Raw genomic sequence first — 56,132 nt, 5'->3', positions numbered from 1 at the left:
AGGAACTCGAGCGGGACGCGGGTGGCATGCAGTGCGAGCGGCGAGGTGCCGATCGCGACCCCGAGGACGACGCCGACGACGATCGCGAGAGCGAGACCGCCGATTGCCATCGTCAGCGTGTCACCCAGGGCCGTCCAGGTCTGCGCGGTCGTGAGCAGGTGGACGGCTTCGCTGATCGAGGTCGTCGCGGGCGGCAGCGGGGAGCCGGCCAGCGGCCCCCGCGCCGCCCACTCCCACACGCCCAGTGCGGCGAGCACACCGGCGGCGCCGACGAGAGGCGGGAGCAGAGTGGAGTTTCGCATGGTGGTCACTCCGCAGAGACGATGACGCCCTCGAGGTCGACCGGCTCGGGCAGGAAGCCCAGGGCGACGAGCTTCTCGTTCACGCGCTCGAGGTCGATCGGGGCGACCTCTGCCGGCCAGAACGGCAGCTTGATCTGGTCGACGGCCAGCGTCGAGGAGGTGTAGTCGATGCCGGCCTGGATGGCCTCGTCCGGGTTCTCATTGGCGTAGGCGTTGCTCTTGGCGACGGCCCGCTGGAAGGCGGCGATGGCGTCTGCCTTGCCCGAGACGGTGTTCTCGCCAGCGGTCCACAGACCCACGGCGCCCTCCTCGAAGAAGCCGACAGACGGCGCGTCGATGAAGGTCGAACCACCGGCCTCCGCCTCGGCGGTGAAGGGGCTCACCAGGCCGGCGGCATCCACGGTGCCGTTCGCGAGCGCCGCGACGGCCGAGGTGAAGTCGAGCACGACCCAGTTCACCGATTCGGTCGCGACCCCTGCCCGCTGCAGCGAGTCGGCGATGACCACCTCGAGCTGCGCCTTGCGGGCGGGGACGGCGATGGTGGCGCCTTCGAGTTCGGCGACCTCGGTGATCCCACTGTCGGCCGAGGCGTACAGCCCGGTGTCGTCGACGGATGCCGGGTCGTCGAGCTCGGAGGCACCCTCGACGTAGCCGTCGGCCGGTGCGACCACGGTCAGCGGAACCCCGCTGGCGAGGGCGTTGAGCAGCGGGATGCTGGGGGCGTAGGCGATGTCGACCTGACCGCTCTGGGCTGCGGCGAGGCCTGCGGGCGGGTTGGCGACGACGGAGGTCTCGATGCGCAGACCCTCCTCCTCGAAGAAGCCCTGCTCGTCGCCGAGGAGAAGCGCCCCATCGGAGACGAGGCCGATCGTGGCGACCTTGAGCGTGGTCAGCTCGCCATCGGCGGCCGGCGCATCCGTTCCGCTGGAGCAGGCGGTGAGGGCGAGTACCGCGGCAGCAGCGGCGGCGATGCCGGCGGCCAGGCGGGTGCGAGGTGTGGCAGTCATCAGGGACTCCTCCTTGAGTTAATCACCGCATGGTGATTTATAAGAGTGTACTTCGGGCTATTCGATTGTGCGTTTCACAGGTATTGCAACAGTCACCTACTGGAGACTGAAAACGGCAAAACTAGACTGAGTGCCGGAGGGGAGTTCCGCCATGCCGAAGATCGTGGATCACGACGAGCGCCGCGCTCACATCGCCGACGCGGCGACCAACGTCATCATCCGCGTCGGTTTCGAGCACCTCACCATGCGTGAGATCGCGACCGAGGCGGGTTACGCGCACGGCGCGATCGCCCGCTACTTCCCCGACAAACAGAGCGTGCTGACGGCATCCTTCCTGCGCCTGTACGACCGCGCGAACACCCGCATCCACACCCGCATCGACGGCGTGCGTGGTCTGGAAGCGCTCGAACGGGCCTGCCGCGAGATCCTCCCGTACAGTCCGAACGGCCCCCTCTACGCCCGCGTCGTCATCGCGTTCTGGGACCATGCCGCGCAGGATGCCGACGTGGCGCGCATCCACCGCGAGCACAACATGCACTGGCGCGATCTCTTCCGCCAGTGCCTCATCGAAGCGCGGCACGACGGCGAGCTCGCCGCACACATCGACATCGACACGGCCGTCGGTGAGATCGCCGCCCGCAACGCCGGCTGGCAGATGGTCGCGGCGCTGCTCCCCGACGTCGCGGGCGACGGACGCCTCGACGACGGCCTGGCGGCCCTGCTGTCGGAGCTGCGCCGGCCGGAGACGCCGACGCCGCGCTGACGGCGCTCGACTCCTCCCCGGCAGCATCCGTCAGCCCTTCCGCGGCGGGCCGGAGACGACCTGGGTGACGGCGACCGACTTCAGCCCCTCGACGCCGAACTCGAGACCGTATCCCGAGCTCTTCACGCCACCGAACGGCACCATCGGATGCAGTCCGCCGTGCGAGTTGATCCAGACCGTGCCCGACTGCATCCGCGCGGCGGCGTCACGGGCGGCCTCGGGATCGCTCGACCACACCGACGCGCCGAGGCCCACATCGACCGCGTTCGCGAGCTCGAACGCCTCATCGACGTCGGAGTAACGGATCACCGGCAGCGCGGGCCCGAACTGCTCCTCCTGCACGAGCGCGGCGTCGTTGTCGATGTCGGCGATGATCGTCGGTCGGTAGAACAGCTCCCCCAACTCGGGGGCCGCCTCACCACCGGTGACCACGCGCGCGCCGCCGCTTCTGGCGTCGTCGACGAGACGGCTGACGATGTCGAACTGCGCCTTGTTCTGCAGCGGGCCGAGCACATTGCCCTCGTCGAGGCCGTTGCCGATCGGCGTGGCGGCGGCGATCTCGGCCAGAGCCGACACCACGTCGTCGTAGACCGAATCGTGCACGTAGAGGCGCTTCATGGCCGCGCAGGTCTGCCCGGTGTTGATGAATGCCCCCCAGAAGAGGTCCTGGGCGATGGCCGCGGCGTCGGTGCCGGGCAGCACGATGCCGGCGTCGTTGCCGCCGAGCTCCAGAGTGAGCCGGGCGAGGTTGCCTGCCGAGCTCTCGATGATGCGCCGGCCGGTGGCCGTCGAACCGGTGAACATGATCTTGTCGACGTCGGGGTGCGACGCCAGTCGCGCGCCCACTTCGCGATCGCCGGAGACGCCGATGAGCACGTCCGCCGGGAGCACCTCGTTCATCACCGCGATCATCGCCAGCACGCTCAGGGGCGTGTACTCGCTGGGCTTGGCGACGACAGTGTTGCCCATCCGCAGCGACGGACCGATCTGCCAGATCGTGATCATCAACGGCCAGTTCCACGGGCCGATGGCGCCCACCACCCCTGCGGCCTTGTAGATGAGCTCGGCGTGCAGCGTGTCGTCGTCGACGAGCACCTGCGGCTCGAGCACGGTGGTGGCGTTGGTGCGCAGCCACGCCGAGCAGGCCCCCAGCTCGAAGCGGGCGTTCGGCCCGTTCAGCGGCTTGCCCTGCTCGCGGGAGAGCAGGTGGGCGAGCGCTTCGGCGTTCGCGTCGATCGCGTCGGCCGCGGCGAGCAGCAGCGCGCTGCGCTTCTCGTGTCCGAGTGCCTCCCACCCCGGCTGCGCGGCCTTCGCCCGTGCGATCGCGTCGTCGAGATCGGCGACGGAGGCCACGGGGGCGCGCCCGATGATCTCGCGGGTGGCGGCATCCGGAATCTCGCGCCCCTCCCCTGCCGGGGCCTGGATGCGGTCGAGAAGCGCGGCGGCGGATTCGGACATCGATGACTCTCCTTCGAGCGAGACGCGGGTCGGCAGCTGCGCCGATCCCTTCCCATTGTCTGCGGGTCCGTGACGCAGCACTTGTCGTGGAGCGCGCGTCAGATGTCCGAGCGCGAAGAGCTGCGCCGCGCACCCGTCGTGGGGCGCCGCCTGGCGCTCACGCCGCGTCAGTCGCGGGAGTAGTCCTCGAAGATGAGCGTCGTGCGGGTGGAGCGAATCGAGGGGATCGCCTGGATGTCCTCCAGCACGATGCGGCGCAGGTCGCGCGCGTCGTTGGCGCGCACGAGCAGGATGACATCGAAGTCGCCGCCGACCAGCGCCATGTGCTCGACTTCGGGGATCGCCCGCAGGCGTGCCTGCACGTCCTGCCAGGTGGCCTGCTCGATCGCGAGCATGACGTAGGCCGAGGCGTGGTGGCCGAGTTGCACGGGGTCGGTGCGCACCGAGTAGCCGGTGATCACACCGGCATCCGTGAGCCTCTTGATGCGGGCGTGCGCACCCGCGCGCGAGATGTGCACGGCCTCGGCGATCGCCGTCATCGAGGTGCGCGCGTCGCGGTGCAGCTCCGCCAGGATCGCGCGGTCGATCTCGTCGATCTCGGTCATGGCAGCCCTCACATATCGTCAGCCCGTGCTGACACTCTGCCACATTCACAGGCAGATACTGACCGATCGTCCAGTATTCCGCCCCGCGGATGGGACGACTGACAAATCCGATGGATGCTGGAACCCCAGGTTCGGCAAGGAGGGCGAACATGAAGCACGACGACCTGCTCCCCCGCGAGACGCCGGTGCGACTCATCGATGAGACCGGAACCACGGTCGCCGATGACGCCTACCCGATGCCGGATGCCGAGGTGCTGAAGCGCGCCTACCGCGGTCTGGTCGAGGGGCGACGCATCAACGATCAGGCAGGCGCCCTCGTGCGCCAGGGCCGTCTCGCCGTCTACCCGTCCTCGCACGGGCAGGAGGCCTGCCAGGTGGCGGCATCCCTCGTCCTCGGCGAGCACGACTGGCTCTTCCCCACGTACCGCGACTCGGTCGCGGTGATCGCCCGCGGCGTGCGCCCCGCCGACGCGATGGTGCTGCTGAAGGGCGACTGGCACTCGGGCTACGACCCCGCCGAGCACCGTGTGGCCCCGCAGGCGACGCCGCTGGCGACCCAGCTGCTGCATGCGGTCGGCTTCGCCTACGCCGCCAAGCGGCGCGGTGAGGACACCGTCGTACTGGCGCTGTGCGGCGACGGCGCGACCAGTGAGGGCGACTTCCACGAGGCGCTGAACTTCGCGGCCGTCTTCCACGTGCCCGTGGTCTTCTTCGTGCAGAACAACGAGTTCGCGATCTCGGTGCCGCTCTCGCGTCAGACCGCCGCGCCCTCGCTCGCCCACAAGGCGGTCGGCTACGGCATGCCGGGCGAGCGGGTCGACGGCAACGACGTGGCCGCGGTGCTCGCCGTGCTCGGGGGCGCCGTCGAACGCGCCCGCGCGGGCGGTGGCCCCTCCCTCATCGAGGCGCACACCTACCGGATGCAGGCGCACACGAACGCCGACGACGACACCCGCTACCGCGAGCGTGAAGAGGTGCAGGCGTGGATCGCCCGTGACCCGCTGACCCGCATGCGCGCGCACCTCTCGGCCCATGACCTGCTCGACGACGCGACCGAAGAGCAGATCGCCGCCGGCGCCGAGGAGATCGCCGCCGCCCTGCGGGCGGCACTGAACGCCGACTCCGACCTCGACCCCGAAGACCTCTTCCGCTTCGTGACCGCCGAGCGCACTCCGCAGCTCGAAGAGCAGTGGCAGCTGCTGCGCGGCGAGATCGAACGCGCCGCACTCACCGACGCCGGAGGCCACCGATGACCATCGCGCACGACGACGACATCCGCCTGGGCGAGACCGTCGCCCCCACCGTGACCACGATCACGATGGCTGCGGCGCTCAACCGCGCACTCGCCGACGCGCTCGCCGACGACCCGGAGGTGGTCGTCTTCGGTGAGGACGTCGGCGCCCTCGGCGGCGTGTTCCGCATCACCGACGGGCTCACCGAGCGGTTCGGCGAAGACCGCTGCTTCGACACCCCGCTCGCCGAGTCGGGCATCATCGGCACGGCGGTAGGCATGGCCATGAACGGGATGCGCCCCGTCGTCGAGATGCAGTTCGACGCGTTCGCACTGCCGGCGTTCGAACAGGTCGTCAGCCACGTCGCCAAGCTCGCCAACCGCACCCGCGGGTCAGTGCGGATGCCGATGGTCATCCGCATCCCGTTCGGCGGCGGCATCGGCGGCGTCGAGCATCACTGCGACTCGTCCGAGGCGTACTACGCGCACACCCCCGGACTCACGGTCGTCGCGCCGTCGACCCCGCAGGACGCGTACTCGCTGCTGCGCGCGGCGATCGCCTCGCCCGACCCCGTCGTCTTCCTCGAGCCGAAGAAGCTCTACTGGGCCAAGGGCGAAGTCGACACCTCGGTGACGGTCGACCTCGGCCGCGCGCGCATCGCCCGCAACGGCACCGACGTGACCGTGCTCGCCTATGCGGCGATGATGCCGGTGGCGCTCGAAGCGGCGGAGATCGCCGCGGCGGAAGGTCGCAGCGTGCAGGTGATCGACGTGCGCTCACTGTCGCCGTTCGATGACGAGACCGTCACGGCCGCCGTGCGCGGCACCGGTCGTGCCGTGGTCGTGGCCGAGGCGCCCGGATACGTCAGCGTCGCCGGTGAGATCCAGGCACGCATCTTCGAGCGCTGCTTCGAGTATCTCGAGGCGCCCGTGCGGCGCGTGACCGGGTTCGACACCCCGTTCGCCCCGCCGAAGCTCGAGCATTTCTACCTGCCCGACGCCGACCGCATCCTCGATGCGATCGACTCGCTGCACTGGGACGACGACCCCGAAGGAGCAGCGCGATGACCACGGCGACGGCACGCGTGTTCCGCCTGCCCGATCTCGGCGAAGGACTCACCGAGGCCGGGCTGGTGCAGTGGCTCGTGCAGGTGGGCGACACGATTCGCACCGACCAGGCGATCGCCGAGGTCGAGACGGCGAAGAGCGTGGTCGAGCTGCCCTCGCCCTTCGCGGGAGTGATCACCGCCCTGCACGGTGAACCCGGCGAGACGATCGCGGTCGGGGCCCCGGTGCTCGAGGTCGCCGACCCCGACGCCGCACCGGCTGCTCCGAAGATCGGAGGGACCGCAGATTCTCGGACGGATGCCGCCGAAGCATCCGATATTCGGCAGTCCGTCCGATCTGCGGGTACCCCGGCCGAGGCCGAGAAGGAGGCGTATCGGGCCGAAGAGCGCGCCGGCGGCTCGGGCAACGTGCTGATCGGATACGGCACGAGCGAGCGAGCAGGTTCGGGGCGGCGCCGTCCGCGCGCTGTGCGCCAGGCACCGGCCGCCGCACCTGCGCAGGTTTCGGATGCCGCAGCGCCGGCATCCGCTCCGACCACCCCGACGGCTGCCCCGCGCCGGGTGGCCGTGCGTTCGCCGCTCGTGCGGCGTCTCGCCCGCGACCTGGGTCTCGACGTGCACACGATCGAGGCCACGGGCGCCGACGGGGCGATCACCCGCGCCGACGTGCTGCGCGCGGCGGTCGATCACGCCGTCGACGGCGCGGCGGTGGCGGCCTCGGGCACGACAACCGGCACGACGTCGACGGCGGATGCCGCAGCGGCGATCGACGGACTCGCCGTGGTCGCCCGCGAGCGGATGAGCCCGCTGCGCAAGGCCGTGAGCGCGACGCTGTCGCGCAGTCGTTCCGAGATCCCCGAGGCGACCGTCTGGGTGGATGTCGACGCGACGCGGCTGTGGGAGGTGCGCGCCGAGATGGCCGGCCCCGACGGCAAAGCCCCGTCGCTGACCGCGCTCCTGGCGCGCTACACCCTCCTGGCGCTGGCCGAGTATCCGCTGCTCGCCGCGCGCCTGAGTGAGGATACGAGCGAGATCGTGACCTTCGATGGCGTCAACCTCGGCGTCGCCGCCGACACCGACCGGGGACTGATGGTGCCCGTGGTGCCGCGCGCGCACGAACTGAGCATCGCCGAGCTCGACGGGGCGCTGCGTGAGGTCGCCGCGACCGCCCGCACGGGTCGCATGGATCCCGCACGCCTGCGCGGCTCGACCTTCACACTGAACAACTACGGCAGCCTCGGCGTCGACGGCTCGGCGGCCATCATCAACCACCCCGAGGTCGCGATCCTCGGCGTGGGCCGGATGATCGAGCGCCCGTGGGTCGTGGATGGCACGATCGTCGCCCGCCGCATCGTGCAGCTCTCGCTCGTATTCGACCACCGTGTGTGCGACGGCGGCTACGCCGCGGGCTTCCTGCGCCGCGTGACCGAGCTCATCGAGCATCCGCTCCGCGCCTACCCGCGCGTCTAGCGCCGCCGCGCCCCGCCCGGGACCGCCGCGCAGAGCTCAGAAATGCCTCCGAATCGCCGATTCTGGAGGCATTTCTGATCTTCGCGCGCCGTGGAGGCGCGTGTGTGAACGGTACGCGGGCAAGCGGGGCGGGACGGGGCGGGGGATGCCGGAGGGCCGGGGCGATCTGGATCGTCCCGGCCCTGGCATCCGTCCGGTCAGCGCGTCTTCACGGCACCGGTGCGAGCGGCGACGACCTCCACACTCTGGGTGTCGAGCGCGACACCGCGCGTCTCCTTCACCAGCGAGACGGCCACGAGCGAGACGAGCGTGATCGCCAGCACGTACACCCCGATCGACCACGAGTTGCCGGTGCTGCTGAGCAGCAGTTCGGCGATCAGCGGAGCGAACGCACCACCGAGGATCGCACCGAGCGCGTAGCCGATCGAGACGCCCGAGTACCGCACGTCGGCCGGGAACATCTCGGCGTACAGCGCCGACTGCGGGCCGTACGACAGGCCCAGGCCGATGGTCAGCACGAACAGGGCGATGAAGAACAGCGCCACATTGCCCGAGTCGATGAGGAACCACATTGGGATCGACCACACCGCGATCAGCGCATAACCGATCTGGAATGTCCGCACCCGGCCGATGCGATCCGAGAGCCAGCCGCCGAACATCGTGAAGATGAGCCAGCCGAACGAGGCGAGCGTGGTCATCAGCAGCGCGGTGGGGCGGGGCATCCCGACCACGGTGGAGACATAGGTCGTGAAGAACGCGATCAGCAGGTAGCCGGCGGCATTGTTGGCGATGAAGATCAGCGCGGTCAGCACCACCTCACGGCTGTGGTGACGGAACAGGGTCTTCAGGGGCGCCGACGACTCGGTGCGACGCTGCTGCAGCTCGGTGAAGATCGGCGACTCCTCGACGGCGCGGCGGATGAGGTACCCGACGACGATCAGCACGATCGAGAAGAGGAACGGCACGCGCCAGCCCCACGCGAGGAAGTCGGCTTCGCTCAGGCTCGAGGTGAGCACCCACATCGTGAAGGTCGCGAGGATCATTCCGACCGGTACACCGATCTGCGGGTAGGCGCCGAACAGTCCGCGCTTGCCCGCGGGCGCGTGCTCGACCGACATCAGCGCCGCCCCGCCCCACTCGCCGCCGGCCGAGAAGCCCTGCAGCACACGCAGCAGCACCAGCAGCACGGTCGCCATGATGCCGATGTCGGCATACGTCGGCAGCACGCCGATGAGCGAGGTCGCCAGGCCCATCAGGATGAGGGTCAGCACGAGCATCTTCTTGCGCCCGATGCGGTCGCCCAGGTGCCCGGCGATCACGGCACCCAGCGGACGGAACAGGAACGAGATGCCCAGCGATGCCCACGCCGCGATCTGCGCCCCGGTCGGGCCGAGCGGCGCGAAGAAGAGCTGGCCGAATACGAGGCCGGCGGCCTGCGCGTAGATGAAGAAGTCGTACCACTCGATCGTGGTGCCGACGAGGGTTCCGGCGAGGACTCGGCGCTCTTCGCGCCGCCGGACAGCAGTGTCTGCCATGGGTGAACTCCATTGTTCGGGGGAATGTGACCGAACGATCGGTCAGTAAGTCAGGAGAGTACACGTCGGGCGCCTGTCACGCACCCCTCGATTCGGACGGATGCCGCCGCGCTTGCCACGCGATTACGGGTCTGTCATGATTTACTGACCGATTGGTAGGGAAAGGCGTATCGGCAGCGCCCGCCTCCTTGCCTGCCGTTCCACGCAATGGAGATGGAAGATGACGGACGCGTTTCTCGTCGGCGGAGTGCGCACGCCGGTCGGCCGCTACGGCGGAGCCCTCGGCGGTGTCCGCCCCGATGATCTCGCCGCGCTGGTCGTGCGCGCGGCCGTCGATCGCGCCGGGGTACCGGATGCCGCCGTCGAAGAGGTCATCCTCGGCGCCGCCAACCAGGCCGGCGAAGACAACCGCAACGTGGCACGCATGGCGGCGCTGCTCGCGGGCCTTCCCGACGACGTGCCCGGCATCACCGTGAACCGCCTGTGCGCCTCCGGCATGTCGGCGATCGGGATGGCCGCGCAGGCGATCCGCGCCGGTGACGCCGAGCTGATGGTCGCCGGCGGTGTGGAGTCGATGACCCGCGCGCCGTGGGTCCAGGCGAAGCCGGAGCGCGCCTGGGCGAAGCCGGGCGAGGCGTTCGACACGTCGATCGGCTGGCGTTTCGCCAACCCGCGCCTGGTCGCCAGAGACAAGGCCACCTACTCGATGCCCGAGACGGCCGAAGAGGTCGCGCGGCTCGACGGCATCACCCGCGAAGACGCCGATGCCTTCGCGCTGCGCAGCCAGCAGCGCGCGATCGACGCCATCGACGCCGGGCGCTTCGACGCCGAGATCGTCGGCGTGCCGACCCGCGCGGGCGAGGTGCTGGTCGACGAGGGGCCGCGCCGCGAGACCACGCTCGAGGCCCTGGCCGGGCTGCGGCCCGTCGTCCCCGGCGGCACGGTCGTCACCGCGGGCAACGCCAGTTCGCTCAACGACGGCGCCTCCGCCGTCATCGTCGCCAGCGCCGAGGCCGTGCGCCGCTACGGGCTCACTCCGCGCGCGCGGATCGTGACACACGCCTCGGCGGCCCTCGCCCCCGAGATCATGGGCCTCGGCCCCGTGCCCGCCACCGAGAAGGCCCTGCGTCGCAGCGGACTGTCGGTCGGTGACCTCGGCGCGGTGGAGCTGAACGAGGCCTTCGCGACGCAGTCGCTGGCCTCGATGCGCCGCTTGGGCCTCGCCCCCGAGATCGTCAACCGCGACGGTGGGGCGATCGCCCTCGGGCATCCGCTGGGATCGAGCGGATGCCGCATCGTCGTCACCCTGCTCGGACGCATGGAGCGCGAGCAGGCGGGCCTCGGGCTCGCCACGATGTGCGTGGGCGTGGGCCAGGGCAGCGCGATGATCCTGGAGCGCGTGGCGTGACGGCCCCGCTGCTCGTCGAACGCCACGCCGACCGGGTGGTCGCGACCCTGAACCGGCCCGAGAAGCGCAACGCGATCGATCAGGACACCATCGACGCACTCCATGCCCTGTGCGCGGAGCTCGAGGCGGAGCCGCGCACGCTCATCCTCACCGGTACAGGCGGGGTGTTCGCCGCCGGTGCCGACATCGCGCAGCTGCGCGACCGCCGCGCCGACGACGCGCGCGCCGCGATCAACGCGACGGCGTTCATCCGCATCCACGAGTTGCCGATGCCGGTGATCGCCGCAGTGCCCGGCTTCGCCCTCGGCGGCGGTGCCGAGCTCGCCTACGCCGCCGACATCCGCATCGCCTCCCCCAGCCTGAAGATCGGCAACCCCGAGACCGGGCTCGGCATCATCGCCGCAGCAGGCGCGACGTGGCGCCTGCCCGAGATCGTCGGCGGCGCGCGAGCGAGTGAGCTGCTGCTCACCGGCCGCGTGCTGGGCGCCGAGGAAGCCCTCGCCTGGGGGCTCGTCTCGGCGGTGCACCCCGAGGAAGAGCTGCTCGCCGCCGCGCACGCGATCGCCGACCGGATCGCGGCGAACGACCCGCTGGCCACCCAGCACACCAAGCGTGCGCTGCGCGCACCCCGGCACGAGCATCCCGACATCGAGCGCGAGCTGCAGGCCGAGCTTTTCGAGAGCGAGGAGAAGATGCGGCGGATGACCGCGTTCCTCGAGCGCCCTTCGTCTCGCTCCGCCCGCTCGGGGACCGAGGCCCCGGCACCTGAGCGAGAAGCGCAGCGACGAGACGAAGGACGAACCCCGTGAACCATATGCCCCCCACCCGCGTCGGCGTTCTCGGCGGAGGTCGCATGGGCGCCGGCATCGCCCATGCCTTCCTGCTCGCCGGTGCGCAGGTGACCGTGATCGAACGCGATGCGGCGAGCGCGGATGCCGCGGGCGCTCGCATCGCCGAGAGCATCCGCCGCTCGACGGAGCGCGACGCCACGCTCGACGGCGCCGAGATCGCCGCCCGGCTGCGCACCGGCACGGATGTCGCCCTCTTCGCCGACGCCGATCTCGTGATCGAGGCCGTGCCCGAGGATCGGGCGCTGAAGGATGAGGCACTGGCGCGGGTCGAGGCCGTGCTCTCCGATGTCGCCGTGCTGGCATCCAACACCTCGTCGATCTCGATCGACGACCTCGCCGCCACGCGCACCCGCCCCGCTCGCTTTCTGGGGCTGCACTTCTTCAACCCGGTGCCCGCCTCGGCGCTGGTCGAGATCGTGCACGGCAGCGCCACCGACCAGGGCGTCACCGACGCCGCACGCGGATGGGTCGAGTCTCTCGGAAAGACCCCGATCATCGTGCGCGACTCCCCCGGGTTCGCCTCGTCGCGGCTGGGTGTGATGCTCGGCCTCGAGGCGATCAGGATGCTGGAAGAGGGCGTCGCAAGCGCCGCCGACATCGACGCGGCGATGACGCTCGGCTACCGCCACCCTGTCGGCCCGCTGCGCACCACCGACATCGTCGGACTCGACGTACGGCTCGGCATCGCCGAGGAACTGTCCCGCGAGCTCGGCGACCGCTTCGCCCCGCCCGAGCTGCTGCGACGGATGGTCGCCGACGGACAGCTGGGTCGCAAGAGCGGCCGCGGCTTCTACGACTGGAATGAGGAGAACTGATGACCGCATACCTCCCGAGCTACGTGCAGGGCCAGTGGTGGACGCCGGCAGACGGCACCGCCGGCACCGAGGTGCGCGACGCCTCGACGGGTGAGGTGATCACCCGAGTCTCGACCGAGGGCCTCGATCTGGCGGGGGCGCTGGAGTACGCGCGCACCACGGGGCACGACAGCCTCGCCGCCCTCACCTTCCACCAGCGCGCGGTGCTGCTGAAGCAGTTCGCGCTGGCGCTGACCGAGCGCAAGGCCGAGCTGTACGCGCTCTCGGCGCGCACCGGTGCGACGAAGACCGACTCGTGGGTCGACATCGACGGCGGTATCGGCGTGCTGTTCTCCTACTCGGGCAAGGGCCGCCGCGAGCTGCCGAACAGCCGGGTCCACGTCGACGGGCCGGTCGAACCGCTCTCGAAGGACGGCTCGTTCCTCGGCCGCCACGTGTACACGACGCTCCCGGGCGTGGCCGTGCAGATCAACGCGTTCAACTTCCCGGTGTGGGGCTCGCTGGAGAAGTTCGCGCCCGCGTTCCTCGCCGGCATGCCCACGGTCGTGAAGCCGGCCACCCCGACCGGCTATCTGGCCGAGGCGATGGTGCGCATCCTCACCGAGTCGGGCCTGCTGCCCGAAGGGTCGCTGCAGTTGGTGAGTGGCAGCGTGCCCACCCTGTTCGACAACCTGCGCCTGGGCGACCTCGTCGGCTTCACCGGCAGCGCCTCGACCGCCGAGAGCCTGCGCCGGCACCCCTCGGTGCAGACCGGCGGCGTGCGTTTCACCGCCGAGACCGACTCGATCAACGCCTCGGTGCTCGGCACGGATGCCGTCTCGGGCACGCCCGAGTTCGACGCCTACGTGCGCCAGCTCGTGACCGAGATGACGACGAAGGCCGGCCAGAAGTGCACTGCGATCCGCCGGGCGATCGTGCCTGCGGCATCCGCCGACGCCGTGATCGACGCCGTCCGCGCCCGCATCGCCGACAAGACGGTGCTCGGCGACCCGCGCGCGGAGGGCGTGACGATGGGCCCGCTGGCCTCGACCGCCCAGCGCGATGAGGTGCTGCGGCAGGTGCGGGCGCTGGAGGATGCCGGCGGCGAGCTCGTCGTCGGTTCCACCGACGCGCCCACGGTGCGTCTCGCCGACGGCACCGAAGGTCACGCCGCAGACGGCGCCTTCGTCTCGCCCGTGCTGCTGCGTTTCGCGGATGCCGATGCCGACGCCGTCCACGACGTCGAGGCTTTCGGCCCGGTCTCGTCGCTGCTGACGTACGAGACCACGGCCGAGGCGGCCGCACTCGTCGCCCGCGGCGGCGGCTCGCTCGTGACGAGCATCGCCACCCACGATCCGGCGCAGGCGGTCGAGCTCGCCACCCGGATCGCCCCGTTCAACGGCCGGATGCTGCTGCTCGACCGTGACGACGCGCGCTCCTCGACCGGCCACGGTTCGCCGCTGCCGAACCTCGTGCACGGCGGCCCCGGTCGCGCCGGCGGTGGCGAGGAGCTGGGCGGCATCCGTGCCGTGCTGCACCACATGCAGCGCACCGCCGTGCAGGGATCGCCCGAGATGCTCACCGCCCTGACGGGCGTGTGGCACGCCGGTGCCGCCGCGCACGACGACGGGCGGCATCCGTTCCGCAAGTCGCTGTCGGAGCTGCGGATCGGCGACCAGATTGCCTCGGCCTCGCGCGCGGTGACCCTCGATGACATCGAGACGTTCGCGCACTTCACCGGCGACACGTTCTACGCACACATGAACGAAGAGGCGGCAGCGGCCAACCCGTTCTTCCCCGGACGGGTCGCGCACGGCTACCTGCTCGTCTCGTGGGCCGCCGGCCTGTTCGTCGACCCCGAGCCCGGCCCGGTGCTGGCGAACTACGGGCTCGAGAACCTGCGTTTCCTCACCCCGGTCTCCCCCGGCGACGACATCCGCGTGGAGCTGACGGCCAAGCAGATCACGCCGCGCGAGACCGACGAGTACGGCGAGGTGCGCTGGGATGCCGTGATCCGCAATCAGGATGACGAGGTCGTCGCGACCTACGACGTGCTCACTCTGGTGAGCAAGGAGCCGACCCGCGAGGCGGTATCCGCATGAGGCAGATGATGCAGCAGGATCGCGCCTCGGCTGCCCTCGGCATGACGGTCGAGGTCGACGAGCCAGGACACGCGGTCGTGTCGATGCCGGTGCGCGAGGACATGCTCAACGGCTTCGCCATCACGCACGGCGGGTTCGTGTTCACGCTCGCCGACACGGCCTTCGCTATCGCCTGCAACGAGGACGAACGGGTCACGGTCGCCGGCGGCGCCGACATCACCTTCCTGAAGTCGACGCACGCAGGGCAGACGCTGACCGCGTCCGCCGTGCGACGCATCGTGAATGGTCGGAACGGTCTGTACGACGTCACCGTCACGGATGAGACCGGCGACGTGGTCGCGGAGTTCCGCGGCCGCTCGATCACCACGAACCGCACGTTCCCCCGCCCCACCGCCTGACTCCGCTGCCCCTTACTCCGAGAGGACCGACAACGATGTCGACCACAGCTGCCGCTCCCGAGCCCCTCGACGCCGCTGAGCGGCTCACCCGCCCCGAGCTCGAGGCACTGCAGCTCGTGCGGCTGCAGGAGACCGTGCGGCACGCGTACGACAACGTGCCGCACTACACGCGGGCGCTCGACGCGGCGGGGGTATCGCCCGACGACATCCGCTCGCTCGCCGATGTGCGCTTGCTGCCGTTCACCACGAAGGAAGATCTGCGTCAGAACTATCCCTTCGGCATGTTCGCCGTGCCGATGGCCGAGGTGCGCCGCATCCACGCGTCGTCGGGCACGACCGGGCGGCCGACGGTCGTGGGGTACACGGAGGGCGACCTCGACAACTGGGCCGATCTCATCGCGCGGTCATTGCGGGCCAGCGGCATCCGCCCGGGCATGAAGGTGCACAATGCCTACGGCTACGGACTGTTCACCGGTGGGCTCGGCGCCCATGCGGGGATCGAACGGCTGGGCGCGACGGTGATCCCGATGTCGGGCGGGCAGACGGCGCGTCAGGTGCAGCTCATCCAGGACTTCGAGCCGGATGCCATCCTCTGCACGCCGAGCTACCTGCTCACGATCGCGGATGCCATGGAGGCGGCCGGCATCGATCCCGCGTCGACGTCGCTGAAGGTCGCGGTGCTCGGGGCCGAGCCGTGGACGAACGAGATGCGCCTCGAACTCGAGCGGCGGCTGGGCATCGACGCCGTCGACATCTACGGGCTCAGCGAGGTCATGGGGCCGGGTGTCGGCAATGAGTGCGTCGAGACGAAGGACGGCCCGCACATCTGGGAGGACCACTTCTTGCCCGAGATCATCGACGAGAACGGCGAGCCGCTGCCCGACGGCGAACTCGGCGAGCTGGTGTTCACCTCGCTCACCAAGCAGGCCTTCCCCGTGCTGCGCTACCGCACGCGCGACCTGTCGCGGCTGCTGCCCGGCACCGCGCGCCCGGCGATGCGGCGCATCGAGAAGATCACCGGACGTAACGACGACATGATCATCCTGCGCGGCGTGAACATCTTCCCGACGCAGATCGAAGAGCTCGTGCTCGGCATCGAGCACCTCACCCCGCACTTCGTGATCGAGCTGACCCGCGAGGGCCGGATGGATGCCATGGCGGTGCGCATCGAACGTGCGCCGTCACTGGATCGGGACGTGTGCGAGGCCGCGGCCGCCGTACTGGCCGAGCGGATCAAGACGCACGTCGGTTCGAGCGTGAGCGTGCGGCTCGAAGAGCCCGGCGCCCTGCCCCGCAGCGAGGGCAAGTACAAGCGCGTCTACGACCTCCGCTGAGGTGCTGAGGTGCTGGGTCGCTGGGTCGCTGAGCCTGTCGAAGCGCCCTGGGTCGCCGAGCCCACCGACCCGAAACGCAGGAGTTCTCTCGAAATGCAGGATGCATCTCAGCATCCGCTCCTGTGATTCGGGAGTTCTCCTGTCTTTCGGGTCAGCCCCCCAACGCCTCGGCGACCACGGCCCGCGCCTCGTCGGCGGTGGCCGCGCCCAGGGCCGCCCGCGCCGCACGGCGGCAGTCGTCTTCTGTGACGAGAGCGAGCGCGGCGGCCACCCGACCGAGCGCGCGTGACGTCATCGACAGCGAGGTGACTCCGAGCCCGACCAGCACGCGCACGAACCGCTGACCGCTTTCCCACGGCACGCAACAGTGCTTCTGATCAGCACACGAAGAGTGACACCGATGGTCACGTCGACACCACTCCTCTTGACTATTCAATTCGAGAACATATTGGACTGCGCAGGCCAGCGCTGTGGTACGGTGCAAACTCGTCAATAGTTACACGAGTCAAAGGAGACTTCTCATGAAATATCGGAGGGTTGTGGCGGGGGCTGGCGCGGTTGCACTTGGAATCGCCCTAGCGGTCGCTGGTGTTCTACCAGCCCAGGCCCTGGGGTCGCGGAGCGCGGTGTGTGACAACGACGCGGACAGAACTTTCCTCGGCGTCAGCAACACCGCACGAGCCTATACGCAGGAAACAGCTGGATGGTTGGTCGCCGGAGACTGTGGAAGCTCGCAGGTTCGCGCTTCGTACAAAACGTACTCGGGTTCACCTGTTTATTGGACCAGCTGGAAAACTGGGTCGAACTTCGCCGAGGCGAAGCCAGGAAACATTATGGTCGGCGGCGAACATAAGGTCACCGCACCGACTTGGGGCAGCGTCTACTTCTTCCGCACATGACGTTGCGATTGCGTGCACTCGCGCTGGTAGCGCTGCTCCCAATTGTGGGTTGCAGCGCTACCAGCGATGAGAGCACAGGGGTTCCGAATGTGCCAGAGATGGCGTCGTCGGAAGTGACCGCAGCACTGTCTGATGGAACGGTCACGTACGACGAATATGAGTCCGCCTACCGAAACTTTGTAGCCTGCATGAACGATGGCGGGTTCGAGGTCATCGAGCACGACCCAGACGCCAACGGCGTCATCAACTACAGCGTCTCCAACGACGCCGTAGCAGCGGGGGTGGACGAGGCGTGTTACAACGAACACTACGGCCCCGTCGATCAGGCATTCCAGATTGCACACGAAGATACGAGCTCATCGGCGGAGTTCCTCCGCACGTGCCTGCGCGAGCACGGGATCGAACCGTCCGACACCATGGAAGGGTTGCTAGCGCAATTTGAAAAAGAAGGAATCGACATCGCCACCTGCTGAGCGCAGGCGCACGCGTCTGATTTTGGTTTCGCTCGCACTCGCGTGGGCTCTGCCCGTCGCCGCGATCTTTGCGCTGGGTGCAATAAGCACACGCGCGGAAGAAGAGCGTGTCCGTCCGGAGCTCCCGACGTCAATGACGGTCGGGCAACGCGTCATTGACGAAAGAACCTCGGTGGAGGTGCAATTGACGCTGGGGCGCGAGACCGAATTGCTTGCGTCATCCAGCGGCATTCTCACGGAACTGAAGATCAAGGCAGCCTCGCAACCGAAGGAGGGAGAGGTCGCATTTTCTATCGATGGGGTTGATGTTGTCGTTGACAGGTCGGCGACCCCGCTGTATCGAGAGCTCACCGTTGGAGCACGAGGGCCGGACGTCAGATCCTATGGCGAGTTGCTGGCGACGATGGGATTCCTCTCGACGCCTGATGACGTGTTCGGTCCGCAATACCATGAGGCGACCCGCCTTCTACAGAAACGCATACACGCGCCGGTGGATGGTGTCTTTCGACCGGAGTACGTCGTCTTTGTGAGCACGACGGCTCCTCCCATCTCAGAGGTCCTCGCTCATGTCGGAGACCCGGTGACGGCCGGGCAGGCTATCGCCAGAATCTCCCCTTCGGTCGAAGGCGCGCGCTTCGAGACACCGGAAGGCGCTGCGCCGCTCACGACACTGAAAGACGAAAAGGTGGTACTGCTCGCCGGCTCGTCGTCGTTGGAACTGGAGAACATCCAATCACTCGACGAAGAGGCTCAGATTGAGATCGCCGAGTTCTTATCGTCGTCGGTGGCGGCAGGGGAAATTCCACAAAGCGCGGTGAAGGAATCGGACGGGACTCGAGTTTACTCCCAGATATTCGTCGAGCTCGCACAACCGAGGGTCTTCGGAACGGTCCCGGCGACGTCGATTGTCACCTCTCCCACGGGAGTCACCTGTGTCATTGTCGGCGACGATGTGACACAGGTGGAGGTCACCGCATCGACCGAACCGGGGCTCGCGTATATCGATGCGAGCATGGTCGGAGAATCTGTGCTGACTTCACCAACCGCATCGGAGCGCGGCCGATGCGAGTAGAGGCGGCGGCCGTTTCGAAGGCGTTCGGCGACAGAAGCGTCCTGACGGATATCAACGTATCGCTGGATGCAAACGGCATTACCGCCATCACCGGACCCTCGGGAGCGGGCAAGTCAACACTGCTTGCGATCATCGGCGGCGCGATGCGCCCTGATCACGGCACCGTGACGATCCATCGTGAAGGCACGGCACACCCGGCATCATCGAGGTTCACCGCATGGGTCCCCCAGGGGTCCAACGCCTTGCCTCACCGCACCGTCAGGGACAATGCGGCGATCGGAGCGCTTTCGCGTGGAACTGATTGGGACGAGGCATACGCCGCCGCCGATGAAGCGCTGGAACGCGTGAAGTTGGGCCGTTTGCTCCACCATCGTGCCAAACAGTTGTCAGGCGGGGAACTCCAACGGTTGAGCTTTGCGCGTGCGCTGTGCGCGGAACGACCGTTGATTCTTGCCGACGAGCCCACCGCGAACCTTGACGAGGAGAATACGCGCGGAATCGCTGACATTCTCCGCGGCCTGGCTGGGCATTCAGCCGTGATCGTCGCAACGCATGATCCCCTGATGATCGCCGCCGCGGATCAGGTGATCGATGTGCGGAGGCTCAATCACCATGACGCAGCCTAGGCACTGGCGACTGTCAGCGGCGATTCGCGAAGCCGTGTTCGGCGCTGTTGCGTCGGGGCCCAGGTCGTGGCTGATGCTTCTGGTGGCGGTGCTCATGGGCGTCGCGATGTCCGGGCTGCAGGTCGCCGACTGGACCACGCTCGATCGTCAGTTGGACGCAGCCGATGCTTCGGGGCACACGGTGATCTCGTTCGGGGCCACGCCTCAGGCTCAGACCGAGATCGCGATCTCAAGCTGCGAGGCGCTGACGCACGCGCCAGGAGTCGAGGTCGCAGGAGCGATGATCCCGTCCGGGCGCACGACGGTTGATCAGCTTGGATCGGGCATCTCGGCGGTGCGCGCCAGCTCATCGCTCGTGCCTGAGCTGACGCGCGCTGAAGTCGCAGTGGGAGACCTGCTTGCGCCAGCCTCCGCCGGCGTGATCACGGGAGATTCCGGGTATGTGCGCACCTATGTCGCGGCGAGTCCACGGCCGCCGGGGATCGATGTGAACTCCGCTGTCATCTCGCCGCTACTGACCGCCGACGTATCGACGGCGTATTGCGTTGCGCGCCTCTCGTCGTTTGCGGACGTTGACGCGCTCGCCCCTATTCTTCTTTCCTCACTGTCGAGCAGCGGCGCCCCGCCCGCTGTCCGGACGGTTTCGGACACGTTCGATCCTGTCGATGCCTATCTGAATCGAACGACGCGCTGGGCACCGGCAGGTGTCGGAGTGGTGTGTGCCTTCATCAGTCTTGTTCTGTTGTTGGCGAGGGGAAGCGAAATCGCCGCGTATCGACTGTCAGGCACAAGCAGACGGTCCATGATGCTCCTGTGCGTGATCGAACAGTCGGTGTACGCCGCGGTGATGTGGTGTTCGGTCACTCTCACCGCTCTCGCCTTGGCTCCGTTTCTGGGGAGCGTGTCCGCAGTCGTGGCGGCCGGCGGGATCGCCGCATGCGTATGGCTCGCGCTCTACTCCGTTGGCGCGTATGTGAACGTGCGTCGCGACCCGACTGCGCTCGCACGCGAGCGGTGAGTGGCGGCGCCCAGACTGTGGCGCCAGCGCTACCTCCAGGATGCTGCCGAGCGCACGACCGAGCTCGACAGCATCCCGGGATGCTACCCCAACGCCTCGGCGACCACGACCCGCGCCCCGTCGGCGGTGGCCGCGCCCAGGGCCGCCCGCGCCGCACGGCGGCAGTCGTCTTCTGTGACGAGAGCGAGCGCGGCGGCCACCCGACCGAGCGCGCGTGAGGTCATCGACAGCGAGGTGACTCCGAGCCCGACCAGCACGGGCGCGAGCGCGGGGTCTCCCCCTGCCTCGCCACACACCCCGACATCCTTCCCTGCGGATCGCCCGGCGTCGCCGACCAGGCTGATCAGCCGCAGAACCGCCGGCTGCCACGGGTCATTGAGCTCGCCGAGATCGCTGAGCAGCCGATCCGCGGCGAGTGTGTACTGGGCGAGGTCGTTCGTTCCGAGACTGACGAAGTCGACCACATCGAGCAGTTCCTTGGCCATCAGCGCTGCCGAGGGGGTCTCGATCATCACGCCGACACGGTCGATGCCTGCGGCCCTGGCCTGCGCGGCGAACGCCCGCGCCTCGTCGACCGTCGCGATCATCGGGGCCATCACCTCGAGATTCGCCGTCTCCGCAGCCCCGGCCGTCGCCAGCGCCGCCAGCTGATCGGCCAGCAGCTCAGGTCGCCGGCGCGCGATCCGCAAGCCCCGCACACCGAGCGCAGGGTTCTCCTCGTCGGCGTCGTTGGCGAACGGGAGCGGCTTGTCGCTGCCGGCGTCGAGGGTGCGTGCGACGACTTTGCGGCCGGGGAACGCGGCCAGCACTCCGCGATAGGCGCTCACCTGTTCGGCGACCGTGGGCGCCTCTGCTCGATCGAGAAACGAGAACTCCGTGCGGAACAGCCCGACACCTTGCGCATGCGCGGCCGCCGCAGCTTCGGCATCCGCCGCGCCACCGACGTTGGCGAGCAGGGGGAACGCGCGTCCGTCGGCCAGTCGCCCGTCGCCGTCGAACCCGACCTCGACAGACGCGGCCTCAGCCTCCGCGATCCGCTCCGGAGAAGGCGCGACCTCGATCGTGCCGCGGCCGCCATCGACGAGCACGACCTCCCCGACCGCGATCCCCGTCGTCCCCTCGGCACCGACGACGGCCGGAATCCCCAACGAGCGAGCGATGATCGCGGTGTGCGAGGTCGGTCCTCCCTGCTCGGTCACGAGGGCGACGCATCCGCTGCCGTCCAGCGCGGCCGTGTCGGCGGGGGCGAGATCGACCGCGACGAGCACGAATGGGCCGTCATGATCGGGCAGCCCCGGCGGGTCGACGCCGAGGATCGCCGCGATCAGCCGGTCGCGCACATCGCGGATGTCGGTGGCGCGTTCGGCCATCCGCCCGCCGAGGGCGAGCAGCGCGGACGCCTGCCCGGATGCCGCCTCCCACACCGCCCTGGCGGCGGTGCGCCCTTCCGTCCGCACCCGCTCGGCCGCTTCGGCGAGCAGTTCGGGGTCGGTGGTCATCATCTCCGCGGCTTCGAGGATCTCCCGCGCCTCACCGGTCGCCGCCGCCGCTCGGGCGCGCAGGTCGGCCGACACCGTCACGCTGGCGCCGGCGATGGCCGCGGCTTCGGCATCCCGCTCGCCGTCGGGAACGCTGGCCTCGCCGTCGGGCTCGGGCAACGGCGGGTTGACGTGCACGACCGGCGCGGCGGCGCACCCCGGGCTCACCCCCCGCCCCTGCACCGTGACGCCGGGCCCGATCGGCTCCCGGCCAGCAGCCACGTCGCCGGATGACGGAGCGGATGCCACGCCGTCGCCGCCCTGTGGGCCGGCCGGCGCGTCGAGAGCGGCATCCGTCGCGGTGGTGCCCTCGCCGAAGCCGTCCTCGAACAGGGCGACGAGCCTGTCGAGGGCGGCGCCTGCCGCCGCCGCGTCGTCTCCGCCGGCGAGGAGTTCGATCTCGGCCCCCTGGCGCGCGCCGAGAGTCAGCAGACGCATCAGGCTGGATGCCGGGGCCTCCGGCCCGTCGGGCAACCGGCGCAGGCGCACTTCGGCCCCCTTCGCCGCTTCGGCGATGAGCGCGGCAGGGCGGGCGTGGATGCCCTGAGGGTTGCGGACCGTGGCGATGCGCGATGATGCCTGCGCATCCTTCTGCGCGGGTGCCGGTGTCGTCGCCGGCTCCGGTTCCGGTTCGCCCAACTGGGCGGCCTTCGCCGCCAGAGCGCCGGTGGCCTCAGCAGCGACGGTGTCGAGGTCGCCACCGGCCGAAGCCGAGACGACAGCGGCGAGCAGGCCCTCCACGAACGGTGCCGGCACGAGCCGCACCGGCGCATCGCTCATCCGCAGTTCGAGCGCGAGCTCCGCACTCAGCAGGGCGGAACCGAGATCCATCAGCACGATGACGCCGTCGCTGTCGTCTGCGAGCGCGTCGATGGCCGAGGCGACGGCCACGGCGTCCGTCCCGAGGATCGGCTGGCCGTCGGCATCGGTCCCCGCCCCCGCCGCGACCCGCACGGGCGCACCACCACCCGGCACCATCTGCTGGGCGAGCTGGAGCGCCGCCTCGCCGAGCGCTGCACTGTGCGAGACGGCGACGATACCGATCATCAGCGACCCGAGAGCGCGTCGGCGAGCGTCTCGAACAGGATGGCCGTCGACGCCGCACCGGGATCGAGGTGACCGGCGCTGCGGTCGCCGAGATAGCTGGCCCTGCCCTTGCGGGCGACGAGCGGCTCGGTGGCGTCGCGCCCCGCCGATGCAGCCTCCTCGGCGGCCCTCGCCGCCTCCGCCGGGCTGCCACCGGCGGCGAGCGCCGCGTCGAAGGCGTCGACGGCAGGCACCATCGCGTCGAGCATGGTCTTGTCTCCGACCTCGGCCTTGCCACGCGCGATCACGCCGTCGAGCCCGGCGCGCAGAGCCGCCGCGAACGCCGGCCCGTCGAGCTCGGTCACGGCACCGGCAGTCATGCCCGCCCGCAGGAAGAACGTGCCGTACAGGGGTCCGCTGGCGCCGCCGACCGAGCTGACCAGCGTCATCCCCACGGTCTTCAGCAACTCATCCACCGTCTCCGGTGTGCCGCCGGCGAGCCGTTCGGCGACGGCGTTCATGCCCCTGGCCATGTTCGCCCCGTGGTCGGCGTCGCCGATCGCCGAGTCGAGCTCGGTGAGCCAATCCTTCTGTTCGGTCACCTCATCCCGGAAGCGGGAGACCCAGTCCTGCAGCACCGCACCGTCAACCGAGGCCATCACATGCCCCACCGCAGGCCGGGCGTAGAGACCGGCGCATCCCAGAGGCGCAGCAGCTCATCGTCCGCCTTGAGCACCGTCAGCGAGCAGCCGGCCATGTCCAGCGAGGTGATGTAGTTGCCGACGAGGTTGCGGACGATCTGCACCCCTGCCGCTTCGAGCATCGCCGAGACCTCGCCGTACATGAGGTACAGCTCGATCAGCGGCGAGCCGCCCATGCCGTTGAGCATCACGATCGCCGGCCCCGTGACATCGAGGTCGGCGAGGATCGGGTCGACCAGTTGCCGCGCGATGTCGTGCGCGGGCGCGAGCGGTTCACGGTGACGGCCCGGTTCGCCGTGGATGCCGATGCCGATCTCCATCTGGTCATCGGGCAGATCGAAGGTCGGCTTGCCTGCCGCCGGCACCGTCCCGCTGGTGAGCGCCATGCCCATCGACCGACCGTTCGCGGTGATGCGGTGTGCGAGGTCGACGACGGAGGCGAGGTCGCGGCCCTCCTCGGCCGCCGCTCCGACGAGCTTCTCGAGCAGCACCGTGAGCCCGACGCCGCGACGCCCGGCCGTGTACAGCGAGTCCTGCACGGCCACGTCATCGGCCACCACCACCGTGCCGACCTCGATGCCCTCCATCGACGCGAGTTCGGCGGCCATCTCGAAGTTCAACACGTCGCCGGTGTAGTTCTTCACGATGTGCAGCACCCCGGCGCCGCGATCGACGGCCTGGGTCGCCGCCTGCACCCGGTCGGGTGTGGGCGAGGTGAACACCTCGCCGGCGACGGCGGCATCCAGCATCCCGTGCCCGACGAATCCGCCGTGCAGCGGCTCGTGACCCGAACCGCCGCCCGAGACGATCGCGACCTTGCCTTCGTCTTTCGGAACCGCCCGCGTGATGACGTGCGTCTCGAGGTCGACGGACAACTCGGGGTGGGCGGCCGCCACTCCCTTGAGCGATTCGACGAGCACGTCCTCGGGGGCGTTGATGAGCTTCTTCATCGTTCGATCTCCTTTGATCCGCTCCGATCCCCAGGGCGAGCATCGAAGAAAACTGGTCGTCACTGTCGAACATGCTCGGGGCCGGTGAGCTTGTCAAGGCACCGCCGCGAAGTACCGGTCTTGAATCCTCGCGCACCCCTGTGTCAGAATTACCTAACGATCGGTCGGTAAACCTGTCCGGATGAGGAGTCGATGATGACCAGCCCCGCAGACCTCTCGCTCGTCGAGCACGACGTCGACGCGCAGACGCGCTTCGACGAGCTCGTCGCGAACGAGCAGCGCATCGAGCCGCGCGACTGGATGCCGGAGGCGTACCGCAAGACGCTCATCCGCCAGATCTCCCAGCACGCCCACTCCGAGATCATCGGGATGCAGCCGGAGGGCAACTGGATCACCCGCGCTCCGAGCCTCAAGCGCAAGGCCATCCTCATGGCGAAGGTGCAGGACGAAGCGGGCCACGGTCTGTACCTCTACTCGGCCGCGCAGACCCTCGGCATCACGCGCGACGAGATGATGCAGCAGCTCATCGACGGCAAGGCGAAGTACTCGTCGATCTTCAACTACCCCACGCCCACCTGGGCCGACATGGGGGCGATCGGTTGGCTCGTCGACGGCGCCGCGATCTGCAACCAGGTGCCACTGTGCCGCGCCTCCTACGGCCCCTACGGCCGGGCGATGGTGCGCGTGTGCAAGGAGGAGTCGTTCCATCAGCGACAGGGCTTCGAGATCCTGCTGACGCTCATGCAGGGCTCCGAGGAACAGCGTCAGATGGCGCAGGATGCCGTGAACCGCTGGTACTGGCCGAGCCTGGCGATGTTCGGCCCGCCCGATGACCAGTCGCCGAACTCGGCGCAGTCGATGGCCTGGAAGATCAAGCGCTTCTCGAACGACGAACTGCGCCAGCGCTTCGTCGGCATGCTCGTGCCCCAGGCCGAGATCCTCGGGGTCACCCTGCCCGATCCCGACCTGCGGTGGAACGAGGAGACAGGGCAGTACGACATGGGCGAGATCGACTGGGACGAGTTCTTCGAGGTGCTGCGCGGCAACGGCCCGTGCAACGCCGAACGGCTCGAGCGTCGCCGCACCGCGCACGAAGAGGGTGCGTGGGTGCGTGAGGCCGCGGCCGAGTACGCCCGCAAGCAGGCACGACGCCGGGAAGGACAGGTGGCCTGATGACGACTCCCGGCGGCCCTTCGACGGGCTCAGGAACCCAGCCCGAAGAGACCTGGCCCCTGTGGGAGGTCTTCGTGCGCGCGAATCGTGGACTCAGCCACGTGCACGTCGGCTCGCTGCATGCACCGGATGCCGCGATGGCCGTGCGCAACGGCCGCGACCTGTACACGCGCCGCGGCGAGGGCGTGTCGATCTGGGTGGTGCCGGCGGATGCCATCACCACCAGCGACCCCGGCGACAAGGGGGCGTTCTTCGAGAGCCCCGCCGGCAAGAACTACCGCCATGCCGTGTACTACACGGCCTCTGAAGGGGTGCCGCACCTGTGAGCGCCCACGACGACCTCCACGGTGGCGAGGACGACATCCACGGCAGTGTCGCCGTCGAAGAGCTACGACTCTCGGACGAACTCGCCGGCGTCGGCGCCACGGCGGCGAGCGCCGACGTCGCCGAGTACGCGTTGTGGCTCGGCGATGATGCGCTGATCCTCTCGCAGCAGCTCGGCGCCTGGATCTCTCGCGCCCCCGAGCTCGAAGAGGACGTCGCTCTCGGCAACATCGCCCTCGACCTGCTGGGGCACGCCCGCTCGTTGCTGCACTACGCCGGCACCTGGGACGGCCGCTCGGAGGACGACCTGGCGTACTTCCGCGACGAGCCGGAGTTCCGCAGCGCCTGGCTGATGGAACAGCCCAACGGCGACTTCGCGCAGACCATCGCGCGGCAGTTCCTCGCCTCGACCTACATGTTCGAGCTGTATTCGGCGCTGCGTTCCTCTTCCGACCCGACCCTGGCGGCCATCGCCGAGAAGTCGCTGAAAGAGGTCGACTACCACCGCGACCACGCCGTGCAGTGGGTGCTGCGGCTCGCCGGCGGAACCGAGGAGTCGCGTCGGCGGATCATCCGCGCGCTGGACGATGTCTGGCCCTACGCCGATGAGCTGTTCCGCGACGAGCCGCTGATCGATCGCCTCGGCGATGTCGCGGCGCGGCCGTCGTCGCTGCGGCCCCGTTTCGACGCCGTCGTCGATGCCGTCTTCGCCGAGGCCGAGCTGGCCGTCCCGGGCATCGCGGCATCCTCCGCCGGCGGACGCCGCGGCTCGCACGCCACCCCGTTCGGGCACCTGCTCGCCGAGATGCAGGTGCTCGCGCGCCGGCATCCGGGGGCGACCTGGTGAGCGTCATGAGCGTCACCGACCGCACGACCCGTGAATCCCACGCCTGGCAGATCGCTGCCCGCGTCGCCGACCCCGAGGTGCCGGTGCTGACCATCGAAGACCTCGGCGTGCTGCGCGCGGTGTCGATCGACGAGCGCGACGGCCGTGAGCATGTCGCGGTCGACATCACCCCGACGTACAGCGGATGCCCCGCGATGGATGCCATCCGCGACGATGTCATCCTCGCTTTGACCGCCGAGGGCTTCGACGACGTCGAGGTGCGGTTGGTTCTCTCGCCGGCGTGGACGACCGACTGGATGAGCGAGGACGGCAAGCGCAAGCTGCAGGAGTACGGCATCGCGCCGCCGTCCGGCTCGGCGGCCGTGCGCGCCGCCGCCGGACCCGTGCGGCTCGCCCTGAGCGTGCGGTGCCCGCGGTGCGGCTCGCTCGACACCCGCGAGGTATCCCGCTTCGGGTCCACCTCGTGCAAGGCGCTGTACGAGTGCCGCGCCTGCCTCGAGCCCTTCGACCACTTCAAGGTGATCTGATGTCGTTGTTCCGCCTTCCCGTGGCATCCGCCGCCCGCACCTCGGCCCGCACGGCCGGTACCGCCAGGCAGCGCGCGCGCTTCCACACCCTGACGGTGTCGGGTGTGCGGCCGCTCACCGCCGACGCGATCGAGGTCAGTTTCGCGGTGCCCGCCGAGCTCGCGTCCGCCTACGACTATCTCCCCGGTCAGTATGTCGCGCTGCGGGTGCACCTCGACGGCGCGGAGGTGCGCCGCTCGTACTCCCTGTGCCGCCCGCCGATGCCCGCAGATGAAGGCGGAACGAGTCTCAGCGTCGCCGTCAAGCGTGACGAGGGCGGAGTGTTCTCCACGTGGGCGCAGACCGAGCTCACCCCCGGGTTCGAGATCGACGTGATGAGCCCGCAGGGCACCTTCACGTCTGGTCTGGCCGAGCTCGAGGGCACCCACGTCGTCGGCATCGCCGCGGGTTCGGGCATCACACCGATGATGGCGCTGGCGCGAGATCTGCTGACGGCATCCGACACCACCCGGTTCACGCTGCTGTACACGAACAAGGCGGCGACCGACGTGATGTTCCTCGAGGACCTCGCCGACCTGAAGGATCGCTACCCGACACGACTGGTGCTCCATCACGTGCTCTCGCGCGAGCAGCGCACGGCCCCCGTGCTCTCCGGACGCCTCGACGAGGAGCGCCTGCGGACGATTCTCGGCTCGCTCATCCTGCCGTCCACCGTGGACGAGTGGTTCCTGTGCGGTCCGTTCGCGCTCGTCGATCTGTGCCGCGAGGTGCTCGCCGACCTGAGCGTGCCGCGCGAGCACGTGCGTTTCGAGCTCTTCACCACCGGGGATGCGCCGGCGGAGCGTGGACCGCGCAAGGTCGAGGTGCACAAGGGCGAGAAGACCGTTCGGCTCGAGATCACCCTCGACGGCGTCTCGTCGACCGTGGAGAGCCCGGTCGACGCGCACGAGTCGGTGCTGAATGCGGCGCTGCGCGTGCGACCGGATGCCCCGTTCGCGTGCTCGGGTGGCGTGTGCGGCACCTGCCGCGCACGAGTGATCGACGGGAGCGTCACGATGACCGAGAACTATGCGCTCGAGCCCGACGAGATCGAGCGCGGATACGTGCTCACCTGTCAGTCTCACCCCACCAGCGACCGCGTCGTGGTCGACTACGACGTCTGATCGGTGTGAGACCCCGAGCATGTCGAATCCTGGGTCCCTGAGCCTGTCGAATCCTGGGTCGCCGAGCATGTCGAATCCTGGGTCCCTGAGCCTGTCGAAGGGCCCTGAGCCTGTCGAAGGGCCCTGAGCCCGTCGAATCCTGGGTCCCTGAGCCTGTCGAAGGGCCACAACCACGAGGAGCATCATGATCGATCTCGCCATCACCGATGACGTCGCGCACATCACGCTCAACGCGCCGGCCAAGCTCAACGCGCTCGACGAGCAGGCCCTGCGTGATCTGGGCGCGGCGTACGACGAAGCCGAGCGCGCCTGCGTGCGCGCGCTCGTGCTGCGCGGCGAGGGGCGGGCCTTCTGCGCCGGGCGCGACATCTCCGGTGTCGACCCCCGCAACGACGACGTGATGGGCTACCTCGGGGGTCTGGTCACCCCGCTGCTGCGTCGGATGTCGGCATTCCCCGCCCCCACGTTCGCCGCCGCGCAGGGCGCGTGCCTGGGCGTCGGGCTCGGGCTGCTCATCGCGACCGATGTCGTCTACGTCGCCGACAATGCGAAGATCGGATCCCCCTTCGCCGCCCTGGGCGCGACCCTCGACTCCGGCGGGCATGCACTGTTCGTCGACCGGCTCGGAGCGCACCGCACCCTCGACCTCATCTACACCGGACGGCTCATGTCGGGTGTCGAGGCCGTGGCATCCGGTCTCTTCTCGCGCTCCTTCGCGGCTGATGAGCTGGCGCAGGCGACGGAGGATGCTGCCGCCGCGGCCGCGCGCGGCGCCACGCAGGCGTTCCTGGCCAGCAAGCAGCTCGTGGCGCGGATCCGCGACGAGCGCCTGACGCTGTGGGAGTCGGTGGATGTCGAAAACGCCGCGCAGGCGGCCCTGTGCGACACCGACGACTACCGCGAGGGCTTCGCCGCGTTCCAGCAGAAGCGCACCCCCACCTTCACCGGCCACTGACCCCTCCCCACCCCACCTCATGCCCCGTCACGCCGGGTTTGGGGCGGATTCTCGCGTTCGGGGCGCACCACCACCGCCCCAAGCGCAGGATCACGCCCCAAACCCAGCACCGGCGTGGCCTGAACCCGGCAGACCAGGAGATCGTGGCTCGTGGGGACCTAGGATTGCGGGATGCCAGAACCCGTAGCCAACCTGTTCGCCGATCTGGGGAGCGTCCTGTCGTTCCGAACCGTGCCGCTGTATCCGGTCTCCGCCGCGACCACCGGCCGCTACGGCGCGGCGGTCGTCATCGGACGGACCGCACGCCGCGTCGTCCTCGTCCCGCTCGCCGAGGCCTGGACCGAGCCGCCCTCGCTCGCAGCGGCTACCGAGGCGGCCTCGATCTCGCGCGGCAAGGGCGGACGCGGGGGCACCGCGATCGTCATCACGATCGTCAAGGGCTGGGATGCGCGTCTGCCCGAGCTCACTCTGCTTGGTCGGCGTGAGGTCACCGGCGTCGAGGCACGCCTGGCGCAGCCGTCGCTGACCGAGCCGTCGTGGGAGGTCGCTCACGGAACGGCCAAAGAACTCAGCGACGCGATCGAGGAGCGGTGGCGGTGGCGTCATGAGCCACAGCAGATGCGGAGCGAGCAGCAGCTGGAGCACGAGCGCCAACAACAGGAGTCCGCGGAGCGGGAGCGCCGGCAGCTCCATCGGCTGCGGACAATCACCTTCGCGCAATTGCTCGAAGAGCCGCTGCTGCAGGATTGGGAGCCCTCACCACCGTTCCCCCCGGCTTCGTTCCGCGACGCGATCGTCGAGCACATCCGCGACACGATGCGAGAGCTGGCCGCGTTGGGGCCCAAGCCCCGACGCCCCCTCGTGCGCGCCGCAATGGCGGCATTGGGGAGACAGATCTATGTCACCGAGGCGGCATCCGGGGAGTGGTTCATCGAGACCGTGGAGCGCGAGTACCTCTCGGACGTCTTCGAATCTCTCGTCTACGCGGCGAAGCAACCCGCGCTGGTCGACGAGATCGTCGACTGGCTGTTCCCCCCTGAAGACATGCTCCCCCGTGAAGACTGAGCGCCGTCACCCGACCTGATGCCGGGTTTGGGGCGGATTCTCGCGTTCGGGGCGCACCACCACCGCCCCGAACGCAGAATCACGCCCCAAACCCGGCATGGGTACGGCCCGGGGCCTGGCAGACTCGGGCAGGTGACGGGTGTGGAGCTGCAGGTGGTGGAGGATGCCGCCGTCGGGGCGAGCGTGCTCGAGCGGATCGGCGCCCTCTTCGACGCCGAGTACCAGGCGGAGCACGGGCCGTGGGAGCGGCGGGCTCCCTACGGATACGCGCCAGCCGATATCCGCGTGCTCGCCTTCGACGGGACTGGGCTCATCGGCCACGTCGGCTACCAGCGGCGCACCGTGGGGGTCGGTGATCGAGAGGTCACCGTCGCCGGAGTCGGCGGGGTCCTCGTCGCGCCGCGCGCCCGCGGCCTGGGCCTCGGCATCGCGATGCTCCGGCGAGCTCAGGGCCGGATGGCATCCGACGTCGACTACGGATACCTCGGATGCCGCCCCGCCGTCGTCCCGTTCTACGAGGCGGCCGGGTGGCGTCGCATCCGTGCGCGCGAGCACTCTCTGTCGCCCGCCACGGGCTCGCCCGTGACGACCAACACTGACCCGATCCTCATCTGCGACGCAGGCCGTCCGGCATCCGAGTGGCCGGCCGGCACGATCGACCTCCGCGGCCTCCCCTGGTAATCAGCCCGTGACCGCCCGTGATCACCCCATGACCACCGTGGCCCCGTTTGGGGCGACATCCTGCGTTTGGGGCGGTGATGGTGCGCCCCAAACGCGAAAATCCGCCCCAAACCCCGCAAAACGGGGGGTCAGGCCGACGGGGCGAGCCCCTGGTCTTCCTCGACGACCGTTCCCTTCGACGACCAGGGAAAGTCGATCCACAGATCGGTGTCCTTCCACGCGTAGTCCGGTTGAACGATGGTCGTCGGCTTGGTGTAGATCGTCACCGAACGCACGTCGGCGCCCTTCTCCTGCAGCAGCTGCACGGCCAGCGCCAGCGTGCGGCCTGAGTCGGCGACATCGTCGACCAGCAGCACGCGGCGCCCGTCGAGATAGTTCATGTCGAGCTCGGGCGGCAGCACGGCAGGCGCATCGAGCACCGTACCGATGCCGGTGTAGAACTCGACGTTGATCGCACCGCAGTTCTTCGCGCCGAGCCCGTACGCGATCGCCCCGGCCGGCAAGAGACCCCCGCGCGCGATCGCCACCACCACCTCCGGGGTGAAACCGTCTGCCAGGATGCGGCGTGCGAGATCCCGCGTGGCCGCGCCGAAACCGTCCCAGGTGAGCGTCTCGCGCTCGATCGATGCATCCGTCATCGCATCATTCTCCCGCATCCGACGCGTCTCTCAGTCGAGACGCGTGACCTCCACCGAGACGAACAGCTGCGACGCCGTCGGCCCGGCATACACACCCCGCAACGGAGCGACGTCGGCATAGTCCCGCCCATGCCCGACATACACATGCGACTCCCCGATCTCGAGGAGGTTCGTGGGGTCGTAGCCGCGCCACCCGCCCGAATACCACTCCACCCAGGCGTGAGACTCGCCCACCACGGGCTGTCCGATCGCCGCCGAAGGGTCGGGATGCAGATATCCCGACACATACCGCGCCGGGATGCCGGCGGCGCGCAGCACACCCAGGGCGATGTGCGCGATGTCCTGACACACGCCCACCCTGGTCGGCCACGCGTCGCGGGCGGTCGAGTTCACCCCGGTCACACCGTGCCGGTACTCCATCGCCTCCCCGACGGCCTGGCAGATCGCGAGCGCGGTCTGTTCGACATCACCGCCGCGGGCGCGGATGCTGTCCGCGAGAGCGACCATCTCGTCGTCGGGGTCGGTTGCCGGCGTCTGGATCACGCACTCCGCCAGAGACAGCGAGCGTGGAATGACGGCGGCGAGCTCCTCCCACCCGAGAGCGGCGGTGGGCAGGGGTGCCGGGCGCACGTCCACCACACTCGTCGCCGTCACCGACAGTTCGCGGTGCGGGGTGAGCACCTCGAAGGTCGACACCCGGGTCTCCCAATAATCGGCATAGGAGTTCTGCGAAGCCGGCGGCGAGATCTCCAGATGCGCCTGCAGCACGAACTGTCCCTCGCGCGAATGCGGCAGCATCCGCGCTTCGTTGTAGGAGGCGGTCGCCGGCTCGTCGTAGCGGAATCCCGTGCGGTGCACGATCCGCAGCCGGCTCACAGCGCTTCTCCGATCCACACCGGCATCGCGATCGACGGGAAATATCTCTCTCTGATCGCGTCGCTGGCCATCGACATCCCCACCTGCACTTCTTCCATGCTCTCGGACAGATGATGCACGATGTCGCCGATCGGTCGATACTCCAGCTCGGATCGCATCCGCCCCAGCACCCGGTGTGCCCGGTCGGGAGCACCGAACGCGCTGGCCGGGTCGATGCCGCGCAGGCACTCCTCGGCCTGCAGCACGCTGGAGAGCACAGACCGCGGGAACAGCCGGTCCACCAGCAGGAACTTCACGGCCGACGCCGCGGTCGGCACCGAGCGTTGACTGCGCAGGTGCGCCTCGTACGCGCCGCAGCTGCGCAGCAGTGTCGTCCAGCTCGGGCCGCCGGCCTCGGTCAGCGAGCGGGTCGCCAACAACCTGGCGGTCATGTCGGCGCGTTCGATCGACCGCCCCAGCACGAAGAACTGCCAGGCCTCGTCGCGGCTCGTCGAGGAGTCGACGACGCCGAAGGCGAGGGCCGAACGGTCGCGCACCCAGCGGAAGAACGGATGCGTCTTACCTGAGGCGATGCGGCGCGGCATCCGCGCGTTCGATTCGTTGAGCGTCTCCCACAGGTCGGTCGAGATGATCTCGCGGGCACGGCGCGCGTTCTCCCTCGCCGCCGCGATCGAGTGGGCGATGGATGCCGAATGATCGCGGTCCAACGCGAGGAGGTTCACCACGTCATCGCGACCGACGACCGTGCTGGGATCGGCGGAGGTGCCCATCACCGACAGCAGCGCACGACAGGCGGTGTCCTCGTCGACCCACGGGTCTTCGAGCAGCAGCTGCAGGTGGACGTCGAGGATGCGGGCGGTGCCGTCGGCACGCTCGATGTAGCGTCCGATCCAGAACAGCGCCTCGGCGATGCGGCTCAGCATGTCGACTCCCCCGCCGCTGACTGTTGTTGTTGCTGCTGCTGTTGCTGGTGGCGCGCGACGACGTCCTCGTCCTGCGGGGAGGACAGGAACGGCGGATGCGGGTCGTCGCGCGGCGGCGAGATGATCGCGATCGCGCCGGTGGCGAGCGAGACCTCGTCGGAGGCGGCATCCGGCATGCCGTCGACCGTGCGCGTCGGGCCGGTGAGCAGCGATGGGTCCAGCACCCAGGTGTCCTTGGATCCGCCACCCTGGCTGGAGTTCACGACGAGCTGTCCTTCCGGGAGCGCCACGCGCGTGAGCCCGCCGGGCAGCACCCAGACGTCGTTGCCGTCGTTGACGGCGAACGGACGCAGGTCGACGTGACGCGGACGGAAGCCGTCGTCGACGAGGGTGGGGATGGTTGAGAGCTGCACGACCGGCTGTGCGATCCACCCGCGCGGATCGGCGAGCAGGGTGCGGCGCAGCTCGTCGAGGGTCTGCCGCGAGGCATCCGGACCGACGACCAGTCCCTTGCCGCCGGAACCGTCGACCGGCTTCACGACGAGCTCATCGAGACGGTCGAGCACCTCGGCGAGCGCCTCGGGTTCTTCCAGTCGCCAGGTGTCGACGTTGGGCAGTACCGGTTCCTCACCGAGGTAGTAGCGGATGAGGTCGGGCACGTAGGTGTAGACGAGCTTGTCGTCGGCGACGCCGTTGCCGACCGCATTGGCGATCGTGACGTTGCCCAGGCGCGCGGCGAGCATGAGGCCCGGCGCGCCGAGCACCGAGTCGGGGCGGAACTGCTGCGGGTCGAGGAACTCGTCGTCCACGCGCCGGTAGATGACGTCGACGCGCGTCGGGCCCGCCGTGGTGTGCATGAACACCCGGCCGCCCGAGCAGAACAGGTCGCGTCCCTCGACGAGCTCGGCGCCCATCATGCGGGCGAGGAGGGTGTGCTCGTAGTACGCGGAGTTGTAGACGCCGGGGGTGAGCACGACGACGGTCGGGTCATCGACGCCCTGTGGTGCGGCCGCGCGCAGTGCCTGCAACAACCTGCTCGGGTAGTCGACCACCGGCCTCACCCTGAGGCTGGTGAACAGTTCCGGAAGCGTCTGCGCCATCACCCGGCGGTTGGCGAGCACATAGCTGACACCGCTGGGCACCCGGACGTTGTCTTCGAGTACCCGCCAGTCGCCGTTCTCGTCGCGGATGAGGTCGATGCCGGCGACCTGGATGCGCACACCGTTGGCGCCGACGATGCCGGCCGCCTGCCGGTGGAAGTGCGACGACGAGCTGATCAGCGGTGCGGGGATCACGCCGTCGCGCACCGCGAGCTGCGGCCCGTAGGCGTCGGCGAGGAACGCCTCGAGCGCGCGGACCCGCTGCTTGACGCCGGTCTCGACGCGACGCCAGTCGTCGTCGGCGATGACCCGCGGCACGACATCGAGCGGGAAGGGCCGCTCTTCGCCCGCGAAGTCGAACGTGACGCCCTGTGCGAGGTAGGAACTGGCGAGCGCGTCGGTGCGTGCGCGCAGTTCGGCATCGTCCATGCGGGCCAGCGCCGGATACATCTCTCGGTACGGCCGGCGCACCTCGTCGACTCCAGGCAGCGCGTCGGCGGGGAACATCTCATCCCACGGCGGGGCCCCCGCCCGCGCACGCCGTGAGGTGGTGTATCCGTTGAACAGCGACTCCATCACCGCATGCTCCCGTCTCGAGGTTTCGTCGATGTTACGGGGTCGGATCCGCTCACCGACAGTGTCAAGGGCGATAGAGTGTGCAGGTCCGGCAGTGACGCTGCCGGTGCCCGAAAAAGGGGCACGAAGCACCCGGCGATGCCGCCGGAGCCGCGAGACACATACGGATCAACGCGATTTCCGTCCCTGTCTCGAAAGGCTCCGTCATGCCCAGCGTCTCCGCCCACGTCGCCCTTACCCTCGCCCAGCACGTCGACGCCGTCTTCGGCCTGATGGGCAACGGCAACGCCTACTTCCTCGATGCGCTCGAGAGGCAGACGGATGCCGACTTCACGGCCGTCCGCCACGAGCAGGGTGCAGTGGTCGCGGCTGACGCGTACTTCCGTGCCTCCGGCCGCATCGCGGCGGGCACCGCCACCTATGGCGCCGGCTTCACGAACACCCTGACGGCCCTGGCGGAGTCGGTGCAGGCCCGGGTGCCGCTCGTGCTCGTCGTCGGCGATGAGCCGACCTCCGGCCCTCGCCCGTGGGATGTCGACCAGATCGCTCTCGCCTCGGCCGTCGGCGCCCGCACCTACACGGTCGGCCGTGCCGATGCCGCCGCGACCACCGTGATCGCGATCGAGCACGCCCTCACCTACCGGGTGCCAGTCGTGCTCGCGATCCCCTACGACGTCGCCGCTCTCGAGGCAGGTCCCGTGCCGGACGCGCCGGCGCCGCGGGCGCCCGAGCCCCTCCCCCCTCGCGGGGAGTTCGCGGCCGGGATGCTCGACGAGATCGTCGAGGCCCTTCGAGGCGCGGAGCGCCCCTTCCTGCTCGCGGGCCGTGGCGCGTGGCTGGCCGGTGCCGGTGAGGCGCTGGGCACGCTCGCCGCAGCGACGGGTGCGGTGACGGCATCCACCGCTCTCGGGCGCGGGGTCTTCCCCGACACCCGCTACGACCTCGGCGTGACGGGAGGCTTCGGCGCTGACGGCGCGATGGAACTGATCCGCACCGCCGATGTGGCGGTGGTCTTCGGCGCCTCGCTGAACCAGTTCACGATGCGGTTCGGTGCACTGTTCGCGCCGGGGACGCGGGTGTTCCAGATCGACATCGGGCCCGCTGCGACCCATGCCCACGTGGGCGGCTTCGTGCGCGCCGATGCGCGCGTGGCGGCCGAGGAGCTCGTGGCTCGACTCGCCGGCGCGCACAACTCCGGAGAACCGGCCACAGCCCCCGGCGTGGCGGGCGGTTCAGCCGGCCCGGATGACGATTTCTCCGGAGTTGTGCACGCGCCCGCCACGGCGCGCACCCCCTGGCGCGAGAGCATCGACGTCGCGACGGCCCGCCGCTACGCCACGGGCGACGAGCTCGCCCCCGATGGGCGTCTCGACCCGCGGTCGGCAGCGCAGCGCATCGCCGAGCTGCTGCCGGACGACCGGGTGGTCGTCTCGGACGGTGGCCACTTCATCGGCTGGGCGAACATGTACTGGCCGGTGGCCTCGCCCGACCGCATGATCATGATCGGTACGGCCTTCCAGTCGATCGGGCTGGGGTGGCCGAGCGTCGTGGGTGCCACGGCCGCACGCCCGGAGTCGACGACGGTGCTCACCTCGGGCGACGGCGGCGGACTCATGGCCATCGCCGATCTGGAGTCGGCCGTGCGCGCCGCCGGCGGGCGGGGCATGGCAGTGATCTGGAATGACGCCGCCTACGGCGCCGAAGTGAACCTGTACGGCCTGAAGGGGCTGGCCGAGGGCCCGATGCGCATCCCCGAGGTCGACTTCGCCGCATTCGGTGCCGCTGTCGGCGCAGAGGGTGTCGTCGTCCGCACGCTCGCCGACCTCGATCGGCTGGCCGCGTGGCGCGACGAAGACCCGGCGACCCGTCGATTCCTGTTGTTGGATCTGCGCATCTCCGGCGACGTCGTCGCGCCGTATCAGGAGGAGATCATCCGCGTGAACTCCTGACCGCCGCACGGACGCCGCTCACGGGGCGGCGTCGTCAGGAAGCTGCTGCAGGGTCCACGTGTTCCCATCGGGGTCGTCGAACCAGACGAAGCGCCCCCAGCCGAGGTCTTCCACGCCTCGGGCCTCGACGCCCGCCGCCTCGAGCTGCGCCTTCGCGGCATCCGCGTCGGGCACGACGACCTGGATCGTGTTCTGCTGCCCCGGCTCGAGAGGGATGTCGAGCCCGGTGCCGAAGGCGATCGAGCACGCCGAACCGGGCGGGGTCATCTGCACGAAGCGCAGACCCTCGTACGGCACCTGGTCGTGGTCGGGGTTGAATCCGATCCGCATGTAGAAGTCCTTCGAGCGGTCGACATCCGTCACCGGCACGAAGATCAGCTCGATCTTCCAGTCCATCGTGTGCGCCTCCCCGAGCGGCCTCTCCACCCCGCACTCACGCTAGGGCGTCGCGATCGTCGACACCAGGGGCATCAGATCCACCCTTTGTCGCCGGCGATCCGCGCCGCCTGTGCACGGTTCTGAGCACCGGTCTTGCCGATCGCCGCTGACAGCAGATTTCGTACCGTCCCCTGCGACAGGTAGATCTCGCCGGCGATCGCGCCCGCCGTTCGCCCGTCGGCCGCCAGACGCAGCACCTGCCGTTCTCGTTCGCTCAGCGGGTTCGCGCCGTCGAAGAGACTCTCCTCCGCCAGGGTCGGATCCAGCACACGCAACCCGGAATGCACGCGGCGCACGGCGTCGGCGAGGCGCTCAGCGGGGGTGTCTTTCACGATGAAGCCGCTCGCACCGGCGTCCAGAGCGGAGCGAAGATAGCCCGGTCTGGCAAACGTCGTGACGATCAGCACTCGCGTCTGCGGGCTGGCCTCCACCACGCGGCACGTCGCTTCGACGCCGTCGACATCGGGCATCTGCACATCCATCAGACAGACATCCGGCGCCAGCGCTCGCGCCTCGCGCACCGCCTGGGCGCCGTCGGCGGCGGTGCCCACCACCTCCAGGTCGTCCTCCAGTTCGAGCAGCGCGGCCAGCGCGCCCCGCACCAGCGCCTGGTCATCGGCGATCAGCAGGCGGATGCGGGCCCGCTGCTCGACGCCCCCTTCGGTCACCATGCGACCTCCACCCGCGTCCCGCCCTCGCCGCGCGGCCGGATGACGAGCCCCGCCCCGGCGGCGGCGGCGCGGTCACGCATTCCGCGCACACCGCTCCCCTCCGGCTGTGCGACGCCTCGGCCGTCGTCTTCGATCCGCAATAGTCCGGGTTCGATGACCACGGCCACAGATGAGGCGTGAGCGTGCCGGAGGACGTTCGTCGTCGCTTCGCGGAGGATCCATGCCGCCGTGAGCGCCTGGGCCGGAGACAGCGACGCGGGCTCACCGTAGATCCGCAGCGAGATACCGGCAGCGTCGAGCCCCTCCCTGCTGGAGGCGAGCTGTCCGGCCAGCGTCGTTGCGCGCGCGCCCGACACAGTGGAGCGCACCCCGGCCAGTGCCTCGGCCGTCAAAGCGGCGACGTCGGCGATCTCCGCCTTCGCGCGAGCCGGGTCGACATCGATGAGCCTGGCGGCGAGTTGAGCCTTCAACTGCACGACCGTGAGCGAGTGCCCGATCAGATCGTGCACGTCACGGGCGACGGCTTCACGACCCTCGCTGGTCGCGAGTTCCAGCCCAAGACGCTCGGCCTCAGCAGAGCGGATGATGAGCCAGGTCGACACGGTGTTCACCACACCCAGCAAGCCGATGATCGCGAGCACCATGAGATAGTCCTCGCCATCGGGCAGCACCACAACGGCGACCGCCGTCACGATCAGCGAGGCGATGAACGAGGCCCAGTGCGACACGCGGGTCAGGCCGTACGACGCGAACGCCATGATGAACGGCAAGAAACTCAACGCGTTCCCACCCACGGCGGGGATCGTGAGCGCGGCGCACACGATGAGCGCGAAGAAGATCACCCACTGCTGCCGGGACGGCGGTACTCCGAGCCCGCCTGCACCGCGCAGACCGCGGATGAATCCGATCACGTAGAGCACACCGAACGCGATCAGTGCCGCCCAGCCGAGAACCAGCCACGGCAATGGCGCGGTCGATTCCCACAGGGCGCGTACCGGGTAGGCGAGGAAGATCAACCACACGACAGCCATCAACCAGCCGAAGCGCTCCCACGGATTCCTGACGCCCTCGGCCGATGCGGCACCAGGCGAATCGGCTCTGGCCGAACGGGCAGGAGCCGAATCGACGGGCGTGGAACCGGCACGGGAGCGGATCATCGCCCCCACCCTACTGTCGACGCCGGGAACGGCGGACCCCGGCCAGCACCAGCGCGCCGAAGACCAGCGTCCAGATCGCCACGTTCAGCAGCGCCTGCCACTGCGGGTCGGCCTGTCCGGTCGTGAGCACGCCGTCGGTCAGCGGCCACCGGCTCAGTGCGACGTAGCCGTACAGCGGGGTGAAGCGGGCGATGTCGAGCATCACACCGTCCAGCGGCAGGAAGACGTTGCCGAAGAACGCGAAGAACGTCAGCGAGATCGAGGCGAGCGCGGCCGAGGAGTCGGCGTTGAAGAACAGCCCGACTCCCAGACCGTACAGACCGTAGATGAGTCCGAGCCCGAGGATGATCGCAGCGCTGGCGAACCAGCGCCAGGGGTCATCCGCACGTGCCCCGGTGAGCACTCCGGCCGTGAACACCGCGAGCACAGCGAGCACCGCGAACGACCACGCGCTGAGCACCTTGGTGATGGCGTACCCAGCCGTGCCGAGCGGCGTCATCGCCAGCTGTCGCCCCCATCCTTGCTTGGCCTCGGCCGCCGCGAGGGAGGTGAGCGAGCTCATCGCGACGGCGGTGCCGTACGCGGCCATCGACACCATCACGTAGAACGCCACGTTGCCGTGCCCGGCCGACTCGGCACCGTACTCGGCGCTGCCGCCGAAGACCAGGTACGTCACGACAGGCATCGCGAGGGTGAAGGCGAGCGTGTACGGGTTGCGCAATTGCCGCACGCCCTCGATGCGCAGCATGGTCGGTGATATCACCATGCGTCAGTCCTCCGTGAGTGCCGTGAAGGCGGTTTCGAGCGTCGGCACGGCGATCTCAAGATCGTGCGCACCGGCCGCGAGCAGGCGTGCGGCAACGGCGTCGGAGTTCGCGGTGCGAAGCGTGATCCGGCCGGCGTCGACGTGAAGGTCGGTGACATCGGGGGCGGAACGAAGGAGGGGCACAAGCGGATCCTGTTCACCCTCAGCCAGCGTCGCCGCGATGGTGCGGGCTCCCACCCCTGTGCGGAGCTGATCTGTTGCGCCGTCGGCCACGATCCGCCCGTGGTGCATCACCACGGTGCGACGGGCGAACTGCTCGGCCTCCTGCAGGTAGTGCGTCGCGAAGACGATCGTGCGGCCGGCGTCGGCATCCGCCCGCATGACGTCCCAGAACCGGCGACGAGCGGTGACGTCCATCCCCGCGGTCGGCTCGTCGAGCACGAGGATCTCCGGTGCGGCGACGAGGGCGAGGGCGAACCGCACCCGCTGCTGCTCACCGCCCGAGCACTTCGCCACGCGGCGCCGCGCGAGGTGTTCGAGGTCGGCGCGCTGCATCACATCCGGAACTCGGGCGAGCGCTCCGCGCCCGTGCAGGGATGCGATCAGGTGCACGGTCTCACCGACGGTGAGGTCAGACAGAAGACCCCCGGTCTGCAACACCGCAGCGATGGTGCCTGCGCGCGCGGCGCGGGCCGGGTGGGTTCCCCGCACCTGCACCGATCCGCGGTCGGGTGCGGTGAGTCCGAGCAGCATGTCGAGCGTGGTCGTCTTGCCCGCGCCGTTCGGCCCGAGCAGCGCGACGATCTCGCCCCGTCTGACGGTGAGGTCGATGCCATCCACGGCCCGCACGCGCTGCGCGCCGACGCCGAAGTGACGCGTCACCCCGCTCAACTCGATGACCGGCTCGGGCAGCAGCGCGGATGCCACGTGCCGGGGAACATCCTGTTCGATCGTGTTCATGCCTCCAGCGTCACGGTCGCGCGCCACCGACGCCGGAGGGAGACGTCATGTCGTGGACATGACACTCGTCACGTCCACGCGCGATCAGGATGCCGGCAGCAGCAGACCTTCGAGGTGCGAAGCGAGCTCGTCGACGGCATCCAGCGGGAGGATCGCTGCGACGTACTGATCGGGGCGGACGAGCACGACCACGCCGTCACGCGAGAGTTCACGCGCGGCGAAGATGTCGGTCTCGCACCACTTGCTGGGGCCTGCGGCATAGACCTTCTCCCAGTCGGTCAGCCCGAGCGGGCCGGTCTGCGGCTGGAAGAGCGGCGGAGCCGTGGTGACCTCGAGTTCTTCATAGGGCTGCTGGTAGATCGCCTTCACGTCGAACACGGCATCGGTGTCGGCATCCGTCGGGGTGAAGCGGGCGAACACCGGCGCGGCCGCTTCGGCCCAGGCGTCCAGCCCCGCCCCGGTGCGGTCGCCGAAGGCGTACACCCGGAACCGGCCGTCGGCCTGGGCATGGTGGCCCAGGTGCACGACGTTGCCGTCGCCGACGCGCACGACCTCGGCCGACTTGAACCGCTTGCCGAGCGGGAAGCCGCCGGCGAGACTCTGATGCGCATCGGAGCCCGTGATCATCGACGCCGTGTACTGCGTCATGAACCCCGAGGGGAACTCGGCCGTGGCCAAGTAGTAGGTCGCGAGCTCGTTGGGGTCGGAGATCTCTTCGGGCTTGCGGGCCATGAGGCTCGACCACTCCTTGTCGAAGTCGATCAGCTGCTGGGCGACGGGGCGGCGCTCCGCGCCGTAGGTGGCCAGCAGCGCCTCGGGGGCGAGCCCGCTGAGCACGCTGCCGAGCTTCCAACCGAGGTTGAAGCCGTCCTGCATCGAGACGTTCATGCCCTGACCGGCCTTCGCGCTGTGCGTGTGGCAGGCGTCGCCGGTGAGGAAGACGTGCGGGGTGCGGCCCGAGCCGTCGATCACGTCGTCGAAGCCGTCGGTGACGCGGTGACCGACCTCGTACACACTGTGCCAGGCGACCTGCTTGACGTCGATCGCGTAGGGGAAGAGGATCTCGTTCGCCCGGCGGATGATCTCCTCGATCGGGGTCTGCCGCACCCGGTGGTCGTCGTCGGCGGCGACCTCACCGAGGTCGATGTACATGCGGCTGAGGTAGCCGCCCTCGCGCGGGATGTGCAGGATGTTGCCCGCGGCGGAATTGATGGCGCACTTGGTGCGCCAGTCGGGGAAGTCGGTGTTCACGAGCACGTCCATGACGCCCCAGGCGTGCGCGGAGATCCCCCCGACGTGCGTGCGGCCGATCGCCTCGCGCACGCCGCTGCGCGCGCCGTCGCAGCCGACGACGTACTTGGCGCGGATGGTGCGCTCTTCGCCGGCCCTGTCACCGGCGAGGTGGCGCACCTGAACCTCGACCGGGTACTCGCCGTGCTCGTGCACGGTGAGACCCGTGAACTCGACCCCGTAGTCGGGGCGGATGCGGCCGGGGCCGTCGGCCGCGGCTTCGGCGAAGTAGTCGAGCACGCGTGCCTGGTTCACGATGAGGTGGGGGAACTCGCAGATGTCGTAGGCGTAGTCGGCGGTGCGCGAGGTGCGCACGATCTCACGCGGGTTCTCGGGGTTGGGGCCCCAGAAGTTCATCCAGCCGATGTTGTACGCCTCGGCCGTGATCCGCTCGGCGAAACCGAACGCCTGGAACGTCTCGACGCTGCGGGGCTGGATGCCGTCGGCCTGGCCGAGCACGAGGCGGCCGTCGCGCTTCTCGATGATCCGCGTCGAGATGTGCGGATACTGCGACATCTGTGCTGCCAGCAGCATGCCCGCGGGGCCGGAGCCGACGATCAGCACGTCCATCTCGTCGGGGAGTTCGTCGGCGCGATCGACACCGAGACCCTCTGCAGGCAGAACGCGCGGGTCAGCGGACACATAGCCGTGGTGGTGGAACTGCATCGTCGTCGATTCCTTCCGGACGTCGGTGTCGGGATTGCAGATTCTTCTCGATGTGTTCTATATTCGAACACGAAGTTCTACTATTGAACACATGGTAGGCGCACAGCCCGCTGAGCACAAGCGCGCCCACGATCCAGACGAGGAGCATCACGATGACCGCACCCGCCTCTCAGACGCTCAGCCGCGGCATCCGCATCCTCGAGATCCTCGCCGACGCCGCCTCCCCGCTGAGCATCGACGAGATCGCCGAGCGCCTCGAAGTGCACCGCTCGGTCGCGTACCGCCTGCTCCGCACGCTCGAGGATCACCACCTGGTCTCCCGCGACTCCTCCGGCGCCGTATCGCTGGGCGCGCGGATGGCCGCGCTGGCGGCCGGCGTCGCGAACGACCTCCAGGCCGAGGCCCTCCCCGAACTCACCGCTGTGGCCAACGAGCTGGGTATGACCTGCCTGTTGGCCGTGCTCGACGGCGACGAGTGCATCACCCTCGCCAGCGTCGAGCCCCGCCACGCGATCGCCAGCGTCGCCCAGCGCCCGGGGTCACGGCATCCGATCACCCGCGGTGCCCCCGGCAAGGCCGTGCTCTCGCTCCTCCCGCCCGCGACCTGGCCGGATGTCACGCCGCAGCTGCGCGCCGAGGTCGAGCAGATCGTCGCGCGCGGCTACGCGACCAGCCACGACGAGGTCATCCCCACCGTGCGCTCCGTGGCCGTCCCGCTGCGCCTGCGCGGTCAGCGCCCCGCCGCCATCGCCGTCGTCCACGTCGCCTCCCCCGCGCCCGAGGCGGAGATCGCCGCCGTCCTCGCGCGATCGGCCTCCGTCATTCGCACGGCGCTGGACGGCTGATCCGCACACACCCTTGACCCGGGCACCGGTCGGCCGCGTACTGTGTCGCTATGGCCGACGGAACCGCAGAAGAAGAGATCGACGTCACGATTCCGCCTTCGGGCGAGGGATGTCTCGAGTGCGAGCAGAGCGGAGGCTGGTGGGTGCACCTGCGTCGCTGCGCGGCGTGCGGACACATCGGATGCTGTGACACCTCGCCCGGGCAGCACTCCACGGCCCACTACACCGAGACCGGGCATGCCCTGATCCGCAGCTTCGAGCCGGGCGAGGCGTGGTACTTCGACTTCGGCACCCAGGAGATGTTCGCGAGCGGGCCCGACCTCGCACCGCCGGAGAGCCGCCCTGAGTCGCAGAGCGTTCCCGGACCTGCCGACCGGGTGCCGGCGAACTGGCGCGAACTCATCCACTGACGACGCACGAGGAGCAGCCAATGACGAGCGACCACAGCATCCGCGACGAGATCGCGGCGGCGATCGAGGAGGAACGTTCGTTGCGCGCCGACCTCGCCGCAGGACGCATCAGCCAGGAGCACGAGAACAACCGCATCGCCGGCCTCGAGGACCACCTCGACCAGCTGTGGGACCTGCTGCGCCGCCGTCAGGCCGAGCGCGACGCGGGACAGGACCCCGACGACGCCCGCCCGCGATCCGTCGAGCAAGTCGAGGGGTACGAGGGCTGAGCACCCCCGTCACCGAACCTCCGGCGACACATCACCTGTGCACCGAGACCGGCTCGGCGAGTTCAGCGAGCACGCCCTGCAGCCACTCCAGGGCGGCCTCGGCAGCAGGCAACGGCCCCCCGGCGTCATGCCGCCCGTACTCTCCGAACCGCTCTGCGCCACAGGCGGCGAGCGCCTCGTCGATCATCTCGCTACCGCGGGAGTAGGTACGGGTGTAGCTGCGGTCCCCCATCCCGAACACGGCGTAGCGCAGCCCGCCGAGGTCGTGCGTGCCGCCCCGCAGTGACGCATGGAACGGTCGTGCACTCGTCGGCACCTCGCCGTCACCGTAGGTCGAACACACGAGCACGTGCACCCGCTCGCGGTCGAGCTGCTCCGGCGTGGTGGCACCCAGATCGAACACCCGGACGTCACCGGCCTCGCCCAGCGCGCGCCGCAGTTCTTCGGCGACGAGCTCGGCGCCGCCCGACTCGGTGGCGAACAGGATCGAGACGGGCAGGTCCGCGCCCAGCCGCGTCTCCACGGTCTTCTCCGTGGGAAGCAGGAGCTGGGTGTCACCGGCCGCCTCGAGCTGGGCGGCCCTGGTGCGGAGCTTCGCGCGCTCACGCCCGGGCGCAGCCCCGAGCCGCTCACGCACGTCGATCCGCCGCCACCCGTCGAAGTCCACCTCTCCCGCCTGCACCGGCAGGCCCTCAGCCCCGGTGCCCACCCGCCCACCGGCGATGTCGTCAGCGATCGTGCGGGCGAGGCCTCGCGCGTCGATGCGCTGATCAGGAATGGTGCCGCGGGGGCCGCGACGCAGCCACCCCGCCGTGTACAGGCCGGCCGCGAGGCGCCCGTCCTCCGGCGCCATCGGGTCGGCGCCGCCGACTCCTGCGAAGCCGACAGCGGTGATGACATCGTCGGCGGCGAGCACGACCTCACCCCGCGCACTCTCGAACACCACGCGTCCGGCATCGAGGTCGACTGATGTCGGCGCCAGACCGAACCACCACTCCACGCGCACCCGTTCGATACCCGGATCCGCATCGGCGAGTGCGCGCACGGCATCGAGCCGCGCGTCCTTGCCGCTGTCCGAAGGCCGATCCACCCCGTGCACGACGTGGCGCACACCGTCGAGGCCTGCCAGCTCACGCACCATCACCGGGTCGAACTTGGCCCGCTCCGGCGCACTGCGGCCCACCATATGCACGGTGCGTATACGGGCGTTCAGGCGCTCGCGAGCGTCGTCGGCGACGTCCGAGCCGACGAGACCGTGCGGGTCGCGGGTGAGCATTCGCACGATGTCGACGGCGACGTTGCCGTGTCCGACGATGACGATGTCCTCACCGAGTTCGGGCGCGGCCGGCTCATCAGGATGCGCATTCAGCAGACGGGTGATCCGCCCTGCACCGTGCACGCGCGGATGGTCCGCACCGGGAACGGGCAGTCGGGCGTCCGCGTGCATCCCGGTGGCCAACACCACGGCGTCATATGCGGCGCGCAGATCGTCGACGGTGAGACCTGCGCCGATGTCGACGTTCCCCCGCAAGCGCACGCCCTCATGGGCGAACAGCCGGGCGAACTGGTGCGCCACCGATTTCGTCCCCTGGTGGTCGGCGGCGACGCCGTAGCGCACGAGACCGTATGGCGTCGGCATCCGATCGAAGACCTCGATCCCGGCCGACGGGAAGGTGCGGCGCAGAGCTTGTGCCGTGAAGCATCCGGCCGGCCCCGCACCGACCACGGCGATCCTCGGCGCGGCGCCCTCGACCGGCGCACGTTCGGGCTCGGCGCTCTCGTCTCGCACCGTATCCCAGGAGACGGGGAGCGCCAGCATGCCGCGGAACACCCAGCCGCCGACTTCTGCGGGGCGGGTGGCAGACACCCGCAGCCCTTCCAAGCGCCGGAACAGCATCGGTAGACCGATGTCGGCGACCTGTGCCCTGGCCACCCACGCACCGAGGCAGACATGCACGCCTTTGCCGAATGCGAGGTGAGGTTTGACCTCACGCTGGATATCGAATCGCTCGCCGTCCGGCCACAGGCTCTCGTCGCGGTTCGCCGAGAGGATGCAGATGCCCAGCCGGGCCCCGGCAGGCAGTCGCACGCCCTCGAGCACCGCGTCGCGGGTGACCTGTCGCGAGTAGAGGCCGATCGGCGCGATCCACCGTAGCGACTCGTCGAAGGCGGCCTGCCACAGCGACGGGTCGGCGGCGATGGCGGCTCGCTGCTCGGGGTGGGTGAGCAGCGCCCAGGCGGCCACGCCGAGGGCGTCGCGCGGCTCGTTCAGCCCCCCACCGATGGTCATCTTCACGTTTGCGCGGATGCGGTCGATCGGCATCTCGTAGTCGGGAATGCGCAGCAGTTGCGACAGCAGGGAATGGTCGGGGTGCGTGGCGTGCCAGCGGAGCATCTCATCGAGCGCGTCATCGACCTCGTCGAACGAGCGCTTGCCCTTGGCCCAGACCTCCGGGTCGTCGGCATAGTTTCCGGTCGCGTCGATCATGGTCTGCGACCAGCGCTGCATGTCCTGTTGGCTGACGTTGTGCAAGCCGATGATCTCTCGGAGGTTTTCGGCGGCGTAAGGCGCGGCGAAATCCCAGATCAGATCGGCATCCTGCCCTTTTTCGGCCATCTCATCGAGATACCGGCGTGCGTTGCGCTCGAAGACCGATGTCCAGGTGCGCTTGACCACCCCTGGGCGTAGCACGGGCTGCCAGGCACGACGCTCGAGATAGTGCTCGGGGTCGTCCCGACGGAGCATCGAGTGTCCCATGGCGCGAATCTGCAGTGAGCCCTGCTCATCGGCCGAGAACAGCTCCTGATCGAGTTCGGTCTCGTGCACGGCGCGGTACGAGGTGATGAGGTAGCGGCCGACCGCGGGCACCCAGTGCACACCGCCCTCGGCACGCAGCCGGTCATAGATCGGGAACGGGTCGTCGTAAAGATCCGGGATGCTCACCCAGTCGGCGATAGGAGCCTCGATACTCATCTCACGTCCTCTTCGTCGTGTCCGTGTCCTTCGAGTATCGCGTCAGGACTAATCTGACAAAAGCGGTGTTAATCGCACAAGAACATCGGAATGATCGAATAATGGATGCACCGGGCTTCACCCTCCGCCAGCTGTCGTATCTCGTCGCGGCCGCCGAAGCCGGCACCATCGCCGGGGCATCGACCCGCCTGCACGTCTCGCCCTCGGCGATCTCCGACGCACTCACCGAACTCGAGACCGCACTCGGAGAGAAACTCACCATCCGGCGACGTGCCCATGGACTGACGCTCACCAGCGCCGGCGAACTGGTCGTCACCCGCGGTCGTGCGCTGTTGGTCGAGGCCGACGAGATCGTCCGAGACCTCCGCTCAGCCGAGGGCGAACTCGCCGGACCCATCACGATCGGCTGCTATCCCACCCTTGCCCCCACCGTGCTCCCCCCGCTGCTGGCCGAGTTCGGCGCGGCTCACCCCCGCGTGCAGCTGCAGATCATCGAGGCGACGCACGACGAACTCGACGGCCGCCTGAGCGCAGGGGCCGTCGACGTCGCGTTCGTCTACGACACCCTCGTGCCAGGCAACCCTCGCCGGGAGCGCCTTTTCGAGTTGCCGGCGCACGTGCTCCTCGCCGCCGATGACCCCTTTGCAGGGCATGAGACGCTGGCGCTTGAACAGCTCGCCGACCGGGATCTCATCCTGCTCGACGCGCCGCCGTCGAGCCAGCACACTCTGTCACTGTTCACGGCCCTCGGGCTGACCCCGCGCATCCGCCACCGCACCGCAAGCTACGAGGCCGTGCGCACTCTCGTGGGGCGTGGCCTGGGATACGGCATCCTCGTGCAGCGCCCCGCGAACCCGGCCACGTACGAGGGCTACCCTGTGCTGATGAAGGAGATCTCCCCGCCGGTACCCCCTGTCGGCATCGAGGTCATCTGGCCGACCTCTCCGCCCCCCACCCCTCGCACGCGGGCCTTGATCGACTTCGCCAGGTCGATCCGCTGGCCGGGACCACGCATATGACGGCGCTGGCGTGGGGGGTGAAGGACTCGCTACTGAGGTACGTCCGTGGGATGCCTGATGGGCGGGTCGAGCTCACGGGGGTCACCGAGCAGGACGGGCTGTTTCTCTTTCCAGCAACAGACGCCGGCCCCGGCCGCTTCACGGGATCGATCACGTTGCTCGGGCACCACGGCATGATGCGCGTGGTGATCGCGGATCCGCAGATCACACCCACGAGCGAGGGCGCGACCCTGTCGATCGCCGATCCGGATGATCCAGGGCTTCGTCTGGTGTTCGCCCGGATCGCCCGGTTCGACGGCCGCCGGGCGACCGGCACGGTGCTGACCGATGACGGCGCCGACCTGTTCTTCGGGCCGTATAGCGATGGAACCGCGCTCGACGACCCGAGGATCGTGGACTGATCAGACGCGAAGAGGGGCCCGACCACTGGCCGGGCCCCTCTTCGTCGGCGTCTTCCGATCAGGCCTTGGCGAGACCGTAGATCGGGCTCACCGACTGCTCGGCCTCGTGGTCGGGACCGAGCGGGATACCGCTGCGGTCCTTGAGCAGAAGCGTGGCGGTCAGCCCGATCAGCACCATCGCGGTCAGGTACCAGGTGACACCGCTGGTCGAGCCGGTCGCCTGCACGATCGCCTGCGCAATCGTGGGAGCGAAGGCGCCACCGAGGATCGCGCCGATCGCGTACGAGATCGAGACGCCCGAGAACCGGATGGAGGCCGGGAACAGCTCGGTGTACAGCGCCGCCTGCGGGCCATAGGTGAACCCGAGCCCGACGGCGAGCAGGCACAACGCCAGCGTCAACGAGGTGATGTCGCCGCGGTTGACGAGCGGGAACAGCGCGAAGATCGCCGGGAGCATCAGCAGCCAGCCGATGATGTAGGTGGTGCGCCTGCCGATGCGGTCGGAGACCCATCCGGCGAACCAGGTCGACAGGAGCCAGACGACCGAGGCCGCGGCAGCGGCCCACAGCACCGGCCCGCGCTCGAGCCCGATCGGGCCCTCGGGGTTGGTGGCGTAGCCCTGGATGTATCCGCCGGTGGTCATGTATCCGACGGCGTTGTTGCCCGCGAACACCAGGGCCGCGATGAGCACGAGCAACCAATGCTTGCGGAACAGCTGGACGATCGGCATCTTGGTCGCTTCGCGACGCTCGGCGATCTCAGTGAAGACCGGGCTCTCCTCGACGCGGCGGCGGATGTAATAGCCGACGAGGATCAGCACGAAGGAGAGCAGGAACGGGATTCGCCAGCCCCACTCGAGGAAGGCGTCTCCGGGTGCGATCACTGTCATGATCGCCATGATCGCCGACGCGAGGAGCATGCCGAGCGGCACGCCGATCTGCGGCGAGGCGCCGAACAGACCACGCTTGGTCTTGGGCGCGTGCTCGACCGCCATGAGTACGGCACCGCCCCACTCACCACCCGCCGAGATGCCCTGCACGATACGCAGGAAGATCAGCAGGATCGGCGCCGCGATGCCGATGGCGGCATACGTCGGCAGCAGGCCGACGAGAGTCGTCGCGACACCCATCAGGATCAGGGTGAGCATCAGCACCACGCGACGACCGTAGCGGTCGCCCAGGTGCCCGGCGAGGAAGGCGCCGAGCGGGCGGAAGAGGAAGCTGATGCCGACCGACGCGAACGAGAGGATCGCGGCGAAGCCGGCTCCCGCAGGTTCGAAGAAGACGGTCGCGAAGACCAGTGCCGCAGCCTGGGCGTAGATGAAGAAGTCGTACCACTCGACAGTGGTGCCGACGACCGTGGCGAAGACCACGCGTCGCCGATCGGCGTGAGTGGCGATGGTGCCCGTAGGGGTGAATCCCTCGGGGTGGGCGGGTGTGGGTGTTGCGCTCATCAGGGGGTGACTCCTATGTCGTGAGACGTCGTTGTCCGGCGAGGTTTGGTCCTTGCCCGTTGACCAAGGATCATATACGATTTCAGATACACCGCAAGAGCGAGGGAGCTCATGAACACCGAGAACCACACCGCAGACCCGCGATTCACCGCCCTGCCCGGCCGTCCAGGCAAGATCATCGCCGTGCACCTCAGCTACGAATCCCGCGCCGCCCAGCGCGGCCGCCGGCCCGCGCAGCCCTCGTACTTCTTCAAGGCCTCGAGCTCTGTGGCCGCCTCCGGCGGCACCATCGAGCGCCCCGCCGGCACCGAGCTGCTCGCCTTCGAAGGCGAGATCGCCCTCGTCATCGGAACGCCCGGGCGCCACATCCCGCTCGACCGGGCCTGGGAGCACGTCGGCTGGGTCACGGCGGCCAACGACCTCGGACTCTATGACCTGCGCGCGAACGACAAGGGCTCCAACGTGCGCTCCAAGGGTGGCGACGGCTACACGCCGCTCGGCCCGCACCTGATGGATGCCCGCGAACTCGACCCCACCGCGCTGCGCGTGCGCACCTGGGTCAACGACGAGCTCGTGCAGGACGGCGAGACCCCCGACCTCATCTTCCCCCTCGCCCAGTTCGTCGCCGACCTCTCCCAGCACTTCACGCTCGAACGCGGCGATGTCATCCTCACCGGCACCCCGGCGGGCTCATCGGTGATCGTGCCGGGCGACGTCGTCGTGGTCGAGGTCGACGCCCCCGCCACCGGCCAGACCTCCGGCCGCCTCGTGACCACCGTGGTCGACGGGCCCGAGATCGCCTACGACGCGGCTGTCGGTTCGCTGCCCGCCGTCGACGACACCCAGCGCACCGAGGCCTGGGGCTCGGCCGCGGCCGCCGGCCTGACGCCGGCAGCGCCCGTGCTCACCGCCGAGCTACGCGCCCTGCTGCACGAGACCCCCGTGGCCGGGCTCTCGCAGCAACTGCGCAAACGCGGGCTCAACAACGTCACGATCGACGGGGTGCGCCCGCTGCACCCCGACACCAAACTCGTCGGCACCGCCAAGACGCTGCGCTTCGTGCCGGGCCGTGAAGACCTCTTCGTCTCGCACGGTGGCGGCTACAACGCACAGAAACGCGCCTTCGACGCCGTCGGCGAAGGCGAGGTGCTCGTGATCGAGGCCCGCGGCGAAACCGGTTCGGGCACGCTGGGCGACGTCCTCGCGATCCGCGCCCACGCCCGCGGCGCGGCCGGCATCATCACCGACGGCGGCGTGCGGGATGCGGATGCGGTCACCGCCGTCGGCATCCCCGTCTACACCTCCGGCGCCCACCCCGCCGTTCTCGGACGCAAGCACGTGCCGTGGGATGTCGACCTGACGATCGCCTGCGGCGGCACGACCGTGCAGCCGGGCGACATCATCGTCGGCGACGCCGACGGCGTCATCGTCATCCCGCCGCACCTGGCGGCCGAGGTCGCCGAGGCGGCCGCCGCGCAGGAGGTCGAGGATGCCTGGATCGCGGCGCGCGTGGCCGAGGGGCACCCCGTCGACGGACTGTTCCCGATGAATGCGCAGTGGCGGGCACGCTACGACGCCGAGCGCGGAGCGTGAGATGACCCCTCCGGATGCGGTGCTCGCCGGCAGCAAGTCGCAGGTCGCCTACGACTGGATCCGCCAGCGCATCTCCGCGCACGAGTTCGGCCCCGGCTACCGCCTCGTGCTGGGCTCGATCGCCGCCGACCTGCAGATGAGCGTCGTGCCCGTGCGCGAAGCCATCCGCCGGCTCGAAGCCGAACGGCTGGTGACCTTCGAGAAGAACGTCGGCGCCCGGGTCTCGGTCGTCGATGAAGACGAGTACGTGCACACCATGCAGACGCTGAGCCTGGTCGAGGGGTTCGCCACCCGCCTCGCGGCGCCGCACCTGAGCGGCGACGACCTCCTCCGGGCCGCCGAGATCAACGACCGCATGCGCAGGCTGCTCGACGACTTCGACGCGTACCGCTACACGCAGCTGAACCAGCAGTTCCATCAGGTGCTGTTCGACCACTGCCCCAACCCGCACATCCTCGATCTCGTCGGCCGCGGCTGGTCACGGCTCGCCGGCCTGCGTGACACCTCCTTCGCGCTGATCCCCGGCCGCCCGCATCACTCGGTAGACGAGCACGATCGCATCCTCGACCTCATCCGCGACGGGGCCGACCCGCTCGAGATCGAGATGACCACCCGCAACCACCGCCTGCGCACCCTGGACGCGTTCCTCGAGGCGCGGCATTCCGACACCCCTCACCCTCCGACCACGACAGAAGGACGATGATGACCGACGTGTACACCCCGGCAGACCTGCCCGAACGCATCCAGCACTACATCGACGGCGCGTTCGTCGACTCGATCGACGGCGACACCTTCGAGGTGCTCAATCCGGTGACCAACGAGACCTACGTTCATGCCGCGGCCGGCAAGAAGGCCGACATCGACCGTGCCGTCGCCGCCGCGGCTCGCGCGTTCACCGAAGGCCCCTGGCCGCGGATGCTGCCCCGCGAACGCTCCCGCGTGCTGCACCGCATCGCCGACATCGTCGAATCCCGTGACGCGCGGCTGGCAGAGCTGGAGTCCTTCGACTCGGGACTGCCGATCACTCAGGCTCTCGGTCAGGCCCGCCGTGCCGCCGAGAACTTCCGCTTCTTCGCCGACCTCATCGTCGCGCAGGCCGACGACGCCTACAAGGTGCCGGGCAAGCAGATGAACTACGTCAACCGCAAGCCGATCGGCGTCGCCGGGCTCATCACGCCCTGGAACACCCCGTTCATGCTCGAGTCGTGGAAGCTCGCCCCCGCGCTCGCGACGGGCAACACGGTCGTGCTCAAGCCGGCCGAGTTCACGCCCCTGTCGGCATCGCTGTGGGCGGGGATCTTCGAGGAGGCGGGCCTGCCGCAGGGCGTGTTCAACCTCGTCAACGGCCTCGGCGAAGACGCCGGTGACGCACTCGTCAAGCACCCCGACGTGCCGCTCATCTCGTTCACGGGCGAGAGCCGCACCGGGCAGATCATCTTCGGCAACGCGGCCCCGTACCTCAAGGGCCTGTCGATGGAGCTCGGCGGGAAGAGCCCCGCTGTCGTCTTCGACGACGCCGACCTCGACACCGCGGTCGACGCCTGCATCTTCGGTGTCTTCTCGCTCAACGGTGAGCGCTGCACCGCAGGCTCGCGTGTGATCGTGCAGCGCGGTATCTACGACGAGTTCGTCGAGAAGTTCGCCGCTCTCACCAAGCGGGTCAAGGTGGGCCTCCCCCACGACCCCACCACCGAAGTGGGTGCGCTCGTGCACCCCGAGCACTACGACAAGGTGATGAGCTACGTCGAGATCGGCAAGGGCGAGGGGCGCCTCATCGCCGGCGGCGGCCGCCCGGAGGGCTTCCCCACCGGCAACTACGTCGCTCCGACCGCGTTCGCCGACGTGGCACCCGACGCACGGATCTTCCAGGAGGAGATCTTCGGCCCGGTCGTGGCGATCACCCCGTTCGACACCGAGGAAGAGGCCCTCGCCCTGGCCAACAACACGCGGTACGGGCTGGCGGCGTACATCTGGACCAACGACCTCAAGCGGGCGCACAACTTCGCGCAGGCCGTCGAGGCCGGCATGGTGTGGCTGAATTCGAACAACGTGCGTGACCTGCGCACCCCGTTCGGCGGCGTGAAGGCGTCGGGCCTCGGACACGAGGGCGGCTACCGCTCGATCGACTTCTACACCGATCAGCAGAGCGTGCACATCACCCTCGGCGAACCGCACAACCCGGCATTCGGCAAGCAGGACCTCGACGACCCCGACCCGCGCTGAGCCCACCCCCACATCCGATCTCAAGCAAGGACGCTGACATGACAAACCGTGACGACATGACCCTCACCTCCTCCGGCTACTACGTGAGCCAGGAGGCACCGATCCACTCCGACAACCCGGTCAGCACTCCGACCGCGACGCCGCCGGACATCCTGCGCTGCGCGTACATGGAACTCGTGGTGACCGACCTCGCGGCATCCCGCCAGTTCTACGTCGACGTGCTCGGTCTCTACGTGACCGCAGAAGACGACGACGCGATCTACCTGCGCTCCACCGAGGAGTTCATCCACCACAACCTCGTACTCCGCAAGGGCCCGGTCGCCGCGGTCGCCGCGTTCTCGTACCGGGTGCGCTCGGCTGAAGACCTCGACCGCGCCGTCGAGTTCTACACCGAGCTGGGCTGCGACGTGCGCCGCAACCCCGAGGGCTTCGTGATGGGCATCGGCGACTCGGTGCGCGTCGTCGACCCGCTGGGCTTCCCGTACGAGTTCTTCTTCGAGACCACGCACGTCGAGCGCCTGTCGTGGCGCTACGACCTGCACACCCCCGGCGAGCTGGTGCGCCTCGACCACTTCAACCAGGTCACCCCCGATGTGCCGCGCGCGGTGCGCCACTATCAGGACCTCGGGTTCCGCGTCACGGAGGACATCCAGGACGACGAGGGCACCGTGTACGCCGCCTGGATGCGACGCAAGCCCACCGTGCACGACACGGCGGCCACCGGCGGCGACGGCCCGCGCATGCACCACGTCGCGTTCGCGACGCACGAGAAGCACAACATCCTCGCGATCTGCGACAAGCTCGGCGCGCTGCGGCGGTCGGATGCCATCGAGCGCGGCCCCGGTCGCCACGGCGTCTCCAACGCCTTCTACCTCTACCTGCGCGACCCCGACGGTCACCGCGTCGAGATCTACACGCAGGACTACTACACGGGCGACCCGGACAACCCGGTGATCACCTGGGACGTGCACGACAACCAGCGCCGCGACTGGTGGGGCAACCCGGTGGTGCCCTCCTGGTACACCGACGCCTCGCTCGTGCTCGACCTCGACGGCAACCCGCAGCCGGTCATCGCACGCACCGACAGCTCCGAAATGGCCGTCACGATCGGCGCCGACGGCTTCTCGTACACCCGTCGCGACGAGGGCGAAGAGTCGATGCCCGAGTACAAGCAGGGCGAGTACAAGCTGGGCCACCAGCTCTGACCAGCAGTACGAGGAGAGGATGACGGATGCTGTCACCTGAGACCGTTCAGGCGCTCGCCGCAGAGCTGGCCGAAGCCGACCGGACGCACGGCGTGATGACGCGGATCACGGCGCGACACCCCGAGGCGACTGTGGAGGACTCCTACGCGATCCAAGGCGTGTGGCGCGATGCGCAGATCGCCTCCGGCCGTCGGCTCGTGGGGCGCAAGATCGGGCTCACGTCGAAGGCGATGCAGCAGGCGACGGGCATCACCGAGCCTGACTACGGCGTCATGTTCGACGACACCGTGTACGCGTCTGGTGCCGAGATCCCGGTCGACCACTTCTCGAACGTGCGCATCGAGGTGGAGCTCGCCTTCGTGCTGAA

Annotated in this window: 54 protein-coding genes (2 of these 54 cut by a window edge); 33 read left to right on the top strand and 21 right to left on the bottom strand. The window is 69.3% G+C overall.

Annotated features, from left to right (window positions below):
• Both WDU93_RS04305 and WDU93_RS04300 read right to left on the bottom strand, forming a co-directional pair.
• Window positions 1-302, bottom strand: the beginning of a protein-coding gene (locus WDU93_RS04305; RefSeq protein ID WP_337318090.1) for an ABC transporter permease. The gene continues 475 nt to the left of window position 1, outside the view; only the first 302 of its 777 coding nucleotides appear in the window; its start codon is at window positions 300-302; its stop codon lies off the left edge, out of view.
• Between the two features lie 5 nt (window positions 303-307).
• On the bottom strand, window positions 308-1,309 hold the full coding sequence (locus tag WDU93_RS04300) for an ABC transporter substrate-binding protein (RefSeq protein ID WP_337317905.1): 1,002 nt from the start codon (window positions 1,307-1,309) through the stop codon (window positions 308-310).
• Window positions 1,310-1,460: 151 nt separating this feature from the next.
• Between WDU93_RS04300 and WDU93_RS04295 the strand changes: the two genes are divergently transcribed.
• Window positions 1,461-2,072, top strand: a complete 612-nt coding sequence (locus tag WDU93_RS04295; RefSeq protein ID WP_337317902.1) for a TetR/AcrR family transcriptional regulator — start codon at window positions 1,461-1,463, stop codon at window positions 2,070-2,072.
• 30 nt (window positions 2,073-2,102) lie between these two features.
• Here WDU93_RS04295 and WDU93_RS04290 read toward each other — a convergent pair whose 3' ends face one another.
• The gene (locus tag WDU93_RS04290) at window positions 2,103-3,530 is read right to left on the bottom strand and encodes an aldehyde dehydrogenase family protein (RefSeq protein ID WP_337317899.1); all 1,428 of its coding nucleotides are present in this window, start codon (window positions 3,528-3,530) and stop codon (window positions 2,103-2,105) included.
• Window positions 3,531-3,697: 167 nt separating this feature from the next.
• Window positions 3,698-4,135: an Lrp/AsnC family transcriptional regulator gene (locus WDU93_RS04285; RefSeq protein ID WP_337317896.1), complete on the bottom strand. Its 438-nt coding sequence runs from the start codon at window positions 4,133-4,135 to the stop codon at window positions 3,698-3,700.
• A gap of 149 nt (window positions 4,136-4,284) precedes the next feature.
• Between WDU93_RS04285 and pdhA the strand changes: the two genes are divergently transcribed.
• Genes pdhA through WDU93_RS04270 form a run of 3 tightly spaced genes read left to right on the top strand, consistent with a single transcriptional unit; the run spans window position 4,285 to window position 7,903 of the window.
• The gene (pdhA, locus tag WDU93_RS04280) at window positions 4,285-5,388 is read left to right on the top strand and encodes a pyruvate dehydrogenase (acetyl-transferring) E1 component subunit alpha (RefSeq protein WP_337317894.1); all 1,104 of its coding nucleotides are present in this window, start codon (window positions 4,285-4,287) and stop codon (window positions 5,386-5,388) included.
• Entirely contained in the window at window positions 5,385-6,434 is a 1,050-nt protein-coding gene (locus WDU93_RS04275) for an alpha-ketoacid dehydrogenase subunit beta (protein ID WP_337317892.1), read from the top strand. The genes pdhA and WDU93_RS04275 overlap by 4 nt, the downstream gene beginning before the upstream one ends.
• Window positions 6,431-7,903 (top strand): dihydrolipoamide acetyltransferase family protein, encoded by a 1,473-nt coding sequence (locus WDU93_RS04270; protein ID WP_337317891.1) that lies wholly within the window; start codon window positions 6,431-6,433, stop codon window positions 7,901-7,903. The genes WDU93_RS04275 and WDU93_RS04270 overlap by 4 nt, the downstream gene beginning before the upstream one ends.
• 197 nt (window positions 7,904-8,100) lie before the next feature.
• On the opposite strand, the gene WDU93_RS04265 is transcribed toward WDU93_RS04270, so the two are convergent.
• Window positions 8,101-9,438 carry an MFS transporter gene (locus WDU93_RS04265; RefSeq protein ID WP_337317888.1) on the bottom strand — a complete coding sequence of 446 codons (1,338 nt, stop codon included), beginning with the start codon at window positions 9,436-9,438 and terminating at the stop codon, window positions 8,101-8,103.
• A 220-nt stretch (window positions 9,439-9,658) separates the two neighbouring features.
• On the opposite strand from WDU93_RS04265, the gene WDU93_RS04260 reads away from it, so the two are divergent.
• The 6 genes from WDU93_RS04260 to paaK are packed head-to-tail and all read left to right on the top strand — an operon-like array spanning window position 9,659 to window position 16,325.
• Entirely contained in the window at window positions 9,659-10,846 is a 1,188-nt protein-coding gene (locus WDU93_RS04260; RefSeq protein ID WP_337317886.1) for a thiolase family protein, read from the top strand.
• On the top strand, window positions 10,843-11,655 hold the full coding sequence (locus WDU93_RS04255) for an enoyl-CoA hydratase/isomerase family protein (protein WP_337317884.1): 813 nt from the start codon (window positions 10,843-10,845) through the stop codon (window positions 11,653-11,655). Before WDU93_RS04260 ends, WDU93_RS04255 begins: the two co-directional genes overlap by 4 nt.
• A 5-nt stretch (window positions 11,656-11,660) precedes the next feature.
• Complete coding sequence (locus WDU93_RS04250) at window positions 11,661-12,512, top strand: 3-hydroxyacyl-CoA dehydrogenase family protein (protein WP_337318088.1); 852 nt, start codon at window positions 11,661-11,663, stop codon at window positions 12,510-12,512.
• The gene (paaZ, locus tag WDU93_RS04245; RefSeq protein ID WP_337317882.1) at window positions 12,512-14,593 is read left to right on the top strand and encodes a phenylacetic acid degradation bifunctional protein PaaZ; all 2,082 of its coding nucleotides are present in this window, start codon (window positions 12,512-12,514) and stop codon (window positions 14,591-14,593) included. Before WDU93_RS04250 ends, paaZ begins: the two co-directional genes overlap by 1 nt.
• Entirely contained in the window at window positions 14,590-14,991 is a 402-nt protein-coding gene (gene paaI / locus WDU93_RS04240) for a hydroxyphenylacetyl-CoA thioesterase PaaI (protein WP_337317881.1), read from the top strand. Before paaZ ends, paaI begins: the two co-directional genes overlap by 4 nt.
• Before the next feature lie 35 nt (window positions 14,992-15,026).
• Window positions 15,027-16,325 (top strand): phenylacetate--CoA ligase PaaK, encoded by a 1,299-nt coding sequence (gene paaK / locus WDU93_RS04235; RefSeq protein WP_337317879.1) that lies wholly within the window; start codon window positions 15,027-15,029, stop codon window positions 16,323-16,325.
• A gap of 151 nt (window positions 16,326-16,476) precedes the next feature.
• Here paaK and WDU93_RS04230 read toward each other — a convergent pair whose 3' ends face one another.
• On the bottom strand, window positions 16,477-16,686 hold the full coding sequence (locus WDU93_RS04230; RefSeq protein ID WP_337317877.1) for a hypothetical protein: 210 nt from the start codon (window positions 16,684-16,686) through the stop codon (window positions 16,477-16,479).
• Window positions 16,687-17,220: 534 nt separating this feature from the next.
• Between WDU93_RS04230 and WDU93_RS04225 the strand changes: the two genes are divergently transcribed.
• The 4 genes from WDU93_RS04225 (at window position 17,221) to WDU93_RS04210 (ending at window position 20,413) form a co-directional block, all read left to right on the top strand.
• Window positions 17,221-17,697 (top strand): hypothetical protein, encoded by a 477-nt coding sequence (locus WDU93_RS04225; protein WP_337317875.1) that lies wholly within the window; start codon window positions 17,221-17,223, stop codon window positions 17,695-17,697.
• Window positions 17,663-18,769, top strand: coding sequence for a peptidoglycan-binding domain-containing protein (locus tag WDU93_RS04220; RefSeq protein WP_337317873.1), 1,107 nt, complete (start codon window positions 17,663-17,665; stop codon window positions 18,767-18,769). The genes WDU93_RS04225 and WDU93_RS04220 overlap by 35 nt, the downstream gene beginning before the upstream one ends.
• On the top strand, window positions 18,760-19,395 hold the full coding sequence (locus WDU93_RS04215) for an ABC transporter ATP-binding protein (protein WP_337317871.1): 636 nt from the start codon (window positions 18,760-18,762) through the stop codon (window positions 19,393-19,395). The genes WDU93_RS04220 and WDU93_RS04215 overlap by 10 nt, the downstream gene beginning before the upstream one ends.
• Before the next feature lie 73 nt (window positions 19,396-19,468).
• Entirely contained in the window at window positions 19,469-20,413 is a 945-nt protein-coding gene (locus tag WDU93_RS04210) for a hypothetical protein (protein ID WP_337317869.1), read from the top strand.
• Between the two features lie 83 nt (window positions 20,414-20,496).
• Here the strand turns inward: WDU93_RS04210 and ptsP are convergent, their stop codons facing one another.
• Genes ptsP through dhaK form a run of 3 tightly spaced genes read right to left on the bottom strand, consistent with a single transcriptional unit; the run spans window position 20,497 to window position 24,628 of the window.
• Window positions 20,497-22,998, bottom strand: a complete 2,502-nt coding sequence (gene ptsP / locus WDU93_RS04205; RefSeq protein WP_337317867.1) for a phosphoenolpyruvate--protein phosphotransferase — start codon at window positions 22,996-22,998, stop codon at window positions 20,497-20,499.
• A complete protein-coding gene (gene dhaL / locus WDU93_RS04200; RefSeq protein ID WP_337317865.1) occupies window positions 22,998-23,636 on the bottom strand; it encodes a dihydroxyacetone kinase subunit DhaL in 639 nt (212 codons plus the stop codon). The genes ptsP and dhaL overlap by 1 nt, the downstream gene beginning before the upstream one ends.
• Complete coding sequence (dhaK, locus tag WDU93_RS04195; RefSeq protein WP_337317863.1) at window positions 23,636-24,628, bottom strand: dihydroxyacetone kinase subunit DhaK; 993 nt, start codon at window positions 24,626-24,628, stop codon at window positions 23,636-23,638. The genes dhaL and dhaK overlap by 1 nt, the downstream gene beginning before the upstream one ends.
• A gap of 195 nt (window positions 24,629-24,823) precedes the next feature.
• Between dhaK and paaA the strand changes: the two genes are divergently transcribed.
• The 8 genes from paaA to WDU93_RS04155 all read left to right on the top strand — a co-directional run bounded on the left by paaA (window position 24,824) and on the right by WDU93_RS04155 (window position 31,363).
• Window positions 24,824-25,801, top strand: coding sequence for a 1,2-phenylacetyl-CoA epoxidase subunit PaaA (gene paaA / locus WDU93_RS04190; protein ID WP_337317862.1), 978 nt, complete (start codon window positions 24,824-24,826; stop codon window positions 25,799-25,801).
• Window positions 25,801-26,127, top strand: a complete 327-nt coding sequence (paaB, locus tag WDU93_RS04185) for a 1,2-phenylacetyl-CoA epoxidase subunit PaaB (RefSeq protein WP_337317860.1) — start codon at window positions 25,801-25,803, stop codon at window positions 26,125-26,127. Before paaA ends, paaB begins: the two co-directional genes overlap by 1 nt.
• A complete protein-coding gene (gene paaC, locus WDU93_RS04180) occupies window positions 26,124-26,972 on the top strand; it encodes a 1,2-phenylacetyl-CoA epoxidase subunit PaaC (protein WP_337317858.1) in 849 nt (282 codons plus the stop codon). The genes paaB and paaC overlap by 4 nt, the downstream gene beginning before the upstream one ends.
• A 5-nt stretch (window positions 26,973-26,977) precedes the next feature.
• Window positions 26,978-27,499 carry a 1,2-phenylacetyl-CoA epoxidase subunit PaaD gene (gene paaD, locus WDU93_RS04175; RefSeq protein ID WP_337317856.1) on the top strand — a complete coding sequence of 174 codons (522 nt, stop codon included), beginning with the start codon at window positions 26,978-26,980 and terminating at the stop codon, window positions 27,497-27,499.
• Complete coding sequence (paaE, locus tag WDU93_RS04170) at window positions 27,499-28,662, top strand: 1,2-phenylacetyl-CoA epoxidase subunit PaaE (protein ID WP_337317854.1); 1,164 nt, start codon at window positions 27,499-27,501, stop codon at window positions 28,660-28,662. The genes paaD and paaE overlap by 1 nt, the downstream gene beginning before the upstream one ends.
• A 184-nt stretch (window positions 28,663-28,846) precedes the next feature.
• Window positions 28,847-29,617, top strand: coding sequence for an enoyl-CoA hydratase/isomerase family protein (locus WDU93_RS04165; protein WP_337317851.1), 771 nt, complete (start codon window positions 28,847-28,849; stop codon window positions 29,615-29,617).
• A gap of 171 nt (window positions 29,618-29,788) precedes the next feature.
• Window positions 29,789-30,682 (top strand): hypothetical protein, encoded by an 894-nt coding sequence (locus tag WDU93_RS04160; RefSeq protein WP_337317849.1) that lies wholly within the window; start codon window positions 29,789-29,791, stop codon window positions 30,680-30,682.
• 132 nt (window positions 30,683-30,814) lie between these two features.
• Window positions 30,815-31,363 (top strand): GNAT family N-acetyltransferase, encoded by a 549-nt coding sequence (locus WDU93_RS04155; protein WP_337317848.1) that lies wholly within the window; start codon window positions 30,815-30,817, stop codon window positions 31,361-31,363.
• 128 nt (window positions 31,364-31,491) lie between these two features.
• Here WDU93_RS04155 and WDU93_RS04150 read toward each other — a convergent pair whose 3' ends face one another.
• The 4 genes from WDU93_RS04150 to WDU93_RS04135 are packed head-to-tail and all read right to left on the bottom strand — an operon-like array spanning window position 31,492 to window position 35,476.
• The gene (locus tag WDU93_RS04150) at window positions 31,492-32,001 is read right to left on the bottom strand and encodes a phosphoribosyltransferase (protein WP_337317845.1); all 510 of its coding nucleotides are present in this window, start codon (window positions 31,999-32,001) and stop codon (window positions 31,492-31,494) included.
• 30 nt (window positions 32,002-32,031) lie between these two features.
• On the bottom strand, window positions 32,032-32,877 hold the full coding sequence (locus tag WDU93_RS04145) for a transglutaminase family protein (RefSeq protein WP_337317843.1): 846 nt from the start codon (window positions 32,875-32,877) through the stop codon (window positions 32,032-32,034).
• Entirely contained in the window at window positions 32,874-33,800 is a 927-nt protein-coding gene (locus WDU93_RS04140) for an alpha-E domain-containing protein (protein WP_337317840.1), read from the bottom strand. Before WDU93_RS04140 ends, WDU93_RS04145 begins: the two co-directional genes overlap by 4 nt.
• Window positions 33,794-35,476, bottom strand: coding sequence for a circularly permuted type 2 ATP-grasp protein (locus tag WDU93_RS04135; protein WP_337317838.1), 1,683 nt, complete (start codon window positions 35,474-35,476; stop codon window positions 33,794-33,796). Before WDU93_RS04135 ends, WDU93_RS04140 begins: the two co-directional genes overlap by 7 nt.
• A 206-nt stretch (window positions 35,477-35,682) precedes the next feature.
• Here WDU93_RS04135 and WDU93_RS04130 point away from each other — a divergent pair, with 206 nt between their 5' ends.
• Entirely contained in the window at window positions 35,683-37,425 is a 1,743-nt protein-coding gene (locus WDU93_RS04130; RefSeq protein ID WP_337317836.1) for a thiamine pyrophosphate-binding protein, read from the top strand.
• Between the two features lie 18 nt (window positions 37,426-37,443).
• Here the strand turns inward: WDU93_RS04130 and WDU93_RS04125 are convergent, their stop codons facing one another.
• The 6 genes from WDU93_RS04125 to WDU93_RS04100 all read right to left on the bottom strand — a co-directional run bounded on the left by WDU93_RS04125 (window position 37,444) and on the right by WDU93_RS04100 (window position 43,373).
• Window positions 37,444-37,821 (bottom strand): VOC family protein, encoded by a 378-nt coding sequence (locus WDU93_RS04125; protein WP_337317833.1) that lies wholly within the window; start codon window positions 37,819-37,821, stop codon window positions 37,444-37,446.
• A 74-nt stretch (window positions 37,822-37,895) separates the two neighbouring features.
• The gene (locus WDU93_RS04120; protein WP_337317831.1) at window positions 37,896-38,534 is read right to left on the bottom strand and encodes a response regulator transcription factor; all 639 of its coding nucleotides are present in this window, start codon (window positions 38,532-38,534) and stop codon (window positions 37,896-37,898) included.
• The gene (locus WDU93_RS04115) at window positions 38,528-39,691 is read right to left on the bottom strand and encodes a histidine kinase (protein ID WP_337317829.1); all 1,164 of its coding nucleotides are present in this window, start codon (window positions 39,689-39,691) and stop codon (window positions 38,528-38,530) included. The genes WDU93_RS04120 and WDU93_RS04115 overlap by 7 nt, the downstream gene beginning before the upstream one ends.
• Window positions 39,692-39,701: 10 nt before the next feature.
• Window positions 39,702-40,457: an ABC transporter permease gene (locus WDU93_RS04110; protein ID WP_337317827.1), complete on the bottom strand. Its 756-nt coding sequence runs from the start codon at window positions 40,455-40,457 to the stop codon at window positions 39,702-39,704.
• A gap of 3 nt (window positions 40,458-40,460) precedes the next feature.
• Window positions 40,461-41,417, bottom strand: coding sequence for an ABC transporter ATP-binding protein (locus tag WDU93_RS04105; protein ID WP_337317826.1), 957 nt, complete (start codon window positions 41,415-41,417; stop codon window positions 40,461-40,463).
• An 84-nt stretch (window positions 41,418-41,501) separates the two neighbouring features.
• Window positions 41,502-43,373, bottom strand: a complete 1,872-nt coding sequence (locus WDU93_RS04100) for an FAD-dependent monooxygenase (protein WP_337317824.1) — start codon at window positions 43,371-43,373, stop codon at window positions 41,502-41,504.
• Between the two features lie 152 nt (window positions 43,374-43,525).
• On the opposite strand from WDU93_RS04100, the gene WDU93_RS04095 reads away from it, so the two are divergent.
• From WDU93_RS04095 to WDU93_RS04085, 3 genes are read left to right on the top strand one after another with little or no spacing between them, the layout of a single operon-like run.
• A complete protein-coding gene (locus tag WDU93_RS04095) occupies window positions 43,526-44,218 on the top strand; it encodes an IclR family transcriptional regulator (protein WP_337317822.1) in 693 nt (230 codons plus the stop codon).
• A gap of 50 nt (window positions 44,219-44,268) precedes the next feature.
• Window positions 44,269-44,628, top strand: coding sequence for a UBP-type zinc finger domain-containing protein (locus tag WDU93_RS04090; protein ID WP_337317819.1), 360 nt, complete (start codon window positions 44,269-44,271; stop codon window positions 44,626-44,628).
• Between the two features lie 20 nt (window positions 44,629-44,648).
• A complete protein-coding gene (locus WDU93_RS04085) occupies window positions 44,649-44,897 on the top strand; it encodes a DUF2630 family protein (protein ID WP_337317817.1) in 249 nt (82 codons plus the stop codon).
• A gap of 31 nt (window positions 44,898-44,928) precedes the next feature.
• Here the strand turns inward: WDU93_RS04085 and WDU93_RS04080 are convergent, their stop codons facing one another.
• On the bottom strand, window positions 44,929-47,871 hold the full coding sequence (locus tag WDU93_RS04080) for a cytochrome P450 (RefSeq protein WP_337317815.1): 2,943 nt from the start codon (window positions 47,869-47,871) through the stop codon (window positions 44,929-44,931).
• 101 nt (window positions 47,872-47,972) lie between these two features.
• Between WDU93_RS04080 and WDU93_RS04075 the strand changes: the two genes are divergently transcribed.
• Together WDU93_RS04075 and WDU93_RS04070 are read left to right on the top strand one after the other, a co-directional pair.
• Window positions 47,973-48,890, top strand: coding sequence for a LysR family transcriptional regulator (locus WDU93_RS04075; protein ID WP_337317813.1), 918 nt, complete (start codon window positions 47,973-47,975; stop codon window positions 48,888-48,890).
• Window positions 48,887-49,291, top strand: a complete 405-nt coding sequence (locus tag WDU93_RS04070) for an HtaA domain-containing protein (protein ID WP_337317811.1) — start codon at window positions 48,887-48,889, stop codon at window positions 49,289-49,291. The genes WDU93_RS04075 and WDU93_RS04070 overlap by 4 nt, the downstream gene beginning before the upstream one ends.
• Before the next feature lie 58 nt (window positions 49,292-49,349).
• On the opposite strand, the gene WDU93_RS04065 is transcribed toward WDU93_RS04070, so the two are convergent.
• Window positions 49,350-50,744, bottom strand: a complete 1,395-nt coding sequence (locus WDU93_RS04065; RefSeq protein WP_337317809.1) for an MFS transporter — start codon at window positions 50,742-50,744, stop codon at window positions 49,350-49,352.
• Between the two features lie 111 nt (window positions 50,745-50,855).
• On the opposite strand from WDU93_RS04065, the gene WDU93_RS04060 reads away from it, so the two are divergent.
• The 5 genes in view from WDU93_RS04060 to WDU93_RS04040 are tightly spaced (at most 38 nt apart) and all read left to right on the top strand, a layout consistent with a single transcriptional unit that may run on beyond the window.
• Window positions 50,856-52,337: a fumarylacetoacetate hydrolase family protein gene (locus tag WDU93_RS04060; protein WP_337317807.1), complete on the top strand. Its 1,482-nt coding sequence runs from the start codon at window positions 50,856-50,858 to the stop codon at window positions 52,335-52,337.
• Between the two features lies 1 nt (window position 52,338).
• On the top strand, window positions 52,339-53,040 hold the full coding sequence (locus tag WDU93_RS04055) for a GntR family transcriptional regulator (protein ID WP_337317806.1): 702 nt from the start codon (window positions 52,339-52,341) through the stop codon (window positions 53,038-53,040).
• Window positions 53,040-54,560, top strand: coding sequence for a 5-carboxymethyl-2-hydroxymuconate semialdehyde dehydrogenase (hpaE, locus tag WDU93_RS04050; RefSeq protein ID WP_337317804.1), 1,521 nt, complete (start codon window positions 53,040-53,042; stop codon window positions 54,558-54,560). Before WDU93_RS04055 ends, hpaE begins: the two co-directional genes overlap by 1 nt.
• Window positions 54,561-54,598: 38 nt before the next feature.
• On the top strand, window positions 54,599-55,765 hold the full coding sequence (gene hpaD / locus WDU93_RS04045) for a 3,4-dihydroxyphenylacetate 2,3-dioxygenase (RefSeq protein ID WP_337317802.1): 1,167 nt from the start codon (window positions 54,599-54,601) through the stop codon (window positions 55,763-55,765).
• A 26-nt stretch (window positions 55,766-55,791) separates the two neighbouring features.
• Window positions 55,792-56,132 carry the beginning of a fumarylacetoacetate hydrolase family protein gene (locus tag WDU93_RS04040; protein ID WP_337317800.1) on the top strand. Its footprint extends 445 nt past the window's final position, so the window shows 341 of its 786 coding nt (coding positions 1-341); it begins with the start codon at window positions 55,792-55,794; the stop codon falls past the right edge of the window.

It is taken from the genome of Microbacterium istanbulense, from assembly GCF_037204145.1.
Classification (GTDB): Bacteria; Actinomycetota; Actinomycetes; order Actinomycetales; family Microbacteriaceae; genus Microbacterium; species Microbacterium istanbulense.
This window is presented reverse-complemented; position numbering and strand designations above follow the sequence as displayed.

Coding starts and splice junctions, on each gene's coding strand:
- paaB (WP_337317860.1), top strand. CDS start 25,801: ATGACGACTCCCGGCGGCCCTTCGACGGGCTCAGGAACCCAGCCCGAA.
- paaI (WP_337317881.1), top strand. CDS start 14,590: ATGAGGCAGATGATGCAGCAGGATCGCGCCTCGGCTGCCCTCGGCATG.
- paaZ (WP_337317882.1), top strand. CDS start 12,512: ATGACCGCATACCTCCCGAGCTACGTGCAGGGCCAGTGGTGGACGCCG.
- WDU93_RS04160 (WP_337317849.1), top strand. CDS start 29,789: ATGCCAGAACCCGTAGCCAACCTGTTCGCCGATCTGGGGAGCGTCCTG.
- WDU93_RS04275 (WP_337317892.1), top strand. CDS start 5,385: ATGACCATCGCGCACGACGACGACATCCGCCTGGGCGAGACCGTCGCC.
- WDU93_RS04120 (WP_337317831.1), bottom strand. CDS start 38,534: ATGGTGACCGAAGGGGGCGTCGAGCAGCGGGCCCGCATCCGCCTGCTG.
- WDU93_RS04105 (WP_337317826.1), bottom strand. CDS start 41,417: ATGAACACGATCGAACAGGATGTTCCCCGGCACGTGGCATCCGCGCTG.
- WDU93_RS04150 (WP_337317845.1), bottom strand. CDS start 32,001: ATGACGGATGCATCGATCGAGCGCGAGACGCTCACCTGGGACGGTTTC.
- WDU93_RS04090 (WP_337317819.1), top strand. CDS start 44,269: ATGGCCGACGGAACCGCAGAAGAAGAGATCGACGTCACGATTCCGCCT.
- WDU93_RS04300 (WP_337317905.1), bottom strand. CDS start 1,309: ATGACTGCCACACCTCGCACCCGCCTGGCCGCCGGCATCGCCGCCGCT.
- WDU93_RS04085 (WP_337317817.1), top strand. CDS start 44,649: ATGACGAGCGACCACAGCATCCGCGACGAGATCGCGGCGGCGATCGAG.
- paaA (WP_337317862.1), top strand. CDS start 24,824: ATGACCAGCCCCGCAGACCTCTCGCTCGTCGAGCACGACGTCGACGCG.
- WDU93_RS04095 (WP_337317822.1), top strand. CDS start 43,526: ATGACCGCACCCGCCTCTCAGACGCTCAGCCGCGGCATCCGCATCCTC.
- WDU93_RS04285 (WP_337317896.1), bottom strand. CDS start 4,135: ATGACCGAGATCGACGAGATCGACCGCGCGATCCTGGCGGAGCTGCAC.
- WDU93_RS04080 (WP_337317815.1), bottom strand. CDS start 47,871: ATGAGTATCGAGGCTCCTATCGCCGACTGGGTGAGCATCCCGGATCTT.
- WDU93_RS04100 (WP_337317824.1), bottom strand. CDS start 43,373: ATGCAGTTCCACCACCACGGCTATGTGTCCGCTGACCCGCGCGTTCTG.
- WDU93_RS04125 (WP_337317833.1), bottom strand. CDS start 37,821: ATGGACTGGAAGATCGAGCTGATCTTCGTGCCGGTGACGGATGTCGAC.
- WDU93_RS04295 (WP_337317902.1), top strand. CDS start 1,461: ATGCCGAAGATCGTGGATCACGACGAGCGCCGCGCTCACATCGCCGAC.
- WDU93_RS04165 (WP_337317851.1), top strand. CDS start 28,847: ATGATCGATCTCGCCATCACCGATGACGTCGCGCACATCACGCTCAAC.
- WDU93_RS04070 (WP_337317811.1), top strand. CDS start 48,887: ATGACGGCGCTGGCGTGGGGGGTGAAGGACTCGCTACTGAGGTACGTC.
- WDU93_RS04075 (WP_337317813.1), top strand. CDS start 47,973: ATGGATGCACCGGGCTTCACCCTCCGCCAGCTGTCGTATCTCGTCGCG.
- WDU93_RS04260 (WP_337317886.1), top strand. CDS start 9,659: ATGACGGACGCGTTTCTCGTCGGCGGAGTGCGCACGCCGGTCGGCCGC.
- WDU93_RS04135 (WP_337317838.1), bottom strand. CDS start 35,476: ATGGAGTCGCTGTTCAACGGATACACCACCTCACGGCGTGCGCGGGCG.
- WDU93_RS04265 (WP_337317888.1), bottom strand. CDS start 9,438: ATGGCAGACACTGCTGTCCGGCGGCGCGAAGAGCGCCGAGTCCTCGCC.
- pdhA (WP_337317894.1), top strand. CDS start 4,285: ATGAAGCACGACGACCTGCTCCCCCGCGAGACGCCGGTGCGACTCATC.
- WDU93_RS04210 (WP_337317869.1), top strand. CDS start 19,469: ATGCTTCTGGTGGCGGTGCTCATGGGCGTCGCGATGTCCGGGCTGCAG.
- WDU93_RS04140 (WP_337317840.1), bottom strand. CDS start 33,800: ATGCTGAGCCGCATCGCCGAGGCGCTGTTCTGGATCGGACGCTACATC.
- WDU93_RS04055 (WP_337317806.1), top strand. CDS start 52,339: ATGACCCCTCCGGATGCGGTGCTCGCCGGCAGCAAGTCGCAGGTCGCC.
- WDU93_RS04110 (WP_337317827.1), bottom strand. CDS start 40,457: ATGGTGATATCACCGACCATGCTGCGCATCGAGGGCGTGCGGCAATTG.
- hpaE (WP_337317804.1), top strand. CDS start 53,040: ATGACCGACGTGTACACCCCGGCAGACCTGCCCGAACGCATCCAGCAC.
- WDU93_RS04065 (WP_337317809.1), bottom strand. CDS start 50,744: ATGAGCGCAACACCCACACCCGCCCACCCCGAGGGATTCACCCCTACG.
- WDU93_RS04290 (WP_337317899.1), bottom strand. CDS start 3,530: ATGTCCGAATCCGCCGCCGCGCTTCTCGACCGCATCCAGGCCCCGGCA.
- WDU93_RS04225 (WP_337317875.1), top strand. CDS start 17,221: ATGACGTTGCGATTGCGTGCACTCGCGCTGGTAGCGCTGCTCCCAATT.
- hpaD (WP_337317802.1), top strand. CDS start 54,599: ATGACAAACCGTGACGACATGACCCTCACCTCCTCCGGCTACTACGTG.
- WDU93_RS04250 (WP_337318088.1), top strand. CDS start 11,661: ATGCCCCCCACCCGCGTCGGCGTTCTCGGCGGAGGTCGCATGGGCGCC.
- WDU93_RS04060 (WP_337317807.1), top strand. CDS start 50,856: ATGAACACCGAGAACCACACCGCAGACCCGCGATTCACCGCCCTGCCC.
- WDU93_RS04215 (WP_337317871.1), top strand. CDS start 18,760: ATGCGAGTAGAGGCGGCGGCCGTTTCGAAGGCGTTCGGCGACAGAAGC.
- paaE (WP_337317854.1), top strand. CDS start 27,499: ATGTCGTTGTTCCGCCTTCCCGTGGCATCCGCCGCCCGCACCTCGGCC.
- dhaL (WP_337317865.1), bottom strand. CDS start 23,636: ATGGCCTCGGTTGACGGTGCGGTGCTGCAGGACTGGGTCTCCCGCTTC.
- paaD (WP_337317856.1), top strand. CDS start 26,978: ATGAGCGTCACCGACCGCACGACCCGTGAATCCCACGCCTGGCAGATC.
- WDU93_RS04130 (WP_337317836.1), top strand. CDS start 35,683: ATGCCCAGCGTCTCCGCCCACGTCGCCCTTACCCTCGCCCAGCACGTC.
- WDU93_RS04270 (WP_337317891.1), top strand. CDS start 6,431: ATGACCACGGCGACGGCACGCGTGTTCCGCCTGCCCGATCTCGGCGAA.
- paaK (WP_337317879.1), top strand. CDS start 15,027: ATGTCGACCACAGCTGCCGCTCCCGAGCCCCTCGACGCCGCTGAGCGG.
- ptsP (WP_337317867.1), bottom strand. CDS start 22,998: ATGATCGGTATCGTCGCCGTCTCGCACAGTGCAGCGCTCGGCGAGGCG.
- WDU93_RS04115 (WP_337317829.1), bottom strand. CDS start 39,691: ATGATCCGCTCCCGTGCCGGTTCCACGCCCGTCGATTCGGCTCCTGCC.
- dhaK (WP_337317863.1), bottom strand. CDS start 24,628: ATGAAGAAGCTCATCAACGCCCCCGAGGACGTGCTCGTCGAATCGCTC.